This is a genomic window from Pedobacter sp. MC2016-05 (assembly GCF_026239735.1).
Lineage (GTDB): Bacteria > Bacteroidota > Bacteroidia > Sphingobacteriales > Sphingobacteriaceae > Pedobacter.
Window position 1 is genome coordinate 115,344 of sequence record NZ_JAPIVT010000010.1, and the last position, 43,950, is coordinate 159,293.

General features: G+C 37.4%; 46 protein-coding genes, 1 tRNA gene and 1 pseudogene (1 of these 48 cut by a window edge). 19 read left to right on the forward strand and 29 right to left on the reverse strand.

Going from position 1 to position 43,950, the window contains the following annotated elements:
* The 19 genes from sprA to OQZ33_RS14335 all read right to left on the reverse strand — a co-directional run.
* Positions 1–94, reverse strand: the beginning of a protein-coding gene (gene sprA, locus OQZ33_RS14255) for a cell surface protein SprA (protein ID WP_265799687.1). 7,103 nt of this gene lie to the left of the window's left edge; only the first 94 of its 7,197 coding nucleotides appear in the window; it begins with the start codon at positions 92–94; the stop codon falls past the left edge of the window.
* Positions 95–106: 12 nt separating this feature from the next.
* Complete coding sequence (gene ruvA / locus OQZ33_RS14260; protein ID WP_265799688.1) at positions 107–691, reverse strand: Holliday junction branch migration protein RuvA; 585 nt, start codon at positions 689–691, stop codon at positions 107–109.
* A gap of 19 nt (positions 692–710) precedes the next feature.
* Complete coding sequence (locus OQZ33_RS14265) at positions 711–3,029, reverse strand: NADP-dependent malic enzyme (protein WP_265799689.1); 2,319 nt, start codon at positions 3,027–3,029, stop codon at positions 711–713.
* Between the two features lie 336 nt (positions 3,030–3,365).
* Positions 3,366–3,929, reverse strand: coding sequence for a phospholipase domain-containing protein (locus OQZ33_RS24230; protein ID WP_323670577.1), 564 nt, complete (start codon positions 3,927–3,929; stop codon positions 3,366–3,368).
* A gap of 60 nt (positions 3,930–3,989) precedes the next feature.
* Positions 3,990–5,564, reverse strand: coding sequence for an alkaline phosphatase family protein (locus OQZ33_RS24235; protein ID WP_322975066.1), 1,575 nt, complete (start codon positions 5,562–5,564; stop codon positions 3,990–3,992).
* A gap of 19 nt (positions 5,565–5,583) precedes the next feature.
* The gene (locus OQZ33_RS24240; protein ID WP_322975067.1) at positions 5,584–5,895 is read right to left on the reverse strand and encodes an alkaline phosphatase family protein; all 312 of its coding nucleotides are present in this window, start codon (positions 5,893–5,895) and stop codon (positions 5,584–5,586) included.
* A gap of 116 nt (positions 5,896–6,011) precedes the next feature.
* Entirely contained in the window at positions 6,012–7,415 is a 1,404-nt protein-coding gene (locus OQZ33_RS14275; RefSeq protein WP_265799690.1) for a lytic transglycosylase domain-containing protein, read from the reverse strand.
* Between the two features lie 169 nt (positions 7,416–7,584).
* Positions 7,585–9,006 (reverse strand): Asp-tRNA(Asn)/Glu-tRNA(Gln) amidotransferase subunit GatA, encoded by a 1,422-nt coding sequence (gatA, locus tag OQZ33_RS14280; protein WP_265799691.1) that lies wholly within the window; start codon positions 9,004–9,006, stop codon positions 7,585–7,587.
* A gap of 17 nt (positions 9,007–9,023) precedes the next feature.
* Complete coding sequence (locus OQZ33_RS14285) at positions 9,024–9,224, reverse strand: Sec-independent protein translocase subunit TatA/TatB (RefSeq protein ID WP_200926302.1); 201 nt, start codon at positions 9,222–9,224, stop codon at positions 9,024–9,026.
* 11 nt (positions 9,225–9,235) lie between these two features.
* Complete coding sequence (locus OQZ33_RS24245; protein WP_056848161.1) at positions 9,236–9,598, reverse strand: Sec-independent protein translocase subunit TatA/TatB; 363 nt, start codon at positions 9,596–9,598, stop codon at positions 9,236–9,238.
* Between the two features lie 46 nt (positions 9,599–9,644).
* Positions 9,645–10,949: a murein hydrolase activator EnvC family protein gene (locus OQZ33_RS14295; RefSeq protein WP_265799692.1), complete on the reverse strand. Its 1,305-nt coding sequence runs from the start codon at positions 10,947–10,949 to the stop codon at positions 9,645–9,647.
* Between the two features lie 121 nt (positions 10,950–11,070).
* Positions 11,071–11,862 carry a DUF4292 domain-containing protein gene (locus tag OQZ33_RS14300; protein WP_265799693.1) on the reverse strand — a complete coding sequence of 264 codons (792 nt, stop codon included), beginning with the start codon at positions 11,860–11,862 and terminating at the stop codon, positions 11,071–11,073.
* A complete protein-coding gene (locus tag OQZ33_RS14305; protein WP_265799694.1) occupies positions 11,840–13,534 on the reverse strand; it encodes a tetratricopeptide repeat protein in 1,695 nt (564 codons plus the stop codon). Before OQZ33_RS14305 ends, OQZ33_RS14300 begins: the two co-directional genes overlap by 23 nt.
* 90 nt (positions 13,535–13,624) lie before the next feature.
* On the reverse strand, positions 13,625–14,059 hold the full coding sequence (dut, locus tag OQZ33_RS14310) for a dUTP diphosphatase (RefSeq protein WP_265799695.1): 435 nt from the start codon (positions 14,057–14,059) through the stop codon (positions 13,625–13,627).
* A 50-nt stretch (positions 14,060–14,109) separates the two neighbouring features.
* Positions 14,110–15,594, reverse strand: coding sequence for a lipopolysaccharide biosynthesis protein (locus OQZ33_RS14315; protein WP_265799696.1), 1,485 nt, complete (start codon positions 15,592–15,594; stop codon positions 14,110–14,112).
* Positions 15,595–15,732: 138 nt separating this feature from the next.
* Positions 15,733–16,017 (reverse strand): acylphosphatase, encoded by a 285-nt coding sequence (locus OQZ33_RS14320; protein WP_265799697.1) that lies wholly within the window; start codon positions 16,015–16,017, stop codon positions 15,733–15,735.
* Positions 16,018–16,056: 39 nt separating this feature from the next.
* Positions 16,057–17,013 (reverse strand): NAD(P)H-dependent flavin oxidoreductase, encoded by a 957-nt coding sequence (locus tag OQZ33_RS14325; protein ID WP_265799698.1) that lies wholly within the window; start codon positions 17,011–17,013, stop codon positions 16,057–16,059.
* Between the two features lie 3 nt (positions 17,014–17,016).
* Entirely contained in the window at positions 17,017–18,183 is a 1,167-nt protein-coding gene (locus OQZ33_RS14330; RefSeq protein WP_265799699.1) for an amidohydrolase family protein, read from the reverse strand.
* A 129-nt stretch (positions 18,184–18,312) separates the two neighbouring features.
* Positions 18,313–18,385: transfer RNA gene (locus OQZ33_RS14335), tRNA-Thr, on the reverse strand.
* A 672-nt stretch (positions 18,386–19,057) separates the two neighbouring features.
* On the opposite strand from OQZ33_RS14335, the gene OQZ33_RS14340 reads away from it, so the two are divergent.
* The 3 genes from OQZ33_RS14340 to OQZ33_RS14350 all read left to right on the forward strand — a co-directional run bounded on the left by OQZ33_RS14340 (position 19,058) and on the right by OQZ33_RS14350 (position 21,201).
* Entirely contained in the window at positions 19,058–19,372 is a 315-nt protein-coding gene (locus OQZ33_RS14340; protein ID WP_056087216.1) for a hypothetical protein, read from the forward strand.
* A gap of 114 nt (positions 19,373–19,486) precedes the next feature.
* Positions 19,487–19,801, forward strand: a complete 315-nt coding sequence (locus tag OQZ33_RS14345) for a hypothetical protein (RefSeq protein ID WP_265799702.1) — start codon at positions 19,487–19,489, stop codon at positions 19,799–19,801.
* Positions 19,802–19,869: 68 nt separating this feature from the next.
* Positions 19,870–21,201, forward strand: a complete 1,332-nt coding sequence (locus tag OQZ33_RS14350; protein ID WP_265799704.1) for a sigma-54-dependent transcriptional regulator — start codon at positions 19,870–19,872, stop codon at positions 21,199–21,201.
* A 268-nt stretch (positions 21,202–21,469) separates the two neighbouring features.
* Here the strand turns inward: OQZ33_RS14350 and OQZ33_RS14355 are convergent, their stop codons facing one another.
* Positions 21,470–23,944: an ATP-binding protein gene (locus OQZ33_RS14355; protein WP_265799706.1), complete on the reverse strand. Its 2,475-nt coding sequence runs from the start codon at positions 23,942–23,944 to the stop codon at positions 21,470–21,472.
* A 174-nt stretch (positions 23,945–24,118) separates the two neighbouring features.
* Here OQZ33_RS14355 and OQZ33_RS14360 point away from each other — a divergent pair, with 174 nt between their 5' ends.
* The 7 genes from OQZ33_RS14360 (at position 24,119) to OQZ33_RS14390 (ending at position 30,985) form a co-directional block, all read left to right on the forward strand.
* Positions 24,119–24,808 (forward strand): helix-turn-helix transcriptional regulator, encoded by a 690-nt coding sequence (locus OQZ33_RS14360; protein ID WP_265799707.1) that lies wholly within the window; start codon positions 24,119–24,121, stop codon positions 24,806–24,808.
* A 59-nt stretch (positions 24,809–24,867) separates the two neighbouring features.
* On the forward strand, positions 24,868–25,815 hold the full coding sequence (locus OQZ33_RS14365) for a stage II sporulation protein M (RefSeq protein WP_265799709.1): 948 nt from the start codon (positions 24,868–24,870) through the stop codon (positions 25,813–25,815).
* A 176-nt stretch (positions 25,816–25,991) separates the two neighbouring features.
* Positions 25,992–26,699, forward strand: a complete 708-nt coding sequence (locus OQZ33_RS14370; protein WP_265799710.1) for a hypothetical protein — start codon at positions 25,992–25,994, stop codon at positions 26,697–26,699.
* A 1-nt stretch (position 26,700) separates the two neighbouring features.
* Positions 26,701–27,432, forward strand: a complete 732-nt coding sequence (locus OQZ33_RS14375) for a DUF4129 domain-containing protein (protein ID WP_265799711.1) — start codon at positions 26,701–26,703, stop codon at positions 27,430–27,432.
* Positions 27,429–28,619 carry a DUF4350 domain-containing protein gene (locus OQZ33_RS14380; RefSeq protein ID WP_265799713.1) on the forward strand — a complete coding sequence of 397 codons (1,191 nt, stop codon included), beginning with the start codon at positions 27,429–27,431 and terminating at the stop codon, positions 28,617–28,619. Before OQZ33_RS14375 ends, OQZ33_RS14380 begins: the two co-directional genes overlap by 4 nt.
* Positions 28,600–29,577: an AAA family ATPase gene (locus OQZ33_RS14385; protein ID WP_265799714.1), complete on the forward strand. Its 978-nt coding sequence runs from the start codon at positions 28,600–28,602 to the stop codon at positions 29,575–29,577. The genes OQZ33_RS14380 and OQZ33_RS14385 overlap by 20 nt, the downstream gene beginning before the upstream one ends.
* Positions 29,578–29,638: 61 nt before the next feature.
* A complete protein-coding gene (locus OQZ33_RS14390; protein ID WP_265799715.1) occupies positions 29,639–30,985 on the forward strand; it encodes a DUF58 domain-containing protein in 1,347 nt (448 codons plus the stop codon).
* A gap of 99 nt (positions 30,986–31,084) precedes the next feature.
* Here the strand turns inward: OQZ33_RS14390 and OQZ33_RS14395 are convergent, their stop codons facing one another.
* Positions 31,085–32,143: a nucleoid-associated protein gene (locus OQZ33_RS14395; RefSeq protein WP_265799716.1), complete on the reverse strand. Its 1,059-nt coding sequence runs from the start codon at positions 32,141–32,143 to the stop codon at positions 31,085–31,087.
* Between the two features lie 234 nt (positions 32,144–32,377).
* Here OQZ33_RS14395 and OQZ33_RS14400 point away from each other — a divergent pair, with 234 nt between their 5' ends.
* Positions 32,378–32,779, forward strand: coding sequence for a hypothetical protein (locus OQZ33_RS14400; RefSeq protein WP_265799717.1), 402 nt, complete (start codon positions 32,378–32,380; stop codon positions 32,777–32,779).
* Here the strand turns inward: OQZ33_RS14400 and OQZ33_RS14405 are convergent.
* From OQZ33_RS14405 to OQZ33_RS24510, 5 genes and pseudogenes are all read right to left on the reverse strand, one after another.
* A complete protein-coding gene (locus OQZ33_RS14405) occupies positions 32,769–33,341 on the reverse strand; it encodes a TlpA family protein disulfide reductase (protein ID WP_265799719.1) in 573 nt (190 codons plus the stop codon). The genes OQZ33_RS14400 and OQZ33_RS14405 overlap by 11 nt on opposite strands.
* A 30-nt stretch (positions 33,342–33,371) precedes the next feature.
* Positions 33,372–33,527, reverse strand: a complete 156-nt coding sequence (locus tag OQZ33_RS14410; protein ID WP_416338755.1) for a hypothetical protein — start codon at positions 33,525–33,527, stop codon at positions 33,372–33,374.
* An 89-nt stretch (positions 33,528–33,616) separates the two neighbouring features.
* Positions 33,617–33,913, reverse strand: coding sequence for a hypothetical protein (locus OQZ33_RS14415; protein ID WP_265799721.1), 297 nt, complete (start codon positions 33,911–33,913; stop codon positions 33,617–33,619).
* The gene (locus OQZ33_RS14420) at positions 33,907–34,347 is read right to left on the reverse strand and encodes a hypothetical protein (RefSeq protein ID WP_265799723.1); all 441 of its coding nucleotides are present in this window, start codon (positions 34,345–34,347) and stop codon (positions 33,907–33,909) included. Before OQZ33_RS14420 ends, OQZ33_RS14415 begins: the two co-directional genes overlap by 7 nt.
* Positions 34,271–34,740: pseudogene (locus OQZ33_RS24510) on the reverse strand (hypothetical protein). Before OQZ33_RS24510 ends, OQZ33_RS14420 begins: the two are co-directional and overlap by 77 nt.
* A 164-nt stretch (positions 34,741–34,904) precedes the next feature.
* Here OQZ33_RS24510 and OQZ33_RS14425 point away from each other — a divergent pair.
* Both OQZ33_RS14425 and OQZ33_RS14430 read left to right on the forward strand, forming a co-directional pair.
* The gene (locus tag OQZ33_RS14425) at positions 34,905–35,237 is read left to right on the forward strand and encodes a hypothetical protein (protein ID WP_265799725.1); all 333 of its coding nucleotides are present in this window, start codon (positions 34,905–34,907) and stop codon (positions 35,235–35,237) included.
* Positions 35,238–35,364: 127 nt separating this feature from the next.
* A complete protein-coding gene (locus OQZ33_RS14430) occupies positions 35,365–37,683 on the forward strand; it encodes a TonB-dependent receptor (protein WP_265799726.1) in 2,319 nt (772 codons plus the stop codon).
* A 163-nt stretch (positions 37,684–37,846) separates the two neighbouring features.
* On the opposite strand, the gene OQZ33_RS14435 is transcribed toward OQZ33_RS14430, so the two are convergent.
* From OQZ33_RS14435 to OQZ33_RS14445, 3 genes are all read right to left on the reverse strand, one after another.
* Complete coding sequence (locus OQZ33_RS14435; RefSeq protein WP_265799727.1) at positions 37,847–38,926, reverse strand: NADH:flavin oxidoreductase/NADH oxidase; 1,080 nt, start codon at positions 38,924–38,926, stop codon at positions 37,847–37,849.
* Between the two features lie 68 nt (positions 38,927–38,994).
* Positions 38,995–39,984 (reverse strand): aldo/keto reductase, encoded by a 990-nt coding sequence (locus tag OQZ33_RS14440; RefSeq protein WP_265799729.1) that lies wholly within the window; start codon positions 39,982–39,984, stop codon positions 38,995–38,997.
* A gap of 2 nt (positions 39,985–39,986) precedes the next feature.
* Positions 39,987–40,382, reverse strand: coding sequence for a DoxX family protein (locus OQZ33_RS14445; protein WP_265799730.1), 396 nt, complete (start codon positions 40,380–40,382; stop codon positions 39,987–39,989).
* A gap of 169 nt (positions 40,383–40,551) precedes the next feature.
* On the opposite strand from OQZ33_RS14445, the gene OQZ33_RS14450 reads away from it, so the two are divergent.
* Genes OQZ33_RS14450 through OQZ33_RS14475 form a run of 6 tightly spaced genes read left to right on the forward strand, consistent with a single transcriptional unit; the run spans position 40,552 to position 43,874 of the window.
* Entirely contained in the window at positions 40,552–41,379 is an 828-nt protein-coding gene (locus tag OQZ33_RS14450; RefSeq protein WP_265799731.1) for an ATP-binding cassette domain-containing protein, read from the forward strand.
* A gap of 3 nt (positions 41,380–41,382) precedes the next feature.
* Entirely contained in the window at positions 41,383–42,192 is an 810-nt protein-coding gene (locus OQZ33_RS14455; protein WP_265799733.1) for a hypothetical protein, read from the forward strand.
* Between the two features lie 17 nt (positions 42,193–42,209).
* Positions 42,210–42,584, forward strand: a complete 375-nt coding sequence (locus OQZ33_RS14460) for a GntR family transcriptional regulator (RefSeq protein ID WP_265799735.1) — start codon at positions 42,210–42,212, stop codon at positions 42,582–42,584.
* A 3-nt stretch (positions 42,585–42,587) separates the two neighbouring features.
* Positions 42,588–43,436, forward strand: a complete 849-nt coding sequence (locus tag OQZ33_RS14465; protein ID WP_265799736.1) for a hypothetical protein — start codon at positions 42,588–42,590, stop codon at positions 43,434–43,436.
* Between the two features lies 1 nt (position 43,437).
* Complete coding sequence (locus OQZ33_RS14470; RefSeq protein ID WP_265799737.1) at positions 43,438–43,722, forward strand: hypothetical protein; 285 nt, start codon at positions 43,438–43,440, stop codon at positions 43,720–43,722.
* Positions 43,722–43,874, forward strand: a complete 153-nt coding sequence (locus tag OQZ33_RS14475) for an ankyrin repeat domain-containing protein (protein WP_265799738.1) — start codon at positions 43,722–43,724, stop codon at positions 43,872–43,874. The genes OQZ33_RS14470 and OQZ33_RS14475 overlap by 1 nt, the downstream gene beginning before the upstream one ends.
* Positions 43,875–43,950: the final 76 nt, after the last annotated feature.

The window sequence follows — 43,950 nt, forward strand, 5'->3', positions numbered from 1 at the left end:
TATCAGCTTTGCTCGGAACAGCTTGAGAGAAGGCGTTTTTAGTAGCAAATAAGAAAAGTGTGATGAGAAATAGGAGTGTAGAAGTTCTCTTCAAAGGCCGTTAGATCTATAAATTTTTTAACGCTTGTTTAATTAGTTGCTCTACCGAAAGTGTTCCTTCTGTCCCTTTTAAAATCTGATCAATAGTTTTTTCGGCTGTTTGTTTGGCAAATCCGAGCATTACCAATGCAGATAACGCTTCATCTTTCACAGTATTGTGTTGAGGCATAGAAATTAATGAATCTGCGCCTTCTTTTTTAAGCTTATCTTGTAACTCCAATACCAGACGTTGCGCTGTTTTGGCGCCTAAACCCTTAATACGCTGTATAAGTGGGTAATCGGCTTTAACAATTGCCGTTTGAATTTCAAGTGGAGTGATGGAAGATAAGATCATTCGCCCTGTGTTGGGGCCAATCCCTGATACGGATATGAGGTGTAGAAATAAACGGCGTTCGCCCTCATCGGCGAAGCCGTATAATGTATGTGCATCTTCTTTTACATGCAGCCAGGTGTATAATTTGCACCTTTCTGCATCGCCCAAAGCGCTATATGTGTTTAAAGAAATGTTAATATGATAGCCTATACCTCCGGCTTCAACCACAACAAATGCCGGGTTTTTGAACGTCAATTTACCATCAATATAGGCGTACATTTCGATTTACAGTTTATGATTATTTTTTGTTTGTTTTTGTAAATATACCTTTTCGTTTTGATGAATCTGCAATTTCTTCTTTAGCCTGAACATCTACTACTGCAATAGTAACCATATTTACGATTTCTCGTACCGAACTTCCTAACTGAACAATATGAACAGGCTTGTTTAATCCCAGTAAAATAGGACCAACAGCTTCTGCACCTCCAAGTTCCTGTAATAGTTTGTAAGCAATGTTACCCGATTCTAAATTAGGGAAAACCAAAGTATTTGCAGGCTCTTTAGCCAATGTGCTAAATGGGAAATTTTCTTTTAATAAATCGTTATTAATAGCAAAGTTTCCTTGCATTTCTCCATCAACTACCACTTCTGGATGGTTTTTGTGAAGTAATCTGGCCGTTTCTCTCACCTTGTTTGGCGTTACTCCATCATTCGAACCAAAGTTGGAATACGATAATAATGCAATACGAGGTTTAATGTTGAACTGTTTTACTGATTTATCCAGCAATAGCGTAATATCTACCAATTCTTCTGCAGTTGGATCTACGTTAACGGTAGTATCGCCGAAAAAGATAGGACCTTTTTTAGTCATCATCATGTACATTCCTGCGACACGTTTAACACTTGGGTCTACACCAATAACACGTAAAGCAGGTTTGATTGTCGATCCGTAATCTTTTGTTAACCCAGAAATCATTGCATCAGCTTCACCAAATTCTACCATTGATGCACCGAAATAATTACGATCTCTCAATAATTTTGTAGCATCATTTAATGAAATTCCTTTACGTTGACGTTTTTTGTATAATGATTCCGCGTATTGTTTGGTTTTTTCAGGATTTTGCATTTGGTCGATGATTTCTACACCTTCCAATTCCAAAGCATGTTCATCAATAATGGCCTGAATTTTTTCTCTATTTCCTAATAAGATAGGAATAGCAATATTATCATCCTTTACAATTTGAGCAGCTTTTAAAATTTTATAGTTGTCTGCCTCAGCAAATACTACCCGTTTAGGGTCCATTTTAGCTTTAGTTGTAATCGAACGCATAATTGCATCGTCCAACCCTAAGCGTTTTCTTAATTCTTCGTTGTAAGCATCCCAATCGGTGATGACTTTACGGGCTACGCCACTTTCAATTGCGGCTTTAGCTACTGCAGTAGAAACCTCCGTAATCAACCTAAAATCTACAGGTTTTGGGATAATATATTCCTTGCCAAATTTAAGGTTACGGGCATTGTAAGCCAAGTTTACGGCCTCAGGAACCGATTTTTTCGCCAATTCGGCAATTGCTTTAACGGCAGCAATTTTCATTGGTTCGTTAATGCTTGTTGCACGAACATCAAGCGCACCGCGGAAAATATATGGAAAACCTAAAACGTTGTTTACCTGGTTAGGATAATCAGAACGGCCAGTAGCCATAATGATATCTTTACGCGTTTTAATCGCCAATTCATAAGCAATTTCTGGATTCGGGTTTGCCATTGCAAACACGATTGGGTTTTTTGCCATCGAGTTTAACATCTCAACAGTTACGCAATCAGCAGAAGATAATCCGATGAAAACATCAGAATCTTTCATGGCTTCGGCCAAAGTGTCGATTTTTCTGTCAGTAGCAAACTCAGCTTTAATCGCATCGAGCTTTTCACGGTCTTTACGGATTACGCCAGAACGATCGCACATGACGATATTCTCTTTTTTAGCACCTAAAGAAACATATAATTTAGTACAAGAAATTGCAGCGGCCCCAGCGCCATTAACCACAATTTTAATCTTGTCCATTTTTTTCTTAATGATTTCGCAGGCGTTTAACAATGCTGCAGCAGAAATAATTGCTGTACCGTGTTGGTCATCATGCATCACCGGAATGTTCATTTCCTCTTTCAAGCGACGCTCGATTTCGAAACATTCTGGCGCTTTAATATCTTCTAAGTTAACACCACCAAATGTTGGCTCTAAAGCTTTAACGATTTTAACAAAATCATCAACATTTTTAGTGTCTAACTCTAAATCAAATACATCAATATCAGCAAAAATTTTAAATAGCAAACCTTTGCCTTCCATTACTGGTTTCCCAGCTTCCGGACCGATATCGCCTAAGCCTAAAACGGCTGTGCCATTACTAATTACCGCAACAAGATTTCCTTTTGCGGTATATTTATAAACATCTTCTGTATTCTCAGCAATTTTTAAACATGGCTCTGCAACGCCTGGAGAATAGGCAAGAGTTAAGTCTCGCTGCGAATTGGTAGGTTTTGTAGGTACTACTTGTATCTTTCCCGGACGGCCTTGCGAGTGGTAATCAAGCGCATCTTGCTTTCTAGTGGTTTTACTCATTACGTAACTTATTAGTGACGCCGCAAAGGTACAATTCTTTTATTAGGCAGAAAATAAATATCCGAGCAAATAATTAATTCGAATCAGGCTAAAATTTTCTAACAATTTGGAACATAATGACAAACAGATAATTTGTAAAGCAACGTTACAAGCAAGAATAAATAGTCAGTCCTTATTTTCGCTTAATCTTTTTGTTCATTTTTCTGCTGAATTTGAATGTTGATGCAACAAAAAGGATATCGCTGCAATAAGGTTTAAAAACAACAGATGGTGCTATAAAATCTGGTTTACGAGTAGCAACCTCGCAGGTTTAAAAAACCGTGAGGTTTAAAATGACTAAACTCTTCCCATCAGCGGATCGGTATAGGTTTCTTTTCCAGTTTCTATTCTTCCTGCAAATCGTTGCGCAAATGAATCAAATGTGTTGCCTGTGATTTCAAAGTCGTACCATCCAAAACTCGATTTTAAATCCCACGCTATTGTTTCTTCACCATTGGCTGCAATAGTTTTCTTAATTGTACCTTTTTTATAAGCAAGGTCTTTCACCTCGCAACTTATCGCCTTTGAACTCTCATTTTTTATTAGAAGCTTAATATTTCCTGTTGGTACTTTGGTAAGGCGATTCAGCTCATGGTTTGCCGAAACGCTTAGAAGTGGATCGTTCGCTGTGCCCATAAACTCACGAAAAAATCCATTGGGTCCGTTTAAACGCAAGTGGTATTTTTCATCCTCAAACGCTTCCAATGGCCAATTGTAAGTAAGTTCATCATCAGCCTTAACCGCGAAATTCCAATTTCTGCAAATTTGTTCCTGCTCACCAGCTTTGAATTTCGCTGGCGCATACACCGTAAACGGTGCACCAACAGCAGTTTTGCCAAATAGCTTTGTATTGGCCGACATTTTAATTTGGAAACTTTTTTTATCCGCAAGAAGTGAACCCTCACTGGCCAATTGATAAGGTTAAGCATAAGCCTTGCGGATACCTTTTTCTTGCTGCGACATTATATTGGCAAAATTCGTGTTTGATTCTACATTTTTTAAGTCCCCATCTGTTAAAGCTTTCGAAATTTTAGGTTCTTCCTTAAATTTTGCATTGAATATGGTTTCTACAAAAGCATCGCGTTGTAAAAACGGTAATTTCTCTGAAGCAGAATCGAAGGGTATAAATGCAGAAGTCAGGTTTCCGAAAATCGTTCTTCTCCATTCACTAATATTTTCAATGCGGATCTTCTTGTTGTATTTTCGGTTAACGAATTCTTCTAAAAATTGCAGCGTAGAGGTATGGTCAAAAACCTGCGAATTTACTTTGCCGCCTCTACTCCAAGGCGAAGCAATTAGCATCGGCACTCTAAAGCCCAGACCAATCGGTGCTTCTCTGGCTCCCTTTTCTGGCACACCTTGTTTCAGCTCATTTGCCAAACGCACATGCTCCACTTCGGTATCTATACCTTTGGAAACTTTTCCGGTTTCTGGTTTATTATTATCGGGAATGGAAAACGGAACTACGTGATCATAGTAGCCATCATTTTCATCATAAGTTACAATGAATATCGTTTTCTTCCATACCTCGGGGTTTTTGGTTAAGATGTCCATCACTTCCGATACTAGCCAGGCACCATACCAAGGCGCACTCGGGTGATCGGAGAAATTTTGTGGTCCGGCCAGCCAGGAAACAGTAGGTAATTTGCCACTGTTTACATCAGCTCTGAACTGATGTAAAACATCTCCTTTTGGAACAGTTACTTCTCTTTCTTTGCCGTTATCGTCATATTTAATTGAAGAGATACTTCTATAATTGGGGTCGTTCTTGTTCACCACAAACGCCCGATAAAAAAGGCTTTTCTGCTCATCTGTTAATTTGGCAAAGTTCTTTTCATTCCATTTTTGTAAATCCGCAGTGGCATCATCCAATGCTTTCATTTTGTTTTTTAAATCACTCTGGATTTTTTTTGCTGCCGCATCACTCGAAGGGCTTTCTTCTTGCAGTTTATTAATCTCCGCAGGTAGCGTATCAACCAGTTTTTGAAGGTTTTCTATATACTTATCTTTAAACTTAACATTATAAGCTTTGAAAAACTCCAATAGGTTACAGCCGAAATTGGCCAGCCATGCCCGTTCTTCACCTTTAAAACCGCCGCCGCCACTCGTTTCATTTTGATAAAACTTCCAGGCAATTTTATTCTCCTCCAATAATTCAGGAAAGGTTTTCCAAACATGTTTTCTGTAAGCGAAGTCATCGTTTCTGATGTTTGCTTTTAAAATGACATTCTCCTCATGGGTGATTTTTCCCGTCCAGAAGAAAGACCTGTTTGGCGTAGTGCTTGTCATGCCCGAGCAGAAGTTTTGATCACAAATGGTAAAAGCATCTACCAAAGCGTAATTGAACGGCAAATCTTCGCGTACATAGTGGCCTAAAGTGAGCGGCATATGTGCGTAGTTTTTATTGCCTGGCTTTTTAGCAATTAACCATTTATCGTATTTGCCTTCATTATAGGCATCAACCTGACTGGCCCTGGAATGTGGCAATGAGCCCATCCAGGTTACCTTGGTATCTTTAATTATTTAAACGAAATGGGGCGTAAGTGTTGCCCACAGCATCAGTTTGAAACCAAACGGGCTTTTGGTTGGGTAATGTAACCGCTCTCGGGTCATTAAAACCGCGAACACCTTGTAAACTTCCAAATGTATGATCGAAAGATCTATTTTCCTGCATCAGGATCACCACATGCTCAGCATCTAAAAAGGTAGTTCCGGGAGCCGGATCGATTGCAAATGCTTTTTGAATTGATGAAGGCATAACGGATGCTAATCCTGTTGCGCCTGAAAGCAGTAAAGAGTTACGGAGAAATTCTCTTCTGGTATCCATGATATGTTAAAATAATTTTAAAAATTAAAGTTATTTTAACATTACGTAAATAAATAGAAAGTTAATTATATGTGAATCGATGATAATGTTACAGAGATGCTTCTTTTATTATCTAACTACCCCTTGCTGATCTTCAAAACCATACCAGCCTGTAAACCAGCTTTGCTGAGTTTATTATCACGCCTAATGCTTTGAACGGTTGCTCCATTAAACTTTTCTGCAATCTCTGATAAGGTATCGCCGGTTTTCACCTTGTAACTCGAATAAGAAACAGGTGCTTTAAGCTGAACACGATTTTTGGCAAATACTTTGAGCCTTTGGCCAGGAAGGATAATTTTACTTTTCAAACCGTTCCATACTCTTAAGTCCTGCACTTCTACGCCATATTTATTGGCAACTGCTGTAAGCGTCTGACCTGCGGAAACTTTGTGGTATACCACCGTATTTGATGAAAAAGGTTTAACCGCCTTTTTGCGCAAATCTCTTACATCATCCGTACCGGCTTGTACCACTTGCATGTTGATATCTAAATCGGTATTGTACAATACCTCATAAACATTGGCATAATCAATATCCCTAAGCTTAGGCATTATTATGCGCTTGGGCTCCTCTTCCGTACCATTTACAATTTTCTTTTTGTACGATGGGTTTAAGGCAAAAAGTGAGGTTTCATCAACATTTAAAGCTTGTGCCAAGCTGCTTAAGGAAACAAAACGACTCGTTTGAACGGTATCGGTTTTTAAAAACATGTTGCAAGCCTGAGCATTAATTTGGTGATGCTTCGCGTAATTCATCACGTAAGCTGCAGCTATAAATGCTGGTACATAATTTCTGGTTTCTTTTGGCAGAAATTGTCTGATTTCCCAAAAATCTCTTGAATTTGCTTTAATCATGGCCCGGTTTACATTCCCCTTGCCGCAATTGTAAGCCGCAATGGCTAAAAGCCAATCGCCAAGTTCTTCGTATGCATCTCTAAAATATTGTGCTGCAGCATAGCTGGCTTGGATGGGGTCTTTTCGCTCATCAACAAAGTTATCCATTTTTAAACCGTATGCTTTTCCGGTACCGAACATAAATTGCCAAATGCCAGTGGCGCCCACTCTTGAAATGGCATGTGGATTCATCTGAGATTCTACAATGGTGAGGTATTTTATCTCCTGCGGAATTTCAAAGTCCTTTAAAGCCTTCTCAAAGATTGGAAAATAGTAGTTTGATAGTCCCATCATTTTGCCAAACATGTCTTTACGTTTAGCGTAAATATCGATGTATTGCTGTACATATTCGTTATAAGGAAGTGGTACGGTTTTAACAATAGAATCCAACCTAAGCTTGTAAATATAGTTTTGCCCCATCAACAATGGGTTTTCGTATATGGAGGGAACAGCTACGGTATCTGTATTGATGAAGATATTGTTTTGCTTCTTAGAGATGCTATCTAATTTTAATATTTGCTGCGCAAATGTTGGGAAGATAAATGCTGGAAGACAAAGAAGAGATGCAAAAAGTAATTTTTTAGTCATGGGCCATTGGTTTATTCAGCATTGATAATAGTTAAAAACCAATGCCTGTTCTAGCGATTTTAAACTGCCCGCCAGAAATTAACAATACCATTGCTTAAATTTAATTACAAGCCTTTCACCTAAACTGTAATTGCAATGATCAATTCTAAATCGAATATTCGACTTCAACTTAATTGGTTAAAAATGCCTTAGAGAAAGCCAGAAGTTTAGCTTCATCAAAATGTTTGGCTATAAATTGAATACTTAACGGCAAACCTGCTTTATTATTGCCTAAAGGTAGAGCAATTGCTGGGTTGCCACTTAACGAAGGCAAAACTGTAAAAATATCGGCCATATACATCACCAGCGCATCTTGTACATGGTCTCCAATTTCGAAGGCTGCGGTTGGGGCAACTGGCGATAAAATTAAATCGTATTCTTCAAAAAGAATATCCAATTTTTCTCTAATTAACCTACGGACTTGCTGCGCTTTTTGATAATAAGCATCATAGTAACCGGCACTTAAAACGAACGTCCCTAATAAAATTCGTTTCTTAACTTCTTCGCCAAAACCTTCAGCTCTAGATAATTTATAAAGTTCGGTTAATGATTTTGCTTCGGTATTGCGGTGACCATAATGAACGCCATCATAACGAGAAAGGTTGGAAGAAGCTTCTGCCGTTGTTAAAATATAATAAGCAGGAACTAGATAATCGAGAAGATCGAATGAAACGTACTCCACCGTATGGCCTTTCGCCTTTAAATCTTCAATTGAACTTAATACTGCCGCTTTAATTTCCGGATCAAGCGCATCGCTATCAATGGTTTCTTTTAAAACAGCTATTTTTTGTTTTTTACTGGCTGATAAATGAGATGGATAATCGGGTACTTCAAGCGGAGAAACAGTCGAATCGTATTCATCGGTACCCGCTAATACTTCTAATAATAATGCTGTATCTTCAACAGAAGAAGTAATTGGTCCAACCTGATCGAAAGAGGATGCATAAGCAATAACACCATATCTGGAAATTCTACCGTAAGTGGGTTTCAAACCAATTTGGCCACAAAAGGCTGCGGGCTGACGTACAGAACCGCCTGTATCGGTACCTAATGCAGCTAAACACATGTCTGCCTGCACGGCAACAGCCGAACCGCCAGATGAACCTCCTGGAACCAATTCAGGATTGGCAGCGTTTTTCGCGGGTCCGAAATAGGAAGTCTCATTAGATCCGCCCATGGCAAATTCATCACAATTTAAACGCCCTATAATTACGGCGTCTTCCTGTAATAATCTTTGCACAACAGTGGCCGAATAGGGAGATACGAAACCATCGAGCATTTTTGACGATGCAGTAACGATGTGGTCTTTATAACAAATGTTATCTTTTATTCCAATTACCATTCCAGCAAGTTTCCCTGCTGTTCCATTTTCTATCTTCTGTTGTACCGCTTTTGCCTGAACTTCTGCCGAATAAAAAAACACCTCGTTGAATGCATTGAGGTGTTCATTTTCATTAATTTGCTTAAAATAATAAGCCAATAAATCGGTTAAAGTTAATTGCTTCTGCGAAATGAGCGTTTGGATCTCTTTAAGAGAGCTGTATTTCTTCAAAACTTAACTTTTTTCAATTAAATAGTTTTATCACGGTTAGATGGATCTACTTGTTCTCCATCAACGCCATCCTTACCATCTTTAAATTCTTTAACACCTTTACCTAATCCTCTCATCAGTTCAGGAATTTTTTTACCACCAAACAATAACAAAACCACTACCGCGATAATGATAATTTCTGGGGTTCCAAGCATTGCTGCTATTGTTGTATTTAACATAACTTTTTTGTTTAAGCTTTTTGATTGTCAGTTACTGTTTCATCAATGGGATTAACTGAAGGATGATTTTTGGTCAAATTCGGACCTGCCTTTTCCTCTTCAGGAGTTTCATCTGTTGGGTGATGGCGTTGGTTATTATTGTTGGCAACGGTTTCTTCCGCTTCCTCTTTATCCAGGTCCATGGCATTTATATTTCTATGGATTTCACGCTTAACACCATCAGATGCATCTTTAAACTCTCTGATTCCTTTCCCCAATCCTCTTGCCAGTTCGGGTAATTTTTTACCTCCAAATAACAAAAGAACCACCACTAAAATGAGTATGATCTCTGATCCACCCATGTTTAAAAACTCTAATAACGTGCCTTGATACATCACTAATCTATTTTATACAAATATATACAATTTATAACTGTCTTCTTTACTTACTAATCCAGGCCTCTGGATTTAATACACTGTTGCCTCGTCTAACCTGGAATTTCAAAATTGCGTCATCACCGGTATTGGCCACCATTCCAATCGTCTGCTTAGTGTCAACATTATTTCCGGTGCTAACAGATACATTTCTCAAGTTTTGGTAAACAGTAATATATTCACCGTGCATGATAATAACAACGCCTCGACCTTGAATGTACTGAACCAGTAAAACTTTGCCCGCGAAAACTGCCCTAACTGCAGCACCATCGGCAGTAGTAATATCAATCCCATCGTTGGTATAGGATGCCTGATCTACCTTATGTAAACCGAAACGCTCGGTAATGGTACCTGTAGCAACTGGCCAAGGTAATCTTCCTCTATTTCCCTCAAATCCAGCAGATAAACGTGCTGCTTCTGGTGTGGCATTTAATGCTTCACTGGTTGTTTTTTCTTTTACTACAGGTGCTTTTGTCGTTGTCGGTGCAGGTCTATTCTCCGCCCTTGCTTTATCTGCAGCTGCTTTTTCTTCTGCGGCACGTTTTGCAGCTGCTATTCTTGCCTCTTCCGCAGCTTTTCTCCTCGCAGCTTCAATCGCCCTTTGAATGGCAGCTCTAATCGCGGCGTCTATTTGTCTTTGCTGTTTTTGTCGTGAAGCAATATCCTGTTTAAACTGTCTTTCTTGCTTGCTTAATTTTCCAAGTACGGCAGATTGTTGGCTTTTATCTTTACCTAAACGTTCTCTCTCTCTTTCCTGTTCTTTTAGGAGCTCACTTTTGGCTCTTAAAGTTTTATCCAAAACTTTGATCTTTCCATTAAGATCTTGTTGCGTATTTTCGATATATCCAGCTTGTTTTTTACGGTATTGACTGAATTGTTGTAAATATTTAATGCGTTTGTAAGCTTGATTGAAATCTTTGGCTGCAAAAATGAACATCATCTTATCGTAAGAATTTCTGTTCCTTTGCGCAAAACGAATCATGCCTGCATACTCTTTTTTAAGATCGCCTAATTGACCTTGTAAAGTATGTACGGTATTTGTGTTCTGAGAGATTTGATTATCCAGATTTTTAATTTCAGAGTTAATTGTTCCTATTTTCTCCTGACGCAACCGAATTTGCGCATTAATACCATTTATCTGCTGCAACGTAAGCTTTTTACCGCTTGCAGTTTTGTTTAGATTTTTTTGGAGCTGTTCAATTTCACGCTGTATAGCTTCTTTCTTCCTTCTTAATTGACTTTCAGTTTGAGCAAGCGCAGAAAATGCAAAACCGCTTAATAACAGAATAAATACGAGTTTGTGTAGCTTCATTGAGCCAAAAGTATAAAAATTTTATAGGAAAATACATTAAAATTGAGATACTTAAACCATTAAAATGGCGCATTTAACGATCTTCACTTATTCTTCATGGAATTTTGGATCACTCCAAATCCTATTTAATAACTGTGTACCTCTTTGGAACACTAAACGGAAAATCAACTGGAACATTGCCATCAATTTTCACATATTGTAAATCGATGTTGATTTTTTTCGCACCCGATAAGGTATTGATTTGAAGTGCACTTGGGAAAAGAGATTCGTTCAACTTTTGGTAGTCGGTATAATTAACTTTTAGTGCCTGCCCATTTTTCGAATCATTTAAATTCGTTTCAGAAACCTTCAAAAGGGTATTAAAAAGCAACCGATAATCAAGTTCTTGTTTCCTGCCTGAAACTACCCAAACGCCATTTTCTTGTTTAACATCCGATTGCGGCGTCAAAAATTCGCCCATGGCATTTCCTGTTAAAATGCTTTGGAGAGTATTGAAATTAACTTGTTTGTTGGTAAAAGTGTAAATATAGCTGAAAGGCTTTTTAATATACTCACTCTTTAGCCTGTTCATAATTTTGATGCTATCTGGCGTAATTAAGGCCCTTGCAACTTCTGCTAATCCACCTAAAGCAGTAATGCTTACCCAAATAGTTTCCTTGTCTTTCATTTTAAAGTTCATGGTTACATCATTTGCATCGCCAGAGATGTTTAATGTTGCCTTTGCTTTTAATGAAAGTGTATTAAATTTCAGCTGTTTATCGCTGATGGCCGATAAAGCTTCCGCTTTGGTGTTGTCAGCAGGAGTTTCTGCTGGCTTTGTGGGTTCTGTAATAATTTCTTTTTTAGGCTTACAAGCCGTTGCAAAACAAATTGTACTTATTATAAGTGCGCTATTTAAAATATTTCTTTTCATTAATTTTTTTGATTAGAACTTCACTTGCATTTCCGGCATCTTTTGCCTTTTGCCATTGTACTAAAGCCGCATCTTTTTCGCCCTTCATAAACAAGATATCTCCGTAATGCTCCAAGTAAACACTATTCTTATCTGTATTGTTTTGCAGGGCTTTTTCGATCCAGGTTTTTGCCAGATCATACTTTTGCTGCTTAAATAAGATAAAGGCATAGGTATCTGCAACCGATGAATTTGTTGGCATTGCATTAGCGGCAGTTTCTACATACTGCGCCGCTTTTGATAAATCATCATTTTTTAATGCCAGATAATAGGCATAATTATTCATGATGAGGTAATTATCAGGCTCTGTAGCAATCGCTTTTTCAAAAGCTATTTTTGCCTGATTAAAGTTGTTTTGGCTGATGTGGATATCACCCTGAAGCGCATAAGATTGTGCTTGTAAACTCTTGTTATCTGTGTCAAGCTGTAATGCTGTTTTAAGATTGTTCAAAGCAGCTTCGAACTTTCCTGTTTTATACAAGGCATAAGCGATGTAGTAATATAAACTGGCCTGGTTTGGATAAATGGTTAATGCTTCATCACCCACTTTTACTGCTTCAGCATAGTGCCCAATTAAGGATTGAATGTTGATCACCTGTTCCCAAACAGCATAAATTTGTTCATTCAGCTTTAACGCTTCCTGGTATTGAACCAGTGCTTCTCTTAACTTATTTTGTTGATACAGTACATCGCCATATAATGCTAATGCTTTGGCATCTTTTGGGTTTTGTTCAGCAACAATTTTGGTTAAATCTGTCAGGCTTTTCGTTACGATCGGCTCATTTATTTTTTGAAAAAGTGCCGATACAATTTTTACTTTTTCTGTTAAAGGCATATCTGAACTGCCGAAGGCCAGTTTTAGAGATGCAAAAGCAGCTTCGTCATTCTTTTGCTTGCGATAAATATCAGCAAGGGCTAAGTTAACTTCGAAATTTTCAGGAGATAATTGATGTGCTTTCAATAAAACTTTCAATGCTTCCGGATCATTGCCTTTTTGCAGTAAGAGGCCCGCAGCATAGAGGTAGTTTTTCACATCTGCTTGATTACCTTCCAACAGTTTAACAATATCACTTTCTGAAGTATTTCCGTTTGATTGTACTCTTCTTCTGGCAGTGATCAGATCTCTTGATTCTCCAAATTTTGTTTCAATTTGATCGTAAACTTTCTTAGCATCCTCTATTTTATTGGATAAATAGAGTGCATTTGCTTTATCAAAATAATAGGCATCGTTTTCCGGCTCGAGGCGAATCAATTGTGAAAACACCTCAACCAGTTCGGGCATTTTGTTGCTGCGTTTATAAACCTCGCCCAAGGTGCGGTAATACCATGGGTTATTGCCATTTAACTTGATGGCTTGTTTAATATTCTGTTCTGCCTCAGCTAATTTATCCAAACGAATATTGGCATTGGCCAATTCAAAATAGGCAGCATGGTTGTTCGCATCTAAACCAACAAGCTTGTTGAAATTAGTGACAGCGAGCGAATAATTATCCGACATTTTTTCTCGTAAACCGGCAAAAAACAATTGCTTTACAGCATTGCTATCTCTTGCCGCATTAGATACAACAGGCATCTGCCCAAAAGCATTTAAGTTTAAAATGATCGCCGCAAGAAAAAGATATGTTTTATTCATAAAATTGAATTTTGAGTGAATGAATTTTGAATGAGTGAATGTTCAACTAAACTCCTGATTCACTCAATCGATCATCCTCTAATTCTATCATTAGCCTTTGCCAGTATGGCCGTAACCACCTTCGCCTCTCAAGGTTTCGCCTAATTCATTAACTGCCTGCCAATCGATTGTTTCATGCTTGGCAATAACCATTTGTGCTATTCTATCTCCATTAACGATTTTGAATTCAGTATCTGATAAATTAACCAATAAAACTTTTAGCTCTCCACGATAGTCGGCATCAATTGTTCCAGGTGAATTGACAATGCTGATTCCATGTTTATATGCCAAGCCACTTCTTGGACGAATCTGTGCTTCGTAACCAACTGGCAATTCAATATACAAACCTGTCGAAATAAGCTGGCGTTGTAAAGGTTTCAGTATAATATCTTCGGCAATAGATGCTCTCAAATCCATTCCGGCAGCATGAGCTGTTTCGTATTTCGGCAACGGATGTTCGGATTTATTGATAATTTTTATGTTCATATTTATAGGATAAAACTACACCACTATTATATCATTCTTGATGTAATAACTTAAGCTGTCTTTCTTAAAAGCTTTTTTACATTGTCCTTTTCAAAATAGAATATTCCAAGAAGAAATAGCAATAGGATGGTGTTACCAATATAGATGTTACGATTGAATACCCAAAACGATAAGCCCACTGATACAATGGAGACCAGTATATAGATTGCCATCGACTTTAATTTATACGGGATGGGGTAATGTTTTTGGCCCAGCCAGTATGAAATAACCATGATAATAAAATAGGCGAACATAGATACCCATGCAGATCCCATATAGCTATATTTCGGAATGAGAATGATATTCATCACAATGGTGAAAACAGCTCCTACTAATGATATATATAAACCATAGCGAGTTTGATCGGATAGCCTGTACCAAACCGATAAGTTCATGTATATGCCTAAACATACATAACCAAATAACAAAACAGGAACCGCATCTAAACCAGACCAATACCTTGAATTGATGAAGTGTTTTATGATCTCGATATTAGCTGTAAGCCCCAGGAACAAGATTGATAACGCCAATACAAAATAATATAAAATGGTAGCATACGTTTGTTTGGCATTTTCATTTTTAGCGTGACTAAAGAAAAACGGTTCTGCACCCAACCTGAAAGCAGTATTAAAGATGCTAATGAAAACAGCTAGTTTACATACTGCACCATAGATACCTACATCATGATTAGCAATGTTGTTGGGCAAATATTTGCCAAGTAAAATCTTATCGAGATTTTCATTAATGATGAAAGATAAATTAGCCACCAAAACCGGCCAGCTATAGCCAAACATATTGTAGAAAAGTTGTTTGTTAAATTTTAACCGAAGGGCTGCGAATTGTGGTAAGAGCATAAGCAACGTTACAAGGCTCGCAATTAGATTGGCCACAAAAACATAACCTACCCATCTTCCTTTATACCAGCTGTTCAGCCATTCATCGAGTATTCCATTTTTTATCAAAAACGGAATAACAAAAATAAATACCAAGTTAAGACCGATAAAAGTACCAATATTAGTAAATTTAATCACGCTATATCTAAATGGCTTTCCATCAGCCCTTAGTTTTGCGAAAGGAATTACACTTATAGCATCAACAAATAGGATCCATGCAAATAAGTGTATATATGATTTTTGATCTGCAAAGCCTGAGATATTTCCATTTAGCGTATACTTGGCCAAAAAATCAGAGAAAACAAGTGCTGTGATTAAAAACAGCGTAGATAGGAAGGCGATGACGATAAAGCTATTGTTATAAACCTCTTCTTTTTTGTCCTCATGTTTGTTCAAATACCTAAAAAAGGTAGTTTCCATTCCAAAAGCCAGGATTGGATTAATGATGGACACATAACTGAACATTTTGGTAAAAACACCATACACGCCAGGAGCAAAAACCGTAGTATAAATTGGCGTTAAAATGAAATTAAACAAACGAGAGAGAATGGTACTAATACCATAAACCATGGTTTGTCCAAGAAACTTTTTATATACTGACAATCGCTTTCAGATTTTTGATTTTACATTTTAGATTGAAACTGTTGGTTTTCTAAAAGAAAAATCGATTAATAACTATGCGTAAATTTAGGTGATTTCGGTTTGAAATCGTAATTCGTCAATCCGAAATCGTCAATCTCCTTACCAAAGCAAATTCTTTTTAACCACTTCGAAGTTGTTAAAATTTTTAAGTTCTCCTTCACTTACTTGAACATCATCCACAAGAGATTTATCAGGACCTTCCTTACACCAATCTACAAAAGGTTCGAGGATAAATTGCTCCGCTTCTGCCTCAATATAAACCGAGCCGTCTTTCTCATTCTTAACAAAACCCTTTATTCCCATTTGGTCGGCGACTGCTTTGGTGCTTGCCCTAAAAAATACGCCTTGCACTTTTCCAGTTACCTTTATATTGATGTGTTTCATTTGATGTAAGTGTTCGAGCTGCAAAGTTAACAAAGCTTTTTAATGCTTTATTTGATTATGCAAATCATTTAATTGCTTTAATCCAACTAGAAATTCCTCCCAAATCTCCTCCAAAATCTGTTTGGCGGGTTTGATTTCATTGAGCATCGCTGATATTTGTCCGATTTCGAGCTCTCCTTTTTCCATATCGCCCTCAAACATCCCAAGTTTGGCTCTGGCTTTTCCTAGCAACTCTACCAAAAAATTTCTATCTGCACCCTCAGCCTCTGCCTGTGAAACGGCTTCAGCAAATTCATTTTTTAATAACCTTACCGGAACAAGTTTTTTCATTGCCAGTCTGGTATCGCCCTCTGCTGCAGAGATTATTCTTTGTTTAAATGATGGATGGGCAGATGACTCTTCTGCAAGGGCAAAAGCAGAACCGATTTGAACGGCATCGGAGCCAAGTGCGAAAGCAGCCAACATCGATTTTCCGCTTGCAATGCCACCGGCAGCAATTACAGGAATAGTTACGGCAGCCTTAATCATGGGCACTAAACACATGGTAGTGGTTTCCTCGCGACCGTTATGTCCGCCGGCTTCGAATCCCTCTGCCACAATAGCATCTACGCCAGCCTCCTGGGCTTTCAAGGCAAATTTTGTATTTGAAATAACATGTACAACGGTAATTCCGTTTTCTTTTAGAATGCTTGTCCACGCGGAAGGATTACCAGCCGATGAAAAAATGATTTTCACCTCTTCTTCTATTACAATATCAATAATTTGCTGAATATTTGGGTATAATAAAGGAATGTTAACAGCGAAAGGTTTGTCTGTTGCTAGTTTGCAGTTTCGGATATGCTCCCGTAGTATTTCAGGATACATGGAGCCAGCGCCGATAATACCTAAACCGCCAGCATTTGAAACTGCAGCTGCCAGTTTCCAGCCACTACACCAAACCATTCCGGCTTGGATAATGGGATATTTTACATTGAAAAGTTTGCAGATTGGGTTCATTAGTTAAACGAGTTTAATTACTTGATCACTTTCAATTATAAAATTATTTGACAACTGAATCAGATTAAGACCTGGCTTTTTACCAACCTCGATGCTTCCCAAGTGTTTGTTTAAATTTAGAAATTCGGCTCCATTGAGTGTTGCCCAAAGAAGCAGTTTATCAAAGGCCATATTTTTATGCTGTTGCAAGGTTTTCATCTCCGCTAAAATATTCAACTGATGGTTGCTTGCCAAACTATCGGTACCTAAAGTGATTTTTACATTTTCTGAGATGAGTAGTTCAACATCAGGCAATGAATTTTCGATGTATAAATTAGCCTGCGGACAAAGGCACCAATATAAATCTGGGTGATTTTGTTTCGCAAATTCAATATCTGCTTTGTTTGAAACGGTATTGTGTACGAGAAGTGTTTTTTGCTTTTTAATGTACGGCAGCCAACTTTGCAAAGAAGTTTTTCCGGTTGCTTTGAAAAATTGAATATCTAGACCTAAAAATTTATAGAGTGACAGAAAGCCACCTGTTTTATCTTGAAAAAACGAATTTTCATTTACAGTTTCTTGGTTGTGAATGCTGATTAATGCATTCTCTTTTTCTGCGGTAGCATTAATTAAAGCAAAGAGTTCTGGTGAAACGGAATATGGTGCATGCGGAACAACAGACGCAGGTAAAGGCAAAAATTCGTTTTTTATTGCTGTCGTATAATCCATGATGGCGTTTGCCCTATCTGGATTAAAGCCCATAGCCTCCACAAATGTGTGGTAATAAATTTTGCTGTTTTGTTTTATTTCTTTAGAGGAAATTTGGTTCGAGATATCGCCAACGGCAACAATTCCACTTTCAAGCATTTGTTTATCGGCGTTTTCCATCGCCGTGCTCATTAGTTCGGGCTTTGCTTGCCTGCTTTTAATAATGCACTGCACAAACTCTACCAAGCTGGTATGCTCTGGAATTAGACCCAACATGTGCGAAAGTTCTAAATGGCAATGGGTGTTGATGAACCCTGGAACAATTGCGCCCCTATGTTTTTCAATCTCTACATTAAGATTTTCGACGGCTGCTGCTGTGAAGATTCCCGTTATTTCGCCATCATAATTAACTGCAACTACTCCGTTTTTTATTGGGGGAGTGCTTACAGGGAAAATCCAATCGGCTGAAATGTATTTTAGCATGCAGCGAATTTAAGATTTTTGCGCTACGAATTGATTATTTGTGATGTAGTGATGAGGAAAAATGCTGTGGTGAAAAGTTAGGATTTTGACAAAGTATCATATCGTAACCTACAATTTGAAAATAAAAAGAGCCTCCTATCGGAATCGAACCAATGACCTACTGATTACAAGTCAGTTGCTCTACCAGCTGAGCTAAGGAGGCTTTTTATCGGGGTGCAAGTATAGAAAAAATATTCTTTTGATAAAAAATTTTCTGGAAAAAAATGTTGCTTATAGATTAACCACCCCTTGCCCCTCCTAAATTAGGAGGGGAGCTGGACAGTGATTATTTAGTTTCTTCAAAAATCTTAGTGGCGGTATGTTTCCGTTATTTCATGAGCTATTAAACAGCACATCTTGGTGTCGGTATCTCTCAACTAGTTGTTGAACTATTGAACAGCGCTCCCCTCCTTATTTTCAAGGAGGGGCTGGGTGTGGTTTTTCTTTATTATGCACAAACGGTAGTAAAATAAACCCGATATACGCGGAAAGCCACCGATTTAAGCATCTGTATTTATGATTACATTATCTGTGCTTGCAGGTTCGCACAAGATTTTTTCGGTGCTTGAAGCATTAGCTGGGCGAACTTTAAAAAATAGCTTCTGCCCTTGCTTTCCAAATCAAATATCTACATCAATTATATAGTTCCTCTTGATATTTACACCGAATTTGTAGTCATTACCCCCAATGTGTGGAGAAACTCCACAACATTTATTTTATGGCACACATCTAATATTCTGAAAATAAGTGATTTATATATCTGTGCCAGCTCTGGCATTATTATGAAACAATAGCAAGTATTGTTACACATATTAAATTTTAAAAATCATATACTATGAAAAAGTTCATTTTATCAGCTACATTCTTAGCGTTCGCAGGGTTCTCAGCAGTACAAGCAAGTGAAGTAAACTCAATCAAAAACACTGCAATTGTTGCAGTACAAGATAGCGCAGTTAAAACTCCAGTAAAATTGGAAGAGTTACCTGAGCCAGTAACAACCGCTCTAAAATCTGATGCTTATAAAGGTTGGACAGCAACTGAAGCATGGTCGGTTAAAGAAGGTGCAAAAGAGTACTATTTAATTAATGTTAAAAAAGAAGCAGAAACTGGTTCTGTAAAAATTGATAAAGACGGTAAACCAGTTCAATAATATTTGCATTAAATAAGGCATAATCAACAAAAAGCGCAGCCTCTGGGTTGCGCATATTTAAACCAGAACCACGAAATTGCTTTTGCAGGTTCAATACATTAAAATTAAAAAACCATGAAAAAGTTAATATTATCAGCTGCGTTCTTAGCATTTGCAGGATTCTCAGCAGTACAAGCAAGTGAAGTAAATACAATCAAAAATGCTGCAATTGTTGCAGTTCAAGATAGCGCAGTAAAAACTCCAGTTAAATTGGAAGAACTTCCAGAGCCAGTTACTACAGCATTAAAGTCTGATGCTTACAAAGGTTGGACCGCAACAGAAGCTTGGTCGGTTAAAGAAGGCGCAAAAGAATATTACCTAATCAATGTTAAAAAAGAAGCAGAAACAGGTTCTGTGAAAATTGACAAAGATGGTAAACCGGTTCAATAAATCCCAATTATTACATCTACCTAGTACAAGAATGGCCAGACTTTGTCTGGCTTTTCTTATTTTTGTATATGGCGAAAATCCTGATTTTAGAAGATGATACTACATTTGCTCAATTACTTGAAGGTTTTTTAACGAAAAACAATCACGAGGTTACACTCGTAACCCATATTAAACAATCTTTTAAACTGATCGAAAATCAAGCCTTTGATTTGTTTTTAATTGATTATCGGTTGCCCGATGGAATTGGTTTTGAAGTGATTACACACTCCAGAAATTTAGGCATATCTACTCCAATTGTGGTAATGACGAGTTTTAATGATGTGCGAACCGCTGTAAAATCTATGCAGATGGGCGCTTTCGATTACATCACAAAGCCGGTTAACCCCGATGAACTTTTAATGGTTATCAAAAATTCTTTAACCAAAAAGGATTTAAAAGAGACTAAAATTGAGTCAACGGATTCTGATTTTATAAGAGGCAAAAGCGCAATGGCTGATCGGTTATATGAGCACATTGCTTTGGTTGCACCGACTGATATGTCGGTAATTATTCAAGGTGAAAGCGGAACAGGTAAAGAATTTGCTGCCCGAACATTGCATCAACAAAGCAAGAGAGCCGACAAACCTTTTGTGGCTATTGATTGCGGTGCTTTGTCAAAAGATTTAGCGGCAAGCGAATTATTTGGCCATGTGAAAGGAGCCTTTACTGGTGCCTTAAACGACAAAAAGGGTCAGTTTGAAGCTGCCAATGGGGGCACTTTATTTTTAGATGAGGTTGGAAATTTGAGCTACGAAGTCCAGATTAAGTTACTTCGAGCTTTGCAAGAACGTGTTATTCAACCCTTAGGCAGTACTAAACAAATTGCAGTTGACGTTCGCATAATTACTGCTACAAACGATGATTTATTAAACAGCATTTCCGGAGGCGAATTTAGAGAGGATTTGTATCATCGATTAAATGAGTTTAAGATTCAACTACCTGCTTTAAGAGATCGAGCTGGTGATTTGGAGCTATTCATCAATCATTTTATAAGTTTATCAAATAGAGATTTGGATAGAAATGTGAAAAACGTTTCTACAGAAGCAAAATCTTTATTGCTGAATTACGATTGGCCAGGAAACTTGCGTCAGTTGAGCAATGTAATTAAGCGCATGGTTTTATTAACGCCCGGCGATGTTGCCCAGGTTACTGCTTTGCCAGATGAAATGATGCTGGCGGTTAATCAACAAACCCTACCGGGCAGCTCATCAGATTTGAAAGCAGTAAATGAGCAGAATGAAAAAATGCTTATCTCCGAAACTTTGATCAAGGCAAAACATAATAAAAGTAAGGCAGCAAAAATGCTGAATATCGATAGAAAAACGCTTTATGCTAAAATGGAAAGGTACGGGATTGAGTAGAAGACCTCACCCTATTAAAGGCAGAGGTTTTTGTTTTTCTGTGCGGTCCCTCTCCTTGAAGAGAGAGAAAGTTCGTAGGGTGTTTTGAACCCGGGTTTTTAAAATTTACCTTTCCATTGTTCTTTTAAAATGGAGATTTGATAAGTAGTTTTTGCTACTTGGCCATGCTTTTCCGGATCGTGAGTTAAACCCAGATTTAAGAATTTACTTCTTTACTATTTTTTGATGCCCGCCCCTCTCTTCGAGGAGAGGGGATGAAGGGGTGAGGTCATCCTTCCCCAACCAACTCCATTTCATCCATTGCCTTAATTAATCCATCCAATTTCTTCAACTGATTAAAAACCTCTGCGTTAATTTTGGAAGACAATCCTTTTTCGGCAATTTCTAACTCGAGCGTTCTAAAGACATTTGCTAAATTTTTTGATCCCATTTGTGCTGTTCTACCCGCAAGGCGATGAACAATTAGCCTGCTTTTATCCTGATCGTTTTCATTTATATGGTTTTTGAGTGATTCTGCATCGTCAATGCAATCTTTTTTAAACCGTGTCAATATCTTCTCCAGCATCTGCTGATCTCCGAAAGTCATTTTTTTGATGGAAGAAAAATCAAATTCAGCTTTCTCCTCTATAATTTTGATTTTATCAAAAATGGAAAGCAAATCAATGCTGCGGAAAGGTTTCATAATCAAACCATCAAAACCCTCACTCAAAACCATTTCCCGTTCTTCGGGTAAAACCTGAGCAGTAATGGCATAAAACTTAACGGTATGAGGCAGTTTTTTCTTCAAGATATGGCAAAGCTCAATCCCTGTCATCTCGGGCAAACGCATATCAACCAGCACATATTTTAAGTCGTTGGGAGCATTTTCTTGTAAAATATCGGCAACGTGATTAAATCTTTGAAAGGGAATTTCATTCTTTTCAAAAATAAGGCCACATAGATCCAGTATGAGTTGATCATCATCGATAACCCAAACTGTGCCTGGGTTCACAATTTTATAATTTTCTAAATCAACATGGGTTGTACGTTCCGAAGTTTCTAGATAAGTTAAATAAATATTAAAAGTGGTGCCTGTTCCGGGCTTACTTTTTACATGAATTCTACCTCCCTGAGCTTCGATTAATGATTTTACAATTGGTAATCCTAAACCTGTGCCCGTTTGGTTCAGTACATACTGTTCTGGCGATTCGATTTGTTCGAACTCATTGAAAATTCGCGAGATGTCTTTTTCTTCAAATCCAATTCCGGTATCTTTAATCGTGAAATGAAAATGCAAATTATCGAGTTGTTTTTTGCATGATATTAGGAGGCTAATTTCTCCCTTTAGGGTAAACTTTACAGCATTTCCCAATAGGTTAAAGAGGATCTGTTTGAGTCTGAAAGCATCGCCTTTTACAAAATCAACATCGCCTAAATCTAAATCCGTAATTAATTGGAGTGATTTTTTTTCTGCCAGAGGGCGAACCACCGAGGTCACCTCATCTACAATCTGTTTGGCGCTAAAAACCTGATTTTGAAAAGTAAACTCTCCGGAGATAATGCGGTTATAGTCAAGAACTTCGTTTACAATTTGCAGTAGGTGAATAGACGATTGATAAATGGCATCGATATCTTTTTTCTTTGGATGATCTTGCTCGGAAATAAGTTCGGCATAACCTAATATCGATTGCAAAGGCGTTCTAATTTCGTGGCTCATATTTGATAAAAAACGCTGCTTCGCCTTTCCGTGATATTCCGCTTCATCTTTTGCAAGTTCGAGTGCCCGCCTGTACCTGTTGCTTTTTGTAATATCAGTTAAAATGAGATACAGTAATATTACCGTAAGCAAAAAGAAAGCAATAATGATGGCCGTAATTTGCGTAATCCCGTCGTTAACAACTTCTTTTGCCTGGATCCCGTTTAAATCTATTTGAGCCACCGCCTGACCTTCAACTTCCCTTAAAATTTGAAGCATTTGATTGGTTAAAGCGTTGCTGGCATTTGATAGTTCGGCTTCACGCTTTAAAAACTTCTGACTTTTCTGACGTTGTTCTTGCTCAATATTTTTAAGCGAACCCGTCATACTTTTCATAATACTATCTTCCGCTTTGGCGTTTAACGTATCACGCCGAACTTTAAATTCTTCATTGATGATTTTATAAACATCTGATTTTTTTTTCCCGAAAAGTTTACTCAAAAAGCCCCTCGATTTTTCTTCTTCCTGCGGTGCAATGGTAGTGGTAGAAGTTGTAGTTTCGGTAGTTAAAACTGCGCTATCTGTTTGCATTGCCCGTGAGGCTACAAGCTCATTCAATTTTTTTACTTCGTTTGAGAAGGACTTGGTATTTACCAGCGTTTCGCGAACTTGTAGATAAGAAACGAACTGTTTATCGCGTTGCGCAAGTAAATTTTTGATCGATTTTATCCTGGCTAGCTGGGCCGAATCATTGGCATAAAGCTTACGCAATGTGTCTAAGCTCGACCTTAGTTTTCTGGATTCCCTTAGGAAATTATAGTTGCCTTGTTTGTTAAAGGCCTCATCCCGCTGAAGCTGATCAAGTCTGGCGATTTTATGCGATAGATCATTTACGATCCTCAGGCGATCATTAGGAGCCGAAATTTCTTCAACGGTATTGAGCATTCGCGTAAAAGCAAACTTGCTGATACCCCAGGCCAAAAGCAGTGCAAAACAGGCGAATAAAAACCCAATGATCACTTTACTTTTAATTGCCCTGAAGAAACGTTTCTGTATAACGGCTGCCATTAATTTGAACTTTATCTTTTACTTTAACGAAAATTTTGGCTAAAAAACATCATAACTTATTAATACAAATAATATACCAAGGAAGTTTGATATTGAACGGCAGATTTTAAATAATCTGTTTGCCTGATCTTTTATCCGCTACAATTTTTTTACTTTTATCCGAGGCCAAAAACAATGAACCGCATCGATCGTCTTTTCGGAATTTTAACTTTACTTCAATCTAAAAAATACATTTCTGCAGACAAGATATCTGAACGATTTGGAATTAGTGTGCGTACGGTTTATCGCGATGTTAAGGCATTACAGGAGCAGGGAATTCCGGTTGGTTTTGAACAGCCAAAGGGTTATTTTCTGGTTCAAGGCTACTTTTTACCGCCGGTTTCTTTTAACATGGATGAAGCCAATGCATTGCTATTGGTAGAAAGCCTGGTTAATGGTTTTGCAGATAACTCCATCCGTACGCATTATTCTGCTGCGTTAACAAAGGTTAAAGCCGTTTTAAAATACAATCAGAAAGAGAAACTCGAAGCAATGAATGCGCATATCAAGCTTCAGGTGCCCGAGCGTATGAAATTTAATTATGAATATCTTTCGCTCATTCAAACAGCTATTTCTGAAAAACGAATGGTTGCTTTAGAATATAGCAATGCAAAAGAGGAAAAAAGCAAAAGGGAAGTAGAGCCGATTGGTTTGATTTTTTATGCCTTTAGCTGGCATTTAATTGCGTGGTGCCATGTTAGAAACCAATATCGCGATTTCAGTGTAACCCGAATTGTGAGTTTAAATATCCTAGATAAATCTTTTTGCAAAACCAACCACATGCCTTTAAACGATTACATGAGCATGCTACCCGTTAATTATTAATCGTTTTTTATATCCATAAAAATTTAGCTATTTTAAGCCACTATTTGGTTACGCCTTACATGAGAGAAGCTTTATTTGTTAAACAAAATTCGGAAAAGTGGCAGCATTATGAAAGTGTGAGGCAGGCAAACCCTGATGAAGTTGCAAATCAGTTTATCGAAATCACCAACGATTTAGCTTATGCCAAAACCTTTTATCCGAACTCCAAAACTACAGCCTATTTAAATGGGTTAGCTTCTAAGCTGCATCAGGCAGTTTATAAAAACAAAAAAGAAAAATCGAACCGCTTTATTCATTTCTGGAGAACAGAACTTCCGGTTTTATTTTTTGAGCACCGTAAGCAAATCTATTACGCACTTATATTTTTTTTAGTCTCATGCGCTATCGGCGCTTTATCGGCCAAATACGACGATACATTTGTGCGCCTGATTATGGGTGATGATTATGTAAACATGACCAATGAAAACATTGCAAAAGGAGATCCCTTCGGCGTTTACAAGCAATCGAATGAATTTTTAATGTTTACTCAAATTGGGCTTAATAACATTTATGTAGCCTTATATACCTTTGTTTTAGGCATCATATTTTCCTTCGGCTCAATCGTTTCGCTATTTAGAAACGGAGTGATGTTGGGTTCCTTCCAATATTTCTTTTTTAGTAAAGGCCTGGGCTTGCAATCTGTATTGGTGATCTGGATTCATGGCACTTTAGAAATTTCGGCTATTGTTTTAGCCGGTGCTGCAGGCCTGGTATTGGGCAACAGTTTTCTATTCCCGAAAACTTATAACCGAATGGAATCGGTAATTAAAGGCGCAAAAGATGGCTTGAAGATAGTTTTGGGCTTAGTTCCCATCTTTATAGTAGCAGCCTTTTTCGAAAGCTTTGTTACTCGCCACACCGGAATGCCGATCTATTTAAGTGTATTCATTTTAACAATGTCTGCCATATTTATCATTTGGTACGTCTTTATATATCCAGTAAAAATTATTAAGAAGCTTAGTTTGTAATGATAGCGAAAATTGAATTCAAAAAACGGAGAGATTTTGGGCAGGTGATAAATGATACATTCACATTTATGCGCCAAAATTTTAAGCCACTATTAAAAACTTATTTCACCTTTTGTGGATTGTTCGTTTTGGCAAGCATGTCATCAATGCTGGTTTATCAATATAAAATGGTAAACATGATTAATACAGTCGGTAGTGACAAAAGCTCAGGAGGCTTTTCTTTTGGCAATATCTACGGTTTAGAATATTTCCTGTCGCTGCTTTTTTCATTGGCAACTTATGCGAGTATGACCGTGGCCGTCTTATCCTACATCGCCCTATATGTTCAAAAAGGCAATCAAATTCCTACCATGGAAGAAGTTTGGGGCTACTTTAAATATTATTTTTTCCGAATCTTTGGCAGTTCTATCGTATTGATACTGATGGTGTTTATTGGATTTATTTTCTGCCTAATACCAGGTTTTTACTTGTTTCCTTTTGTAGCCATGATGTTTCCCATTATGGTGATTGAAAATGGAACTTTTGGCTATTCTTTTAGCAGAAGTTTTACAATGATTAAGGATAACTTTTGGGTAACTTTTGGAACATTAATCATCGTTTGGATAATCGTTTACGCATGTATGAGCATGGTGGTTTTACCCACTACATTGTTCAATATGATAGGCATGTTTACCAGTAAAAACCCTCAAATGTCTTTGACTTTGAGTATGATCACAACCATTTTGCAGTCGCTTTGCCAGGTATTTACCATTATTCCTATTATTACTATTTCACTATCGTACTTTAGTTTGTTAGAGCAGAAAGAAAACACAGGGTTAATGGAGCGCATTACAAACTTTGGCAGCACAAACAAAACAATCGATACGCGACCAGAAGAATACTAAAATGCCGAAGTCTTTTATCAAATATCTTCTTTTGTTTTTACTGTTTTTGTTCGCTGTAAATTGTGATGCACAAATTGTTGTAAAGCCGAAGCAGGCAAAACCTGTGATGCAATTGGATAGCAGCAAAATTACGCCTGCAAAATTTGATAAAGAGGCAATTAGCAATTACAAAGATCAAAAAGAGTTTCAGTACGATGAACTTCAAGTGAGGCAACTTTCCTTATGGGATAGATTCTGGATGTGGTTTTGGAATATGATTGGCCGATTATTTTCAGGTGCTGCAACAAATCCGCTATCGCGATATTTCTTTATTGGTTTAGGTGTGGCTGTAGTAATATATGTTCTTATAAAAGCGATTGGTACCGAAAATATTTTCAGTAAAAAATCGAAAGAAACTATTTTGCCTTACGATGTGATTACCGAAAACATCCATGAGATTGATTTTGATCAGGAATTACAAAGATTAATAGGCGAAAGAAAGTATCGATTAGCCGTACGCTTACTTTATTTAAAAGCCTTAAAAAAACTAAGCGATGCCGAAATTATTCAATGGCAACCCGATAAAACGAATTACAATTACCTGATGGAAATTAGTAAGCCCGAGTTAAAGGAAGATTTTAGCAGGCTTACCCTTCAGTTTGATTATATCTGGTATGGCGATTTCCCTATCGATGAAAATAAATTTGAGCCTATAAACCAATCATTTAACCAGTTCAACGGCAAAATTAAATGAGAAGTTATAAAATTTATTTCGGTATTGGCATTGTATTGATTGTGCTGTATCTGGTCGCCCAATATAATAAACCCACACCCACAAACTGGGCACCAACCTATTTAGCTACAGATAAAATTCCTTATGGTACTTTCATCATTAGAGATCGAATTAAGGATATTATTCCAAAGGCAAAAATTCAAGAATCGAAAAGGCCGGTTTACAATACCTTAAAAAATCAAAACTTTAATAACGCCAGCTACTTTTTGATCGCTCAGAAAATCGATGTATCTAAAACTGATTTCGATCAGATGAAGAAGTTTATGCAAGCGGGAAATCAGGTATTTATCGCCAGTTACGATTTTGGAAAGCTTGAAAAAGAATTGAAAATCGAAACTTCCACTACGATGTCGGCAGATCGGCCTTCGCTTAATTTTACCAATCCCAATTTAAAAACCGATGCCAACTATGGTTTCGAAAGAGGTATTGGAACGCAGTATTTTAGTAAGGTCGATTTCAAAAAAAGTATCGTATTGGGTATAAATAATAACCAGCAACCCAATTTTGTTAAATATAATTATGGCAAAGGTGCGCTTTTCCTAATTTCAGAGCCTGGTTTTTATACCAACTTTAACATGTTGGATAAATACGGTGCAGAATATGCTGCGAAAACTTTAAGTTATATCCAGGCAAGTGATCAGGTTGTTTTTGATGATTACTTTTCGGCGCAAAAGAATGAAACAACGGACGTTTTGAGGGTGTTTTTTAAACATCCAGAACTTAAATGGGCTTACTATCTCACTATTTTTAGTTTGTTTGTTTTTGTACTTTATGAAATTAAGCGACGTCAACGTATTATTCCTATTGCCGATCCTCTAAAAAATGCCTCTGTTGAATATACGCATGTTGTAGGCAGTGTATATTACCACGAACGAAATAACCTTGATATTGCCAAAAAGAAAATTAATTACTTTATGGAATACTTGCGAACCAGGTATTTCATTAAAACCAATGAGATTGGGTCAAATTTTGCCACACTCTTAATGGAAAAAACAGGCATCAACGAGCCATCGGCAAAAACACTTACCCGATATTTTATACAAATACCCCAAATGAGCACTTTAAGTGATCAGGAACTGATCAGTTTAAATCAAAGCATAGAATTTTTTCATCAAAATACCCAAAGCCATGGAGCAGGAACAATTTAACCAACGTACAGATTTAAGCACTTTAACCGAAGCGGTAGCGCAAATTAGAAATGTGCTTGGAAATATTATCGTCGGACAAAAGCAGGTTATCGATTTTTTAATTGTGGGCTTATTTGCCGATGGTCACATATTGATAGAAGGGGTTCCGGGTGTAGCGAAAACATTAAGTGCTAAATTATTAGCAAAATCAATCGATGCCCATTTTTCAAGAGTTCAGTTTACGCCAGATTTAATGCCTTCTGATGTTTTAGGAACTCCGATTTTTAATACCAAAACAGGTGATTTTGAGTTTAGAAAAGGGCCTATTTTTGGCAATATTATTTTAGTTGATGAAATTAACCGTGCTCCAGCCAAAACACAATCTGCCTTATTTGAAGTAATGGAAGAGCGCCAGGTAACCATTGATGGGCAAACTTACATTATGGACGAACCTTTTATGGTGTTGGCTACGCAAAACCCCATTGAGCAAGAAGGAACCTATCGTTTGCCAGAGGCTCAACTTGATCGGTTTTTGTTCAAAATAGAAGTGAAATATCCTTCGTTGGAAGAAGAGACCGCAATTTTAATGGCACAACATTCTTTGGTAAATAAAACGCTGGCTAGCGACGTGAAGGCTGTTTTATCGGTTCAGCAAATACAGGCTGCGAGAGCAGTAATTAGAAGCCTCTTTGTAGAGCCAAAGCTTTTGGAATTCATTGCCAAGATTGTAAATGAAACGCGGAACAATCCGTCACTTTATTTAGGTGCCTCACCAAGGGCATCATTAGCTATTGTACATAGCGCAAAGGCTCTTGCTGCTATTAATAACCGCGATTTTGTTACTCCTGAAGACATCATTACCGTTGCCGTTCCTGTATTGGCGCATCGCATTTTGTTATCTCCGGAAAAGGAAATGGAAGGCTTAACTACGAGCGATATCGTGAATCAAATTATTAAAAAAATAGAAGTACCGAGGTAGCATTTAGTCCGGAGTTTAGCGTTTAGAGCCAATAAATTAATCGTTTACAAATTCATAACAATTGAAAAAATTCTTTCAGCAATATTATATCAATCTATTCCTTAATGATCGCTTGTTTGCGGCTTTAGGTTTGTGCGTAGTGCTCTTTTTGCTGAAATTTTTCTTCGCTTGGCTTGGCGATATCCCAGAAATTGTTACTGGAGTAGTACTTATATTATTTTTCGTTGATGTTTTTATTCTTTATAGAATTCAGCATGGGATTGAAGCGCAGAGATTTACTTCCAAACGCCTAAGCAATGGTGACGAAAATCCGGTTCAAATTGAAATTAAAAATCGTTATGGATTTAGTGTAAATGCCAGAGTGATTGATGAAGTGCCCTTTCAATTTCAGCTTCGCGATAAAGATTTTAAGCTCAATCTAAATTCTGCAGAAATAAAATCTATACATTATAACTTACGGCCAACAAAGCGTGGCGAATATGAGTTTGGTTTTATCAGGACTTACATCAGCTCTCCATTGGGTTTGGTTAGTCGACGATATAATTTTGACGGAGCAAAGGTGCTGCCCGTTTATCCTTCGTTTATTAATCTTGGTCAGTATGAACTGATGGCCGTTTCTCGCCATTTAACAGAGATAGGCATCAAAAGAATCCGAAAAATCGGAAATAGCAGCGAATTTGATCAGATAAAAAACTATGTGGGTGGTGATGATATAAGAACCATAAATTGGAAAGCAACAGCCAGAAAAGGTGGCTTAATGGTAAATACCTACACTGATGAAAGGTCACAAAATATATATTGCGTTATCGATAAATCGCGGGTAATGCGTATGCCTTTTGAAGGATTGAGTTTGCTTGATTATGCCATTAATGCAACAGTTGCCCTCTCGAAAGTGGCCATGCTTAAAGAAGATAAGGCAGGTTTGATTACTATTTCAGAGCAGATTGGGTCTATTGTTCCGGCCGATCGGAAATCTGCGCAACTGGGCAACATTATGAATGCGCTCTACAAGGAAAAAACCCGGTATTTAGAAAGCAATTTAGAAGCCTTGTATAGTAGCGTACGTGCTGTGATCAAACAGCGTGGTTTATTGGTGTTTTTTACCAATTTTGAAAGCCTTTCTGCTTTACAACGCCAATTGCCTTACCTTAAAAGAATTTCGAAATATCATTTGTTAGTGGTTGTATTTTTTGAAAATACAGAGCTAAAGTCACTAAGTACCGAGCCAGCAAAAGATGTGGAAGGAATTTACCATAAAACCATCGCAGAGAAGTTTATTTATGAGAAGAAATTGATGGTTAAAGAATTAAGTAAACATGGAATTCTATCTATCCTAACTCCGCCTCAAAAGCTAACCGTAAATGTAATTAATCGCTATTTGGCGTTGAAGGCACAACAGCGGATATAGTTCAGAGTCCTCAGTCGAGAGTCTTGAGTCCAGAGTCTAGAGTTGATGTTTTAGAAAGACGACTCATGATTAAGGACTGCCGACTTCAGACTAAAAAACTTATTCTTCTTCTCTGAAATAAACCTTATAAAAATTCATCGATTTATCATCATCGTAACCTTTCTCAATCATATCCTTGTTGCCATGAATGTAGATATGGAAATTCTTATCCAATTTTAAAACACTTTTGTAAGCACGAGCCTGCTTTTTTACTGCCGATTCTGCAATTTCAAAATTATCGGCAATCGGACTTTCGTATTCGTCTTCGTAGTTTTTCTTGTAGTTTTTAAACGATTCTATTCCTTCAGCATTGCCTATTACTTCGTTCCCGAATTCTTCAATATCAAAAGTTTCCTTCTCCTTGAAATACTTCATCGACCGATTTAAGAGATCAATTTTATCTGCTTTGCTGATTTCATAATCATCATCCAGTTTCTGAGTCACAAAGTTTTTGTAAACGCCTAAAACATTGTTTGTTTGGTTATAACTATCATTTCTGATCTTCAACTTCAAAAATTCATCTTTCCAATAAACAGCAGATTCGTTGATGCTTTTTGCCTGATCCAACACCACTACTTTGTAGCCTTCACTTTTATCGGTATTAAAAATCAAACAGCCTTTATCCAGTTTATTAATGCTAATGGCGTCCTGCTCATAGCTCATATTAAAGCCGTCATCTTTTGGAAAAACTTTTAAATAAGTGTCTTTAGTTTCCGATTTGAAAATTCCAAGCACATCCATTTGTTCACCTTCAATTTGTACTTTTTCAAAGTATGCCACGTACAATTCCCCCGATTTTATTTTCGGATGGTTGGCTACATCAAATAGATACTTGGCCAATTGCTGCGAATCCTCATGAAAAAGGGCATTGTTTTCAAAAATTTCGTGTGCAAAATGATAAACCTCATTTAGGTTTAGGTTATCATTCGGATGGTAAAAACGGTAGACTTCATTTACCTTTTCGAAAGGCTTTAAGAAATATTGCATTAACAAATTGCTCAAAATCTCATCATCAATTTTTAATGGCGCATCAGATAGTCTATAATATTCTTCTACCAATTTATTGCCGGTATGGTGGATAGAAAGTTGTTTTAGGTTTGCCTCGAAAAATGAAATCATGGCGGCAAAAGTATTAAATAATTAGTGATGTGCGGTGAAATGTATATATCTTTTGAAAAGTGAACGCTGAAATCTCTAGGTGAAGTCAGCCCTATACTAAAGGTACTCCTATAGAGCTTTCTGCTATAGCTCCGATTAAAAAACCGGAGGCTGTCGCGTCAATTGGTTTATTTAACTTAGGTGCAACTATGAAAACCATGCAAATTGTATAACTTAAATTATAAATTATTAAATATGAAAGCTGCAGTAATCATTATTTTGTTAATAGCGAGCTTAAGCACTTTTGCTCAAAAAGCATTCGAGTTTGAATATTACTATGGCAAAACCAAAAGTTTTGAAATAAAATTATCATTGGCTAATGGCTACATATTGGGTAGTGAGATTATTAAAACTGACATCAAAACAGAAAAGGCAGTAAAATATCTTCCAAATAAAATTCAAGGAGAAAACACTAAGAGTCTAGTGTTTCTTCCAGACATGAATGATAAGACAGTTAAAAGGAGAAAGCGAGATAATATCATCCTGCACAAGATAAAAGATGATTATGAAATGTTGCCCGATGAAATTATTGGGAGTTATGGTATCGATCTCAAGACTTACAGTTTCAAACTTTATAAACTAAAAGCTAATCACTAACTTTTAGTTTGTTTAAAAAATCGACAATCTTTTTATCGGCGTAATTGGCGATTCCCTCATGTCTGAATGATAATCTTCCCTGCTTATCGAAAATTACAGTTGTAGGTAGAGCGCCAGAGAAAATCTGGTCAGGAATTGTGCTTTTTACCTTAAATACTGGCATTTCATATTTTCTGTTCGTCATAAACTTTACCGATTTTTCCAAATCACCATCAGCATCTGCAAAAATAAAAACTACATTTTTATCATCTTTAAACTGTTGGTATAGTTTGTTTATAGAAGGCATTTCTGCTCTGCAAGGTGGGCACCAGGTTGCCCAAAAATTCAAGAAAATAACTTTACCCTTTAATTGGCCCAAATCAATAGCATTTCCTTTTGCATCTTGGAACTTAATTCCACTCAAATCCATTGCCGCTTTTGGAGATTCAGTAATAGAGGGAGAATAGAGTCCGATTCCCATTAATCCTCTAATCAGCAAAGCTTTCGCATCGGGCACAAAAACAATTACTAAAAGCAATGCAATGAAAAGTCCGTTGACGATATTTTTCTTGATAAATTTCATTTTTATTTAACTTTTTATTCTTCGCAGGATTTATTTCTTTAATCCCAAACTAAATTTTCTGACGGTATCTTTTGCAATATCGTAACCAGCATCGGCGTGGCGAATAACGCCCATTGAAGGATCGTTATGTAACACTTTTTTTAATCTCGCCTCGGCTTCAGTTGTTCCATCGGCTACAATAACCATACCTGCATGAATACAATAGCAAATGCCAACACCACCCCCATGATGCAGTGAAACCTAGCTTGCGCCACCAGCAGTATTAATCAATGCATTTAGAACTGGTCCTTGAAAAGCAATCCGCTCTTGCGCCATTTTAATCCGGCGATGTAAACTTTCATTTTCTGGGAATAATTAAATATCAATTGACCGGTTTCGTAAATATCTTGCAGATCACCACTTAAAGCAGCCCACCTAAATGGACTTTTACCTTCGCAGAAAAGTGGAAGGATGTAGGCAGGAACAAAGCCTGGAAAAACGAAAGCATTTTCTACGCCAACTTCCAATGCTCTACCGCGTAAAATATTGCCGTAATCGAAAGTAATCGCACCACGTTTTTGTAATTTCAGCATCTGTTAACATGCTTCGCCATGGTAGCATAAGATTGTTTTACATATTCATTGGGATCATTTTTCCTTAAATCTGCGGCTTCGGCAATGGTTAATTCTTCCGGGAAATAACCAGTTAGAGGATCGTGAGCGGATGTTTGATCAGTTAAAGTATCCGGAACAATATCTCTATCGATTAATCGCTGTAATAATTCCACCGCATTACAAACCACGCCGATGGAAATCGCTTTGTTTTCTTTTTTATAAACTAATGCTTTATCAATTGCTTCATCAATATTGTAACTTATTTTATCAGTGTAACGTGTTTCTAAACGCTTTTTAATACGCCATTCTTCAACTTCGGCTGCTAAACAAACACCTTCATTCATGGTAATGGCCAAGGGTTGGGCGCCACCTATGCCACCTAAGCCAGCGGTAACATTTAATTTCCCCTTCAAGCTGTTGCCAAAGTGTTTTTTGCCAAGTCAGAATAGGTTTCATAAGTGCCTTGCACAATGCCTTGCGAGCAATGTAAATCCCCGAACCTGCCGTCATTTGGCCGTACATCATCAAATTTTTATCTTCCAGTTCATCAAGATGCTTTTGTGTTGCCCATTTGGGTACGAGTTGAGAATTAGAAATTAAAACACGATGTGCATCGGCATGAGTGGGTAAAATGGCAACCGGTTTTCCAGATTAGATTAGCAATGTCTCATCATTTTCCATATCACGCAATGCTTTTATAATCACGCTAAGCGATTCCTTATTTCTTGCTGCTTTTCCTCTTCCGCCGTAAACAATTAATATTCTGGCCGCTCTGCAACATCAGGATCAAGATTATTTAAAAGCATACGTAATGCTGCTTCCTTAATCCATCCTTACAACTTAATTCGGTTCCGTTTGGAGTTTGTTTCTGGCTTAAGTTTAAACCATCGGTTATTTTCTGGCTCATAGATAAAAGTAATGTTACTTTCCAAAGATATAGAATTGAACAACATTTGCTACTTTTGGGAAATTGAAAAAGCATAGGCAAAGCGTTAGAGAGTATTTATCGGCATTTATGCTGATGGTTTTTGCTATTGCCCTAACCCCTTGGAGTGTTTTACACCACCATCAGGAAATACCTATTCCCAAAAAGGAAATTAATTGTCACCATGTTAGCCATGTTCAATCTCATGGCGATACTTGTTTGATTTGTAATGCCAGCTTTGAAAAGGATTACGTTCAAACACACCACATTTACAGAATATTTCTTTCAGCAAAATTGTTGAGTTCTACTCAGCCAATTTTGACAAACTCCTATGTAGCGCTGCTCAGTACCGATTTGCGTGGGCCTCCTTTGGCATAATCTTTCCAAAATTTTGAATCCATCAAATGGATTAATCAATTGTTTTTTCGTCAAATAAAGCAAATTATGCGCTGTATTAGTGCCGATTCAGCCTTTTTGACTCATTCCGTTTTATTATAAAAAAAATATGAAAAGATTACAGCTTATAGGCTTAGTAATTCTATATACTTTGTTGAGCAATACAGCTTTTGCACTTGCTTTAAAAGATATTAAAGGTAAAGTTATTGATGCCAGTAACAACCAAACTTTACCCGGCGCAACCATTTACATTCCCGATTTAAAAGTTACTGCTATCACCAACAATGATGGTGAGTTTATGCTTAACAATCTGCCTAACAAGGGGAGTTATTTAGTGGAGGTACATTACATTGGTTACAAAACAGCAACAAAAATTGTAAATTTTGCCAATGCACCAATTTTAGAATTCGCTCTGCAACCTACTGCGATTGAAACAAAAGAAATTGTAATTACAGGTAGCATCATCAGCAGCACAAGCAAACGTAATAGTGCCTCATCGGCAGTGGTGGGAAAAGACCAGCTTTTGGCACCATCTACCAACCTCATTGATGCATTAACAAGAGTGCCTGGAGTTTCACAAATCACTACTGGGCCGTCGATTTCGAAACCTGTGATTCGTGGTTTGGGTTATAACCGTATTGTAACTTTAGATGATGGAATAAAGCAGCAAGGACAACAATGGGGAGATGAGCACGGTATTGAAATTGATCAGTTTAAATCCGACAGAATTGAGATCCTACGTGGTGCGGCTTCGCTCATGTATGGGTCTGATGCATTAGGCGGCGTGATTAATATTTTAGAGCCAAGTACAGCTCCAGAAGGACAAATTAATGGCGAATTAATTACCAATTATTCTACCAACAACGGTTTAACAGCTAATTCATTAATGCTTAATGGTAATGAAAACGGTTTCGTTTGGAGGGCCCGGGGAACGTACAAAAGTGCCTATTCATTTAAAACTCCTACCGGATATTTTCCAAATTCTGGCTTTAATGAAACGGATTTAAGCGGGATGATTGGATTAAACAAAAGCTGGGGATATACGCACTTAAACGTTTCGAGTTTCCGCAATAACATTGGCTTTTATGAGCCTTCGCTAGATGATAACGGAAACTTTGTTACAGAAGACGGCGAAGCTTTCATCAATTCCGATTTCAAAAACCGCGAATTGGATTATCCCCGGCAGGATATTCGTCACTTTAAAATTGCTTTAAACAATAACTTTATTCTTGGAAACGGCAATCTGAAGGCTGATTTTGGTTATCAACAAAATCAACGCAGAGAGTTGGAAGATGGTCCGGAGCCAGCATTGTTTTTCGATTTAAAAACGTTTACCGGCGATTTAAAATATTATTTACATGAAACAAACGGATGGCAACCAGTTTTTGGCCTAAGTGCAGATGCTGGCAAGAGCTTGAATAAAGCTGATGATGAGTTTTTAATTCCAGATTACAATACCTACGGAATAGGTGTTTTCGCATTTGCCAAGAAGAATTGGGACAACAACACTTTTAGCATTGGTGCCCGTTACGATTTTCGTAAAAATAATGGTAAGCAGTTGTTTAAGGATGGCGAAGAAATTTTTGCCCCATTCCAAAACAAGTTTTCTAATGTAAGTGGTGCTTTAGGCTTCACCCATCAATTTAACGAGGAATGGAATTTTAAAGCAAATGCTGGTTCTGCATTTCGTGCTCCAAACCCTGCAGAGTTGGCCTCGAATGGAGTGCATGAGGGAACTTTCAGGTATGAAATTGGTAACTCAGCTTTAAGTCCGGAACGCAGTTACCAGGTGGATGCGGCTTTGGAATATGAAGGGAAAATTGTGAGTGCAAGTGCCAGCGTTTATAATAACTATGTTCATAATTTTATTTATGCATCGAATAATGGCGAGATCATCAATGCTGAAGGTGATGATTATCCGGTGTACCGCTATGGCCAGGTGAATGCAAACCTATATGGTGCAGAAGCAACTTTAACCATTCATCCGGTTCCTTTTATTCATTTCGAAAATACTTTTGGTTATGTGCATGCCCAGAATACTTCATTAAGTAAGCCATTGGCATTTATTCCTGCCGGAACGTTACGTAATGAATTGCGTTTCGAGCCTAAGATAAAAGGTACCAATGATGCTTATTTATCGGTAGGAATTAATTCGGCCTTCAAGCAAACTCGTGTTGATGATGTCTTCGAAACGCCAACCAGTGGATACACGTTGCTAAATGCCGGTTTAGGTGCTACCTTCAATTTAGGGAAACAACCAGTTAAATTATCTGTGTCGGCCAGTAATATTCTAAACCAGAAATATTATGATGCATTAAGCAGATACAAACCCGGGCGCTTAGATTACCAAAATCCAAACTTCGGAATTTATAATGTAGGTAGAAATATCACCTTTGGACTATATTTACCTTTTAGTTTAGCGAAATAATTTTAAGTTCATTTTGATTAAAATAGCCGCAGACCCACAGATTATTTGTTAAGCTGCGGCTATTTTTTTCCGATTTCAACCTTTGCTCAAAGGAGTAGAGAGATGTGCCTTTTTTTATAATCAAAAGATTTCTCGGAGGCCGCCCGAAAGGACGGCTTTGTTACTACTTCTTAACCGTTTCTCTTTTAGCCCTTACATATTGATTTGGCCATTCCGTATCATCACCTAAAACCTGTGCCGCATGGGTTGGGAAATAAGCATCACGAAGTGATTCGCGGGCAATGAAAATCAAATCAGCTCTATCTTCCTGAAGAATATCTTCTGCCTGTTGAGGGTCGACAATAATGCCGACTGCACCTGTATAAATCCCAATTTCATTTCTGATTTTATCAGCAAAAGGAACCTGATAATTTGGCCCTGCAGGTATAAAAGCATCAGGTACGTTCCCTCCAGATGAAGTATCAATTAAATCAACTCCTCTATCTTTTAAAACTGCCGACAATTGAAGCGAGTCATGCTCATTCCAACCATTTTCGGTCCAGTCTGTTGCAGAAATACGCACAAAAATTGGTAGGTTTTCTGGCCATACTGATTGCACAGCTTCTACTACGTCGATCACCAGGCGAATGCGGTTTTCGAAACTGCCGCCATAAACGTCGGTGCGGTTGTTGCTTAACGGACTAAAAAATTGATGTAACAGATAGCCGTGTGCCGCATGGATTTCCAATACTTTATACCCGGCTTCTAAAGCCCGTTTTGCAGCAGCTCTAAAAGCAAAAACGATATCCTGAATTTCAGAAATGCTCAATTCATGAGGTATAACTTGTCCATTTTTGAATGGAAGTGGAGACGGTCCGACAGGTGTCCAACTGTTTTCACCTTCGGCAATTTGTTCTCCGCCATTCCAAGGCAACTCGCAACTTGCTTTTCTGCCTGCATGTGCCAGCTGGATACCGGCAATTGCTCCGTTTGCATGGATAAATGAAACAATCTGCTTCAGTCTTTCAAGATGTTCATCTTTCCAGATACCTAAATCGGCATGGGTAATTCTACCCTCTGGAAGCACAGCAGTTGCTTCCTGGATAATTAAACCAGCACCACCAACAGCACGGCTCCCTAAATGTACCAAATGCCAATCGTTGGCAAAGCCATCCACGGCAGAGTATTGGCACATTGGCGATATTACAATTCTATTTTTTAAGGTTACATCCTTTAAAGTGAAAGCAGAGAATAATTTTGACATGATTATTTAGATTTTACCGCAGACAAATGAAATCATTTTAATTCCATTTTTTTGTGCAGGCTTTGTATTTAAAAACCTGCGTTTTGCAGTTCGTTATTGATCAATTGAATTTCTTCAGTACTTAGTTTTACGTTAATGGCCTCCGCATTTTGAACGGATTGTTTCTCGTTTCTAGCGCCAGCCAGGGCAATCGTGATCCCAGGCCTTTCGATTGTCCAACGCAAAACGAGTTGAGATAAAGTTGCATTTTTTTCATCAGCCCAAGGCTTAATTTTTTCCAAAAATGCATTTGTTTTTTGAATACTTTCTGGAGTGAAGAATTTGTTTCCCTTCCGATGATCGCCTTCCTCAAATTGATATTCAGAAGTCATTTTGCCTGTGAGCAAACCTCTCTCCATGGGACTATAAGCCAAAATAGATTTGTTTTTTTCTATACAATAAGGAACCGTTTCTACTTCCACTCCACGGTTTACCATACTAAAAGGAATTTGATTCGAAATAATTTCCAATGTTTGATCTGCCTCTTTCAGTTGTGCCACATTGTAATTACAAACACCAGCGTAACGCACTTTTCCCTGTTCAATTAATCTGCTAACGGCTTCAAAGGTTTCGCTGATTGGAGTAGTTTCATCTGCCCAATGAATTTGGTATAAATCGATATAATCGGTTCCCAGCCTTTTCAAAGATTGTTCACACTCATAAATTACACTCTCTTTTCCGGCATATTTATAAATGTCGATGTTCTTGCCATCGTTATTTTTTGATTGCATGGCTAACTTACCTTTGTCCAGGTCCCAGCGCATGCCAAACTTAGTAACCAGTTGGATTTTATCTCTGGAGATTTCTTTCACTGCTTCGCCTACAATCTCTTCACTTTCACCCTGTCCGTAAATGGGTGCGGTATCTATTGAGGTTACCCCCAAATCGTACCCCGCTTTTATTGCTCTAATCGCATCATTTCTATCAGTACTTCCCCACATCCATCCACCAGCTGCCCAGGCACCAAATGTAATGGCAGAAAGTTCTAAGTCTGAATTTCCTATTTTTCTGTATTCCATAATTATTTTTTTATGATTTTATCTATTGCGTAAGTATTGTATGGTAAATATGCCAGTAACACCGCCAAAAATGCGATATGTATTAGTTGGGAAGGTAAGGCTTCCCAGTTTTCGATCAGGGTAGTGCCGAAAATAAGGCTTAGTGAAATTAAGCTTGCAAGTAATAAACCTTGTCGGGTAAACAAGCCCAAAATAATTAATACACCTGCTATAAATTCGGCAATGGGTAAAATGTAGCTGAAAGGAATCAGTAAAGCATCAGGCAAAAATGATTTCGAAAATTGACCAACCATCCAATTGCTAAAACCAGTAAGCTTTGGTAGCCGAACCAACCCGTGGCCGAAAAAACTTAAGCCAATTGCTAAACGACTAAGTAAGTATGCCCAATTTTTATCCATTTTTTAATGCTTTCTCACAAACATACAATCCAAATGTTAAGGAAGTTTTAATGCAACGAGTATTAAACTTAGTTTTTACAAAGGGGTTATAAAAAAAAATATCTACCCAATAATTTGGAATCTAAATAATAAGCTATACATTAGTGTATTATTTAACTAATACAGTATTATGATTCAAATTGATAGTCTTAATTTTAGTTATAGCAAGCATAATTCGTTGTTCAAGAATTTAAGTTTGCAGCTAACGGCGGGCCATATTTATGGTTTGCTTGGTAAAAACGGGGCAGGCAAATCTACCCTGCTTAAGAATTTGGCCGGTCTGGTTTATGCCCAAAGTGGTACACTAAATGTTTTGGGTTATAATCCTAAAGATAGACAGCCAGCACTTTTAGAGCAGATTTGTTTCATTCCAGAAGAGTTTTATCTCCCCGCCGTAAAAATCGATGCTTATATCAAAGCCAATTCGCCGTTTTACAAGAACTTTAATCATTCTTACTTCGGTGATTTGATTAAAGAATTCGATATCCCCATTTCGCAAAAGCTAGTTGATATGAGTTATGGACAGAAAAAGAAAGTAATTATAGCTTTCGGTTTGGCTACGCAGGCAAAGCTGGTTATTATGGATGAGCCCACAAATGGATTAGATATCCCATCGAAAGCACAATTCAGAAAAATTATGGCTTCAGCTTTAACCGATGATCGTTGCATTATTATCTCGACCCACCAGGTTAGGGATTTAGATAACCTGATTGACACGGTAATCATGTTAGATGAAAATGATATTGCTTTAAAAGCATCTGTAGACGAAATTACCGAGAAGCTAACCTTCAAAAAGGTGAAGGAAATAGATGCAAGTATAATTTATGCTGAGCAATCGTTATCTGGCTACAATGCCGTTATGCCAAATTATCATCAGGAAGATAGCAAATTAGATATCGAGCTGCTATTCAATGCTATTCTCGCCGAAAAGATCAAATTTAAACCTTTATTTAATTAAGCCATGAACAATACATTTAATATTAATCGATTTGGCTTATTGCTTAAAAGACAATGGTTGGATTTTGGAAAAATCTACCTTATTAGCCTGGTAGTAGTGGTTGGCGCTATTGTTGGTTTTTATCTTTATTACATTCCATCGCCCAGCGAATATAATAATTTCGACTACGATGGGAATTTGGATATGCGTTTTAGATACGGAATTTATTTAATGCTCGGTTTCCTTTTCATCAGTATTGTAGCGAGTAGCTACTTCTCTATTTTGGGTCAAAAATCCAGAGCCATATTAGAACTAATGACGCCGGCATCTACCTTTGAAAAGTTTTTGAGTGGCGTTTTCTACACTACTTTAGTGAGTTTTGCCAGTTATATCCTCATTTATTATTTAATCGATATTGCTTTTGTAAAATATCTGAATCTACACCTGAGCGAATTCAAAAGTTTATATAATAAAGGTGCTTCGGTTGCAGCGGTAGATAGTATTTTTTCGCAAGTTTTTAACGATGCAAAATATCGGGAATACTGCATGGCTTTTTTTGGCTTCCCATTTCTGATTACTAGCATATTTTTATTGGGTTCCGCTTATTTTACGAGTTTCCATTATATCAAAACCGCGGTATCAGTAATGCTGTTCCTGGCAGTTGGTTTGTACCTCATTTATAAAGCCGCTGATGTTTTAACCACAGGTAAGTCTAAGATAACGATAGGTGGTGATAAGGAAAATATATTGCTCAGCCTTTGCTTAATTACGTTAGTGCTTACTTTAATTTTTTGGCTGATTACCTACGTTCGTTTAAAAGAGAAAGAGGTTTAATTTTAATAGGTATAGATATGGAATTTAGAGATAATAAGGCGATATACCTTCAAATAGCAGATTATGTTTGTGAACATATTTTGCTGGGGAAATGGAAAGCCGAAGAAAAAGTACCTTCAGTAAGAGAGCTTGCAGTAGTAATGGAAGTAAACCCAAATACCGTAATGCGTACCTATGAATTGCTTCAAAATAAAAATATCATCAATAATAAAAGAGGTATCGGTTTTTTTGTTGATGGAGGTGCAATCGATCAGGTTAAAAATTATCGTAAAGTACAGTTTATAGATGATGAATTACCGGTGGTATTCAGGAACATCTATTTATTAAATATTGGCTTTGATGAATTGAAAGCTAAATATGAAACATTTGTTGAGCAAAATTTTAACGATTAGAACATGAAAACAAGTAATAAATTATTAATAGCGCTAGCATTGTTGCTCATTATTGTACCCATTTTGGTTATTGCGATCAATGTGAAGTTCAACTATTTGCCAGAAGATAAAATAATTAAGAATAGTGAAAGTTTAGATAAGTTTGATGCTGTTACTCCTTATTTTAAACTTCGAAAACTGGATAAAACATTCGAAAAAGTAAATGTAACCGCTTCGAAAAGCACAATCTTAAAAATTACGTTAGTGGAAAGTCCACAAAATGGATTAAAGATTTCTGAAAATGAAAGCGAGAACTTGATAACTGTTGTTGATGCAAACGGTGTGCTCCAAATTTCAAGCAAAGCTTCAAAAGATAAAAAGATGGATTTTTTAAGCCTGGTTATTTTTGCTCCAGTAATTAAACAACTGTCAGTAACCAAAGCTTTGCAGTTAGAAATCAACGCAAAAACTAAACAGCTTGATTTGAATGTGAATAATCTTCAGAGTATGTTGTTCCACCCCAACACAAAAATCGGAAGGCTAAATGTAAATGGCAATCATGTGCTAAATTTTTCGCAAAGCAATAATTACGTCGATGATCTTAATCTGAATTTAGATAACAGTGAGTTTAGGGCTAGCGGAACCTCATACAAAGTTTTAACCATTGCGATCAAGGGAGATTCTCATATTGCTATTGAGGGTGATAAATTGAACAGAAATAAGTGTAAAATTGATAGCCTCTCGATTACTACTCAAGGTAAATCGAGCGTTGTTTTAACCCATATGCTTGTTAACAAAGCGCATGGAGATTTTTCAGATTCGACTGCGCTAAATGCCTCTGCTAAAAACCTAAAACTATTAATGAAAAATTAAAATGAAACCACTAAAAATATTTGTTTTCCTAATGTTTTCTGTAATTCTATCGCATGCGCAAAGTTTGTCACATGGATTAAAAAATGCATTTAGAACCGATGATGTAATGGCATTTAAAAATGCCCTTATGCAGGATAAAATTAATCTGGATTCGTGTTTACTGCTAGAAGATAAGCCGTACTCCTTATTAGCCATAAGTATTAGAACTGGTTCAATTAAGATTTTGCAGGATTTAATTTCAGTTAAAGTAGATGTAGATAAAATTTGCGATGATAAACTCCGCTGATGTATGCTGCCAAATATGGCCAGCTCGAGGCGGCTAAATTCTTAATAAATGCCGGCGCCAAAATGGACTTGAAAAATAACGAGGGGAAGACAGCGCTTGATTATGCCCACAAGTACAATAAAAAGGAACTAATAGATTTTCTTGCTAAGTAACCCAACAAAGCCTCTGATTTTGGATGCTTTGATGTTCAGTTTTGTCTATCGGTTGGTGTCATCACCAATGCTATTG

What these genes read in the sequence shown, in the direction of transcription:
- ruvA (WP_265799688.1), bottom strand. Translation starts at nt 691, where the DNA reads ATGTACGCCTATATTGATGGTAAATTGACGTTCAAAAACCCGGCATTT.
- OQZ33_RS14265 (WP_265799689.1), bottom strand. Translation starts at nt 3,029, where the DNA reads ATGAGTAAAACCACTAGAAAGCAAGATGCGCTTGATTACCACTCGCAA.
- OQZ33_RS24230 (WP_323670577.1), bottom strand. Translation starts at nt 3,929, where the DNA reads ATGTCGGCCAATACAAAGCTATTTGGCAAAACTGCTGTTGGTGCACCG.
- OQZ33_RS24235 (WP_322975066.1), bottom strand. Translation starts at nt 5,564, where the DNA reads ATGGGCTCATTGCCACATTCCAGGGCCAGTCAGGTTGATGCCTATAAT.
- OQZ33_RS24240 (WP_322975067.1), bottom strand. Translation starts at nt 5,895, where the DNA reads ATGGATACCAGAAGAGAATTTCTCCGTAACTCTTTACTGCTTTCAGGC.
- OQZ33_RS14275 (WP_265799690.1), bottom strand. Translation starts at nt 7,415, where the DNA reads ATGACTAAAAAATTACTTTTTGCATCTCTTCTTTGTCTTCCAGCATTT.
- OQZ33_RS14285 (WP_200926302.1), bottom strand. Translation starts at nt 9,224, where the DNA reads ATGTTAAATACAACAATAGCAGCAATGCTTGGAACCCCAGAAATTATC.
- OQZ33_RS24245 (WP_056848161.1), bottom strand. Translation starts at nt 9,598, where the DNA reads ATGTATCAAGGCACGTTATTAGAGTTTTTAAACATGGGTGGATCAGAG.
- OQZ33_RS14295 (WP_265799692.1), bottom strand. Translation starts at nt 10,949, where the DNA reads ATGAAGCTACACAAACTCGTATTTATTCTGTTATTAAGCGGTTTTGCA.
- OQZ33_RS14300 (WP_265799693.1), bottom strand. Translation starts at nt 11,862, where the DNA reads ATGAAAAGAAATATTTTAAATAGCGCACTTATAATAAGTACAATTTGT.
- OQZ33_RS14305 (WP_265799694.1), bottom strand. Translation starts at nt 13,534, where the DNA reads ATGAATAAAACATATCTTTTTCTTGCGGCGATCATTTTAAACTTAAAT.
- dut (WP_265799695.1), bottom strand. Translation starts at nt 14,059, where the DNA reads ATGAACATAAAAATTATCAATAAATCCGAACATCCGTTGCCGAAATAC.
- OQZ33_RS14320 (WP_265799697.1), bottom strand. Translation starts at nt 16,017, where the DNA reads ATGAAACACATCAATATAAAGGTAACTGGAAAAGTGCAAGGCGTATTT.
- OQZ33_RS14325 (WP_265799698.1), bottom strand. Translation starts at nt 17,013, where the DNA reads ATGAACCCAATCTGCAAACTTTTCAATGTAAAATATCCCATTATCCAA.
- OQZ33_RS14330 (WP_265799699.1), bottom strand. Translation starts at nt 18,183, where the DNA reads ATGCTAAAATACATTTCAGCCGATTGGATTTTCCCTGTAAGCACTCCC.
- OQZ33_RS14340 (WP_056087216.1), top strand. Translation starts at nt 19,058, where the DNA reads ATGAAAAAGTTCATTTTATCAGCTACATTCTTAGCGTTCGCAGGGTTC.
- OQZ33_RS14345 (WP_265799702.1), top strand. Translation starts at nt 19,487, where the DNA reads ATGAAAAAGTTAATATTATCAGCTGCGTTCTTAGCATTTGCAGGATTC.
- OQZ33_RS14350 (WP_265799704.1), top strand. Translation starts at nt 19,870, where the DNA reads ATGGCGAAAATCCTGATTTTAGAAGATGATACTACATTTGCTCAATTA.
- OQZ33_RS14355 (WP_265799706.1), bottom strand. Translation starts at nt 23,944, where the DNA reads ATGGCAGCCGTTATACAGAAACGTTTCTTCAGGGCAATTAAAAGTAAA.
- OQZ33_RS14360 (WP_265799707.1), top strand. Translation starts at nt 24,119, where the DNA reads ATGAACCGCATCGATCGTCTTTTCGGAATTTTAACTTTACTTCAATCT.
- OQZ33_RS14365 (WP_265799709.1), top strand. Translation starts at nt 24,868, where the DNA reads ATGAGAGAAGCTTTATTTGTTAAACAAAATTCGGAAAAGTGGCAGCAT.
- OQZ33_RS14370 (WP_265799710.1), top strand. Translation starts at nt 25,992, where the DNA reads ATGATTAATACAGTCGGTAGTGACAAAAGCTCAGGAGGCTTTTCTTTT.
- OQZ33_RS14375 (WP_265799711.1), top strand. Translation starts at nt 26,701, where the DNA reads ATGCCGAAGTCTTTTATCAAATATCTTCTTTTGTTTTTACTGTTTTTG.
- OQZ33_RS14380 (WP_265799713.1), top strand. Translation starts at nt 27,429, where the DNA reads ATGAGAAGTTATAAAATTTATTTCGGTATTGGCATTGTATTGATTGTG.
- OQZ33_RS14385 (WP_265799714.1), top strand. Translation starts at nt 28,600, where the DNA reads ATGGAGCAGGAACAATTTAACCAACGTACAGATTTAAGCACTTTAACC.
- OQZ33_RS14395 (WP_265799716.1), bottom strand. Translation starts at nt 32,143, where the DNA reads ATGATTTCATTTTTCGAGGCAAACCTAAAACAACTTTCTATCCACCAT.
- OQZ33_RS14400 (WP_265799717.1), top strand. Translation starts at nt 32,378, where the DNA reads ATGAAAGCTGCAGTAATCATTATTTTGTTAATAGCGAGCTTAAGCACT.
- OQZ33_RS14405 (WP_265799719.1), bottom strand. Translation starts at nt 33,341, where the DNA reads ATGAAATTTATCAAGAAAAATATCGTCAACGGACTTTTCATTGCATTG.
- OQZ33_RS14410 (WP_416338755.1), bottom strand. Translation starts at nt 33,527, where the DNA reads ATGGTTATTGTAGCCGATGGAACAACTGAAGCCGAGGCGAGATTAAAA.
- OQZ33_RS14415 (WP_265799721.1), bottom strand. Translation starts at nt 33,913, where the DNA reads ATGCTGAAATTACAAAAACGTGGTGCGATTACTTTCGATTACGGCAAT.
- OQZ33_RS14430 (WP_265799726.1), top strand. Translation starts at nt 35,365, where the DNA reads ATGAAAAGATTACAGCTTATAGGCTTAGTAATTCTATATACTTTGTTG.
- OQZ33_RS14435 (WP_265799727.1), bottom strand. Translation starts at nt 38,926, where the DNA reads ATGTCAAAATTATTCTCTGCTTTCACTTTAAAGGATGTAACCTTAAAA.
- OQZ33_RS14440 (WP_265799729.1), bottom strand. Translation starts at nt 39,984, where the DNA reads ATGGAATACAGAAAAATAGGAAATTCAGACTTAGAACTTTCTGCCATT.
- OQZ33_RS14445 (WP_265799730.1), bottom strand. Translation starts at nt 40,382, where the DNA reads ATGGATAAAAATTGGGCATACTTACTTAGTCGTTTAGCAATTGGCTTA.
- OQZ33_RS14450 (WP_265799731.1), top strand. Translation starts at nt 40,552, where the DNA reads ATGATTCAAATTGATAGTCTTAATTTTAGTTATAGCAAGCATAATTCG.
- OQZ33_RS14455 (WP_265799733.1), top strand. Translation starts at nt 41,383, where the DNA reads ATGAACAATACATTTAATATTAATCGATTTGGCTTATTGCTTAAAAGA.
- OQZ33_RS14460 (WP_265799735.1), top strand. Translation starts at nt 42,210, where the DNA reads ATGGAATTTAGAGATAATAAGGCGATATACCTTCAAATAGCAGATTAT.
- OQZ33_RS14465 (WP_265799736.1), top strand. Translation starts at nt 42,588, where the DNA reads ATGAAAACAAGTAATAAATTATTAATAGCGCTAGCATTGTTGCTCATT.
- OQZ33_RS14470 (WP_265799737.1), top strand. Translation starts at nt 43,438, where the DNA reads ATGAAACCACTAAAAATATTTGTTTTCCTAATGTTTTCTGTAATTCTA.
- OQZ33_RS14475 (WP_265799738.1), top strand. Translation starts at nt 43,722, where the DNA reads ATGTATGCTGCCAAATATGGCCAGCTCGAGGCGGCTAAATTCTTAATA.